The following is a 54,080-nucleotide window of genomic DNA, read 5'->3' as shown; positions in this document are numbered from 1 at the left end:
GCCTGTGCGCACAGCCTGGAAAGGCTGTGCCACTTAAAAGCAAAAACCTGTAAAACTTAACTCGCTGACGGATTTTTCTCTTTTTCAGCAACCTGCTAGAGTCCTAAATTCTACTCATTTCGAATCAGTTACCGCTTTTATTATCTTGTATGACAGATTGCCGCAGTTTAATTCTCTTTTACACAAATAATCGAAAGCACCCCGGCGAATCAGTTCCGCAGCCAGATCATTATCCCCGTAGCCGGTCAGGAAGATAAACGGGGTGTTAACGCCAGCTTCACGGGAAAGCATGAAAACATCCAAGCCTGTTACACCGGGAATGACATAGTCAACTATTGCACAGTCATAGGAATTGGATTTTAGTTTTTCCAACCCCTCCGAAGACGAAGCCGCTTCATCGAGGTCAATCTGCAAATTAGATTTTTCGAGCAGATCCTTTATAATAAGACGATCTTCAGAATCATCTTCAATCAATAAAACTTTGAGAGTTTTCACGTATATCTGCCAGTGTTATCAATAATTTTTAGACTTACCAAAAAATACCATTTGATTATGCACAAACTTCCTAGTAAAACAAATTTTTCAGGTTTGATTTTTAGTAAGAAACAATACGCGTTTCTTTCAAGTCCACTTGTAAATTCCGTTTTTTGACTTAACGGTCACGAAAAAAACTGAACTGATATCACCTGGGTTGGAGTCCTTCCTTGATCCCCCGGAAAAAACTTGCTATAAATTCAGTTCCACCCCTGTCTCTGGGTATTAAATAACCAACATTCATTTGAGGAGACTCCCGGATTGAGCAAACCACTTGTCGGTATCATCATGGGCAGCGATTCAGATTTTCCAGTCATGGAAGAAACCAGCAACATTCTGAAGCAATTCGGCGTGGAGCATGAGATTCTTGTGTCCTCAGCCCACAGGTCCCCGTCTCGAACGAGAAGTTACGTCAAAAAAGCAGAAAAAAATGGCGTTAAAATTTTGATCGCAGGCGCAGGAGCCGCAGCCCATCTCGCGGGATCGATCGCCGCCGAGAGCGTATTACCGGTTATTGGCGTCCCTGTGGATTCCAGCCCCCACAAAGGTCTGGATGCTCTATTGTCAACCTCGCAAATGCCAGGAGGCGTGCCGGTCGCAACGATGGGCATCGGAAAATCCGGAGCCAAAAACGCAGGCCTTCTTGCCGTTCAAATACTGGCGCTGGAAGACAGCAAGCTGCGCTCAAAACTAATTCAATACAAAAAATATCAAGCCAAAGAAGTGGAAATCAAAAGCCGTAAGATCCAAACCGCTCATGCCCAAAATAATAAAGATTGACTTCGATAACGAGACCGTTTTCCAGGCTCAAGTCGTAAAAATAAAACGGGTCCTCAACCTTGGGGGAGTGATCGCTTTTCCAACCGATACTTTTTACGGTCTTGGAGCCAATCCTTTCCACAAAAAAGCCCTTTCCAGGATTTTTAAAATCAAGCAAAGGCCGGAAGATAAACCGTTGCTGGTATTAATTAGCACCATCCATCAGGTGAGTATTCTGGCCTTGGAAATTAATCCAACAGCAAAAATTTTAATCAAGAAACTTTGGCCGGGCCCGTTAACGATTTTATTTTCCGCCCACCCTCATTTGCCGACCCAGTTGACTGCAAATACAGGTAAAATAGGAATCCGTCAGCCGGGTAATGAACAGGTCCGCAAACTCTTGGCAGGAATTGGTTATCCCATAACCGCGACCAGCGCCAATATCAGCGGATCTGCAAATGCCACGACTGCGGAAGAAGTACAGGAAACGCTCGGGTCCCAGGTGGACCTGATTATCGACGGAGGCCCCGCAACCAGTGGAAAGGAATCCACCGTTCTGGACGTAGCCCTGTCGCCTCCCCTCATCGTTCGAAATGGGGCGATGTCCAGGGAAGAAATCGAAACGGCCCTGGAAATGCCCTGCATTTCTGTTCCCCAATAAAGGATTGGTTTCAGTTCACTGGATTTGCAATAATACGATTTTCTCAGATTCTCTTTGATACCCGGAACCTTTTATGATCATCGGAACAGGAGTAGACATCGTCGAAGTGGCCCGAATAAAAAAGTCCCTGGAAAAATATGCGACCCGGTTTGAAGAAAAGATTTTCACAGCGAACGAAATCCTTTATTGTCAAGCGAGGGCCGAACCCAGCATCCATTTTGCCGCCCGTTTTGCCGCCAAGGAAGCCGTGATGAAATGTCTGGGAACAGGAATGGACCAGGAAGTATCTTTCAAGGACATTGAGGTCACCAATACGAAAACCGGAAAACCTCTGGTAACTTTGTCCGGAAAAGGGAAAGAAATAGCGAAGCAATTAGAAATCAAAACCATCCATATTTCCCTGTCGCATGACAACAATTACGCCATAGCTCAAGCCATCGCAGAAAGTTAAGAACACACTTCGCTATCCGTGAATCTCAGAATGCGCTCCTTTAATCCGTTAGAACTCATGGTTGTCCGCCAGCCATTACCCAACACCTTGAAACCTCACGGATCATGTCCAGAAAAAAAACATTCCTCAATAAGCTAAGGCATCTTGTCGAGTATGGAGGAATGGAACTCCTTTCCCTCGCCGTCCGCCCTTTTTCTGCCTGTGGGGTTTATCATATTGGCCGAACTCTGGGCAGGTTGCTCCACGTATTTTCTGAGAAGAGAATTCAAGTCGCCATGACCAATCTCGATATCGCCTTTGCAGATTCAAAATCACAGCAGGAAAAAAAACAGATCATCCGCCAATCCTTCATGCAGATGACGATTTCCGCCCTGCAGTGCCTGTGGCTCCAGCACGACACCAAAAAACGCACCTACCTACTGTTTCCAGAGGTTCCAGAAAACCTGCACATTCTTACCGATTGTTTACAAAAGAACAAAGGGGCATTTATCCTGATGGCCCACTACGGTAACTGGGAAGCCATGGCGATGTACAACGGCTATATTGGAGCCATGCACCTATACTCCATTGTCAGGCGACAGGACAACCCGTATTTGGAAAAAGCCACTTGCGATTTTAGAACCCGCTCCGGCAACGGCATATTTTTTCGGGACGACTCCCCTCTCAAGATCGTCCGCGCTTTAAAAAACAATTCCTGCGTCGCGGTGATGATGGATCAAAATACCGCTGTGGGCGGCGTTTTTGTCGATTTTTTTGGGAAAAAGGCGGCCACTGCCCGGTCTGTCGCCTTATTGAGCTACAAAATGAACACCCCTATCCTGCCCATCTTTGTTCATCCCAATAGCAATGGCACCTACACAATAGAAATTCAACCCGAGCTGAAGCTGGAAAAAACCGGAAATAAAGAAGAAGACGTTTTAAGCTGGACTCAGGAATGCCAAAAAGTCATCGAGTCCGTGGTCAGGAAACACCCGGAGAATTGGATGTGGGTGCACCGTCGCTGGAAAACCCGGCCACCAGAGGAAAGAGGAAATAAAATCTATTAAATCAAGAAGAGGCTACATTTCTTCGGCGATCAAGGATTTGAGTTTGGTTCTAAGGCGAAATACCGCTTTGGAGTGAATCTGCGAAACTCGGGATTCTGTAATACTAAGAACCTCGCCAATTTCCCGCATGGTGAGTTCTTCATAATAATATAAAGAAATCATAAATTTTTCTTTCTCGGGAAGCTGGTCGATAGCTTTGGCAATGATTTCTTTCAGCTCAGTGAGACGGTGTTGCGTCTGCGGATCGGCGTCCCCCTTCCCTGCCAGACAGTCCAGAAGACTTTGCTGCTCTCCCGTATCTTTTGCGATACCAAGATCCTCAAGACTCAGAACCGGCATGCTTCGGGTTTCATTAAGGACATCAAAATAATCATCCATTTCCATACCCATCTCGGCGGCCACCTCATCGTCTTCAGGGGGCCGTCCCAGCTTGCTTTGCATTTTTTGGACGACGGCATCCAAAGAGGCGGCTTTTTGTCTGACCGAGCGGGGAACCCAGTCCATTGAGCGGAGTTCATCAAGGATCGCTCCCCGCACCCGAAATTCGGCATAAGTTTTAAACTTGGCCCCACGGCCGGGATCATATTTCTTAATCGCATCGATCAAACCCAAAACACCGACGCTGATCAAATCATCGACCTCAATATGAGGCGGCAGGCGCATCGCAATACGATTGGCGACATACTTGATCATTGGCCCATATTCCTGGTTAACCTCATCCCGGTTTTCGTGGGAAATTTCGATTTCCTGCAAAACCTGAGGCTTTCCTGAACCACCTGGTTTCGTTATTACATGGGGTTTTTCAGCCATTCAAAAATTCTTTCGTTACTTTTTTCAAACTGGTTCATCCAGATTAGCTTCCTTGGGGATTTTCTCATCCTGGGGTTTTTCATCCGTATCCTGCATTATCATAGAACCCAAAGCCCAGGCGACGCCTCCAAAAAGCAAAGCGGCTTCTATCCCCCGGACAAATGCAGTCGTCAACCGGGAACCACTGAATACACTCCCAAACGCCAGAACTGCAAAGGACAAAAGGGCAAAGGATACGGCCATTTTTTTAATTTGAAACTTAGTCATTGGATTTGGAACGTACTTTTCCAAAAGAAAGGACGGTCGCCCTCTACCGTTTCCAGCCTTTTTTCATAATCAATTTTTTCCGCTAGCGTATGGAGGCATTGGCTGAATTTTGAGTACGGGTATAAATCCATCACAGCCTTTTGCTGGCGAACGGCCCTGGGAACATTGGGGTCGGACAAAATAAAACCAAGGTATTCTACAGATACGTTTCTTAAAAACTTATCCGTCACGGCAGATAAATTACGAAATACGGATTGCGCTTCTCTTTCCGAACTCACGGCGTTGATGACGAGCCGGAAATGTTTTTGTGCGTGCTTTTGATGCAAGACTTTAATCAAGGCGTACACATCCGTCAATGAGGTGGGTTCTGTGGTGGCGACCAGGATAATTTCATGGGCGGCGCTACAAAAATACGTGACATTGGCGGATATTCCGGCGCCGGTATCGAAAAAGAGAAAATCGTAGCCTGAGCTGATCTTGTCCAACTCGTCCATGAGAAGCATCTTCTTCTCGCTTTCCAGCTGAGTCAGCTCCTGCAGACCATCGCCTGCGGGAAGGACAGTAAGGCCTCCGGGCCCTTTGACGATGATATCCTCAACATTTTTCTCGCCCGACAACACATGCCCGATATGATATTTGGGCGTCAAACCGAGCAGAATATCGATATTGTTAAGGCCAAGGTCTGCATCAACGACCAATACCTTCTTGCCTCTTTTTGAGAGTGCGTAAGCCAGGTTAGCGACAATGTTGGTTTTTCCAACACCACCCTTACCGCTACTCACAGCCATCACCCTGAGGGATGAGTTTCTCATTTCATTGCGTACAATTTTTTTTAACGTGGATGCCTGATCTCCAAAAGCCAAGTTTTCGTTCCCCAATCTATATGGAATTTAATTAAAAATCAATTTAATTACCTTTTCCTTGTTGGCAATTTCAATGTCCTCTGGAACTCTCTGTCCCGTAGTAAAATAAGAAAAAGGAATCCGTGTCCGCAGTGAGAAATTAAACAACGAACCAAAACTCATTCCTTCATCCAGTTTAGTAAATAGTACGCGGTCAATTCCCAACATGGAAAATTGTTTCATGGACTCCTGCAAAATTTTTTCCTGAGTCGTGACACTCAGCACCAATTGAGTTTCCACGCTCCCCAACTCATTGAGCATCACCTTGAGTTGACCTGAATAAGCCTTATCCTTATGACTTTTCCCCATCGTGTCGATCAAAAGAAGATCCTTATCGGCATGTTTCTGGACAAGTGCCTTTAGTTCCTGGCAGTTGCGTACTGTTTCTACCGGAACTCCCATGATTTCCCCGTACGTTTTCAATTGGTCGATGGCTCCTATCCGGAAGGTGTCGAGAGTCACCATCGCCACCTTTTTCTTCTTCCGCAAGGCAAAATCTGCAGCAATCTTGGCGATCGTGGTGGTCTTCCCCGCTCCGGTGGGTCCGACAAAAATCACCTTTTTGGTTCGTTTCCCCTCCAGCTTGATTTCACCATCACAAAGCAGAACCTGCTTCATCAGATCAACAATTTCCTGACGCTCCGAACGGAAATTGCGGTTATCCGCTGAACTCCCCCTGGAGGCTTTTTCGATTATTTTGGATGCCAGCCGCTCGTCCACCCCCCCTGCCACCAAACGCGAATACGATTCCACCTGGTGGCTTTTCAACCCCATAGTTTGCGCCCGTTCCGTCCGGCTCAACAATGAAAATATCAGGGTCTTCAGATCCAGGTCGTCCTCTTTTAAAGAAAGGGTCTTCTCATCATTCCAGGGACCACTTTTGATAGCCACTTGTTCTTTACTTTCTGGGGGTTCAAAAGCCGCAGTGATTTCCACCCTGGCGTAATTTCCCACCTTGCCAAAAGTCGTGCCTGGTTTCAGGGAACGGGTACTTAAAACCAGAGCATCCTCCCCAAGTTCTTGCTTCACCCTGGACAGGGCCTCGGAATAACTATTTGCCAAAATTTTTCTAATTCGCATTGATATTCACCACTCGCAACGTCTTGATCTGAACGGAAGGCGTCACTTCGTTGTGCGACAAAATCACCAGATCCGGAAGGAATCTCTCTGTAAATCGCCGCAGATGGAGACGAATGGATGGCGACGCCAACAAAATCGGGGATGATTCCAGCCTGGGCGCCAATATTTCCATAGCTTCTTTGAGCCTCGCCAATAGTTTCTCTGCAATGCCGGGTTCTAATGCCAGAAAAGACACCGACTCCGTTCTCTGTATGGACCCTTCGATGATGCCCTCGATCCCCCGGTCCAGGGTCATGACGGACAGGGTTCCATCTGCCGACTGATACTGTTTGGTGATGGGCCGCGCCAGCGCCTGGCGGACAAATTCAGTCAGAATATCCGTATCCTGAGTCGATGGAGCATAATCCGCCAACTGCTCCAGAATGGTACGGAGATCGCGAATGGTAATTTGCTCTTTCAGAAGATTCTGTAACACTTTTTGCACTTTGCCCAGGCTGAGCAGGTTGGGGATGAGTTCCTCCACCACCTTGGGATTGGATTCCTTGAACTTATCCATCAGAGCCTGGGCTTCCTGACGGCCCAAAAGTTCGTGGCCATGGCGCTTGATGGTTTCCTTGATATGAGTGGTGATCACCGTGGCGGGATCGACGACCGTATACCCGGCCATCTGCGCTTCCTGCTTGGCGCTGGTAGGAATCCATACCGCCGGCAATCCGAAAGTCGGTTCCTGGGTTTTGATGCCTTCGATTTCCTTTTCCGTTGTTCCGGGGTTCATGGCCAAAAGACGGCCCATCATGATACTTCCTTTCGCCACTTCCACGCCCTTGAGCACAATGGCATAATCACTGGCTTTCAATTGCAGGTTGTCGCGGATATGCAATGGGGGAACAATAAATCCCATCTCCAGGGCAAATTGTCTGCGGATGGATTTGATACGATCCAGAAGCTCGCCATTGCGGTCCGCATCTACCAGGGGAATCAGCTCATACCCGACCTCAAGCTCCATGATATCGAGAGGCAGGATGGACTCCACCCGTTCCGGGACGGGAGCCCTGGCTTCATCATCTATTTTTTTCAATTTTTTTGCATCACTAGTCTGGATATCTTTTAATCGGATAAAAGCTACAATCCCGGTAAGCAGGCTTAGCAGAAAAAACGGAAAATGCGGCAGTCCGGGAATCAGACCGAAAAATAACAAGCATACAGAAGCGATTACAAATGCGTAGGGTTGATTGAGCAACTGCCCCATGAGCTCGTAGGGAAGACTTTTATCGGAAACCGCACGCGTGACCACAAGACCCGCCGCCGTGGAAATTACCAGCGCCGGTAATTGCGAAACCAGACCGTCGCCAATGGTAAGCAAGGTGTAGTTCTGGGCAGCCTCCGCCACATCCATGCCCTGCTGGAGCACGCCTATACTGAACCCGCCGATGATGTTAATCAGGGTAATGAGTATTCCGGCAATGGCATCCCCCCGTACAAACCGGATGGCACCGTCCATAGACCCATAGAAATCGGCCTCCCTTTCCAGAGTCTGCCTGCGAAGGCGGGCATCCTGATCGGTGATAATTCCTGCATTTAAATCGGCGTCAATACTCATCTGCTTTCCCGGAATCGCATCCAGGGTAAAACGCGCCGCGACTTCCGAGGTCCTGACGGAACCTTTAGTAATAACGATGAAATTGATCATGACCAGGATGATAAAAATAACTGTCCCGACCGCATAATTTCCACCAACGACAAAGGAACCAAAGGATTCGATCACCTGTCCCGCTGAAGCAGGGCCTTCACTGCCATGCAATAATATGATTCGGGTGGTGGCCACGTTGAGTGACAAGCGTAAAAGGGTCACGATCAGCAGGAGAGACGGGAAAATGGAAAATTCCAAAGGCTCCAGCATGAAAATAGAGACCAGTAAAATAATGATGGCGAAAGTGAGACTGAAGGACAGCAGGATGTCTAGAAAAAAAGTCGGAATCGGCATGACCATAACCGCCAGAATCCCCACGACTCCGACAGCCACGACCAATTCCTGAGGTCTCTCCATTATTAAGCTAAAAGGGTTTACCTTTGCCATGTGTCAAGTTTCCATTTTCAGATTGAGTTATTTTTTACATCCACTTTTAAAGGTTGGATTTTCCTTTTAAGCGGTACACATAAGCCAGAATTTCCGCAACAGCCTTATACAGGCTGGCGGGGATCAATTGCCCCACTTCCACCGTCTTGTGAAGAACCCGGGCCAGAGGCTTGTCCTCCACGATTGGAATGCCATGCTCCTCGGCAATGGAGCGGATTCTTTGTGCGATGGCTCCGGCTCCTTTCGCCACCAGAATGGGGGCCGCGTATTTATCGATATCATATTTGATGGCTATGGCAAGGTGCGTCGGGTTGGTGACCACAACATCCGCTTGGGGAACGGCGCTCATCATTCGCTTGCGAGCCATCTCCATTTGAGCGCGGCGAATCCTTTGTTTGATCTGTGGATTGCCATCCGTTTCCTTTCTTTCATCCTTCACCTCCTGCTTGCTCATGCGCAGGTTTTCCATATAGGTGTATTTTTGAAATAAATAATCCACCAGGGCAAGAAAAATCATGACCAGCAACACCTTGATCATAATTTCCAGGGACACTTTCCCCAGAAATATCAAAATCTGCCCCACTTCGAAATGCATTAAAGGAGGAATTTCATCCCAATGCCCCTTTATGGTTTGATAAGCAATGACCGAAACGATAAAAACTTTGAAGAGAGATTTTAAAAGCTCCATCAAAGAGTTTTTCGAAAATATTCTGCCAAACCCTTTGAGAGGGTTCAGCTTGTTAAACTTTGGGATGAGAGGATGCGTTGAGATTTTCAACCCACGGGTTTGAATGAGGTTGGCAATGATGCCCGCGATCATAATTGTAAAAAGAATAGGGCTTAAAATAAAAAAGGTGCTTTTCATGACCAGAACAAACGCCTTGTACAATTCCTCTGTGGTCAACTGAAAGACATGCGCTTCAGACAAGAGCGCACGCCACAAGACCATCATTTTCAATGGCCCTTGTTGCCCCACAGCATAAAGGGAGAGCGTCGCCCCCAATAGAATGAAGGACGAGGTCAGTTCCTTGCTGAGCGCAAAGTTGCCCTTGCCCTCCGCATCCGTGACGCGCTTGCTCGATGCCTCTTCGGTTTTTTGGTCTTTGTTTTCTTCTGCCACTTTTCTTTTCTAAACCTTTAAAAGGGAAACCCTAAATTATAGACATTTATCGATTCCTTCATTTACAAACTCTCAATATAGAGAGCAAAAGAACAGAACATAGCCCCTCATCCCAGCCTTCTCCCCAAAGGGGAGAAGGAGATTCGTCCTCTCCCCCTTTGAGGGAGAGGATTCAGGTGAGGGGGATATTGGTTCTTTTCCATGTTTTGTAAACATTCCCTAAAGTTTAAAATGTCCGCATCAAGGTAGCCAGCCTGGCAGGCAACTCTGCTATCTGGTTTTGCAAAACAACACTGAAAAAAGGCAGGAACAGACCGACCATGACCAATCCCACACCGATTTGCAGGGGAAACCCAACAATAAAAACGTTCATCTGTGGAACGGTTCGGGCCACAAGCCCCAGACCCACGCTCAAAAAAAACAAAATGGCCATGATGGGAGCAGAGATTTTGATTGCGACCAGAAACATTGATGCAAAAATTTTCAAGATAAACTCTGGAGTCACATCCGAAAAATCCACAAGGGCCGGATTGATCAACTCAAAACTTTGCACCACCGCGCCAATGATAAAATGGTGCGCATCGGCGGCCAAAAAAATCAGGATCGCAAGAATATTATTAAACTGCGCAGTAACGGATACCTGCGCCTGGGTTTGAGGGTCGATGACGTTGACCACACCAAATCCCATTTGAAAATCCACCACGGTTCCTGCAAGCTGCACGGCGGTGAATATAAGGCGCACTGCAAAAGAGATGGCCAGACCAATCGCCGCATCGGTCGCCAAGTGAATCGCAAAATCGAACACTCCCAGGGGTTCGGGCAAGGACTGAGACTTCACCATGGGAAAAATCAATAGGCTGAAGCCCAGAGCCAACCCAACTTTCAGCCGTGGAGGAACCTGTGCACTCCCCAAAATGGGGGCAAACAGGATAATCGCCACTACCCTGGAAAATACGAAAAAAAAAGATTCCAACTGGGAAAAGTTAAAATTCAGAATGTCCATTACTGGATGAATTCAGGGAAGTTGATCAGAATATTCGACGTGAAACTCATCATGGTCTGCAACAACCAGGGGAAAAAAAGTATCATCGCGAAAAAAACTGCCAGAATCTTCGGAATAAAGGTCAGGGTCAGCTCCTGAATGGAGGTGACCGCCTGAAAGATAGAAACCAAAAGACCTGTCACTAACCCAAACCCCAGCATGGGGGCGGACAATAGCAAGGTGGTTTTCATGCTGTCCATCGCGAAATCGATGATAAATGCCTGTGTCATGATTCTCTCTCTAGCTGAAACTCTTCATTAAGGACCCGACCGTCAAATACCAGCCATCCACCATGACAAACAGCATCAGCTTGAACGGCAGGGATATCAAAACGGGGGGAAGCATCATCATACCCATGGATAGCAAAATACTGGCGACCACCATATCCAGGATAAGAAATGGAATGTAGATCAAAAACCCTATCTGAAATGCAGTCTTTAATTCGCTGATAATAAAAGCAGGGATCAGGGTGCTCATGGCGACATCTTCAGATTTTTCCGGTCTCGTGCCATCAACAAGATTGACAAACAGGGACAAATCTTTTTCCCGCGTTTGCTTGAGCATGAATTTTTTCAGAGGAATTTCAGCCTGTTTTAAAGCATCCAATTGTGACATTTCTTCTGCCATATAGGGTTGTAATGCCCGGACATTGATTTCGTCCCAAATAGGACTCATCACGAAAAAGGTTAGAAACATGCCCAGGCCAATCAACACCTGAGTGGGCGGCGTCTGCTGAGTCCCCATGGCCTGACGCAGAAAGCTCAGCACAATGATGATTCGCGAGAAAGCCGTCGTCATGATAAGAATTGAAGGAGCGAGGGCCAGAACGGTGAGCAGGATCAGAACTTGAAGGGCGCTGGATATTTTTGCGGGTTCGTTCACATCATCGATCCCCAACTGAATGCTGGGAAACGGAATGGCCCATCCATCAGAAACCGGCCAGGCCAGTGTAAGCCCCAGAACGACTGCCAATAAAAAAATAAACCATCGGCTTCTTTGCATCATAGCGCTTTGAGTTTTCCAAGGTTTTTCCGAATCAGCTCGGTCACCTCTTCTACCGACGACTTTTCTTTTTCAGAGGGGGCCCCGGAAAATTGTTTGAGGTAGTTTGCAAACTCACCCTGCGGTTTGCTAGGCTCGTTAATAGGCTCTGGAACGGGATCATTGCCTTTTTGTGGGTTCCAAAATTTTTTCCCGTTCATTTCTTTCCCGAAGGCTTTGATCTTTTCTATTTTTTCCTTATCCTGAATATGAGTGAGGAGAGAAATATTGTCGTTTGACGTTCCTAATACAAGAATCTCGCCCACCACTTCCACCAGGACAATATTTTTCTTGGGCCCCAAAAACCCCGTACCCAATACCCGCACGAACTTTTCATTGCCGCCAAAAATTGTATTTTTCAAAACAAACTTTTTGAATAAATAAAAGACCAGAAACATGAGCGCTAAGACCAGTGCAAACATGGTGAACGTTTTCACGGTGATGGAAACAGGGTCCATAGGCCCCCCGGAGTCGCGCTCTTTGTTCTCCTCAAAACGCAGGGACGGGGTCGAGGGGATTTTTTGCTCGGAAGATGCTACGGGTGCCGGGGATTCGGCTGCGACCTGATCCAAAATAAATCCCTTGTTATTTGCTTCCAAAAGATCGGGTAGGTTCTGGATTGTGCGTTCATCAGGCACCGGAAGGGTCTTCGTTTCCTGGACATTGGGAGGTTCCTCCCTGTTCGCGGCCCGCGTCAGAAACTCACTCAGCACATCCTCTTCCTTTTTAAAAAAGTGAAAAACCAGAGATCGCCCTTGATCCTCCACTTGAAAATTTTCTCGAAGATTGGGAAGTTGCTCGCCAAGCACGAATTGCAATTGCAAGGAGCCCGGATCGAGTTGCGACACAAAAATTTGCGGGATCCTGGAATCGCCTGTGTAATAAAAACGTTTTGTTGGGCGGACAAAGGCCCTGGGAACATTCACGCGAACGAATGTTCTATCGAAAACCGGTTTTCCTCTGTTTAAAACAGGTTCACTAAATTCAAACCGTACGGTCAACTTGCCTTCGCTTAATTCTGAGGAAACACCCTGTAATAAGTTTTCACTTGCAGAGCTTGCAGACCCTATCTCTGGAGGAAAAAACAAAATCATGAGGAAAAAAACCCATTTTATCCCTTTGCACTTTTCTTGCATGACTGGTGGAAGGCCGATTTAAGCGGCGTTGTAGTGTCAAAAAAAACTCATAAACTTACTTAAATGTTTTAAGTGCAAGGGCTATACCGAATCGTAACAAAAATGGAGTGGCAGAATCGGAGCGACTTTCTTATTCCGTTTAGTTTAAGAAAATCAGATAGTTTGGTTTTTCGGAAGGACGAAGAAATTTGTTTTTTTTAAAGTTCCAGACTTTAAAAAATTTTCATTTTATGATGGAAAGACGGGATTATGACGGAGGTACTTAGAGAGAAGGAAGGAAAGTTGGGCGGTACGGATAAACAAAATGAATCATAAATGGACGTGGTGGAAACTGCAGTCTTTTGTAAGGATCAGGCGAGTGACTGCACTCTTTCCATGGGAGTTATAATGTCTGTCAAGCGAACTCCGAATTTTTCATTGACGACCACGACCTCACCCCGGGCCACCAGTTTTTGGTTGATCAAAACCTCAAGCGGCTCTCCAACCAGCTTGGTCAATTCAATAACCGACCCCTGCCCCAGTTGCAGTAGATCGTTGATCAACATCTTGCTGCGCCCTAGTTCTACGGTCACGGTAAGAGGAATATCAAGAATCAGATCCAGGCTTTTGGCGCCCTGACCTTTCTCGTCCCTTCCCAGATCTTCTCCCGCTTCTTCATCGGCAGGAGGGGACCCGTCCTGATCTTTTACGGAATTTGTCTGATCCTTATCCAGATCATCTGCCATTTGCTTAGCTCTCCCTTTCTATGATTGTATCTACCTGGATCGCCTTGTTTCCCCTATAGACGCCTGGGTATCCCTTTATTTTCTCGATCCCTTCCACCTTCAAAGTCAAGGGTTCGGAAACATCCGCTGTGAGCATCAGAATATCACCCACTTTAAACTTGAGCAATTGACCGGGAGTGACCTGGGCTTTCCCCAATTCAGCAACCGCTTCAATTTCCGTATTCAACAATTCCAAGCGCATACGCTTGGCCCAAACCTGGTCCACCTCCATCTCCTCACTTTGAAATGAGGCCTTAAGCTTTGGCAGGATGGGTTCGATCGAAGCATAGGGAAGACAGATCGTCAGAGTTCCCGAAATAGTTTCCATTTCAATATCAAACAGTAAAACCAGTACCATATCGGAAGGCGGCACTATAGCGGCAAACTGCGGATTGACCTCCGAACGAACATAGGTGGTGGTCACCGGATGAACGGGCTTCCAGGCTTTTTCCAAATCTTCTAACGCATTCAGAACCACATTTTTTATCATCCGAATTTCAATGGCGCTGAAATCCCGTCCGGTAATTTTTGCCGCACTGGCCCCTGACCCGCCAAAAAAGTTATCGACAACTGAAAAAACCAGTTTACTTTCCACCACCAGTAATCCGTGGCCTCTAAAGGGTTCCATACGAAATATATGGAGACTCGATGGAACCGGAAGGGACCGTAAAAAATCTCCGAATTTAAGGGTGTCGGTGGACACAACACTCACATCTACGGATTTCCTCATCAGGGAAGAAAATGTTGACCGGAACAAACGGGAAAACATTTGATTTATGATATCCAGCGTTGGAAGACGTCCGCGTAGAATTTTCTCCTGGCTGGTCAGATCGTAAGGCGTGACTGCGGAAGTATCAACCGGCTCATCAGTCTCCGTCTCTACCTCACCGCCACCCACTCCTCTCAACAGAGCATCCACTTCGCTTTGTGATAAGACCTCGCCCATATTTTATCGACCTATTCCATAGATGTTCCTGACGTTGATTGCCCGCGTCTGGCCTGCGTAAACCCGGCAACCTGGATAATTAAAAAAAATGTTGTCCTTCATTGGCTCACTGAATGATGAATTCAGTAAAATAAGCCTCTTTGATGTGACCGAGAACCAGAAAGCGATTCACCCGCGTCGTGATTTCATCTTTCAGTTTGAACTTTCCCTGTACCGAGTAAACATCCTCAAAGTTTTTACTGCTCAAAAGAACCAGAATAGAGTCCGTAATTTTTTGCAGGTTCTCTTTAACTTCCACATGCACTTCCGGGGCGCTCAACTCAAGGGATACCGTTACCTTTAAAAATCTTTTTCCCTCACTTCCCGCCAGATTCACAACGAACGGGTCCAGAGGAAACATGACCCCAAGATTGGGCGCTTCTTGCTGAGCAGATTCCTTGGAAGCCACCGCCGCCGGGGCTTGCTCGTTAAAATAAGTTATATAGGCGTAATACCCACCGCCCCCAAGCGCCGATAAAACCACCAATAAAATGAAGATCATCTTAAGGGAGGACTTTTTTGCCGGAGCTTGATCGTCTATATCGACTTCGTCCAGAATATCTTCTCGTTGTTCAGCCATTCACAGCCCTCCCAAGGCCGATGGATACGTCTACTTCGTCTAAGGCTTTTAGTAGTCGATTCTTAACTTGGGGCAAGAGTCCCTTGAGCCGCTCTTCAATCCCCTTTGCCGTCCTTTTGAATTGCAATTTAAAACCCCTTATTGGCTGAATGTTCTAAGCCTTAAATTGCTTAACTGCACAAATAACCCAACATTTCAGGACAATACATTATCGGAGCAAAGAATGTGCCAATAGTGCTCATCTCCGAATGAAAAAAAATAACATTTTGATTTTTCAACAGTTAAACCTGAAGCAGGAGGAAGGGGTTCCCTGTATCTGTGAAACCTGCCAAATTCGGCAGTCATAATTTTGACAAACAATTCTAACATATTCAGAGAACCGATAAAGGCTTAATTCATAAATTATGGTGAGACCGTTGCCATCTTCAATTTTTCTGTCTCATTGTGATGCATTTACCAATCGCTACTGCCCGATTTCTCAGCAAAGCACGGATACAAAATTTCTACTCGCTAGGAGACCAAAATCCCTTGCATAAAATAACATCTTAAAAATTAAAAGGTTAAGGGTTTTTTCATAAAAAAAATGGTTCTCCTTCCCCTTGGCACAGGAATTGAAAACTATAAGAAATAATAGATGAACAAATCGTTGGGATGAATCCCTCCTGGCGATGAAGTCAATGGTTTCGAAGCAAGTAAAGAAAAAAGTGTTGTGGAGATCGTAATGAGTATCAACACACCAAACAGGTGCAACTTATAAAGGGAGGCCGCGTTTCATGAAAATCAAACATCAAGGGCATCGGATAGCCATTGCGCTTTTAATCCTGATGGCGTGTTCTCCAGTACCCCTGGCAGGAGCCGAAGAGGCGGCAAAGATCAATTATGCGGACACGGCATGGATCATGATTTCCTCGGCGCTTGTGATGCTCATGCTTCCAGGCCTGGCTCTTTTCTATGGGGGCATGGTCCGAAGAAAAAATGTTCTGGGAACTCTGATGCACAGCTTTGTGCCCCTGGGAGTCATAACGGTTCAATGGGTCCTCATTGGATATTCTTTGTCCTTTGGAGAGGATATTGGAAGTTTCGTCGGAAACCTGGATAAGGCTTTTTTAAGTGGCATCAGTTATACCGACCTCAGTGGAACCATCCCTGAATATTTATTTTGTATGTTTCAATTGATGTTCGCAATCATCACCGTCGCTCTCATCAGTGGAGGCATGGCCGAACGTGTGAAGTTCAACTCTTATATTATCTTTATTTTTGTCTGGTCGACCCTGGTTTATGACCCTATCTGCCATTGGGTATGGGGCGGTGGCTGGTTGAGCGACCTGGGAGTGTTTGATTTTGCGGGCGGAACAGTGGTCCATATTTCTTCAGGCGTCGCCGGTCTGTCTGCCGCTTTAGTTCTTAAAAAACGGCGCGGATTCCCTGGCAAACTGATGATTCCTCACAGCCTGCCCTTTACTCTTCTCGGTGCAGGTCTTCTTTGGTTCGGATGGTTTGGTTTCAATGCCGGAAGCGCACTGGCCGCAAATGAAATCGCAGTCCTGGCATTCACCAATACTCAGGTAGCAACAGGCGCAGGTCTGCTTGGCTGGGTGGTCATGGAGTTTTATAAAGCTGGCAAAGCCAGCGCCCTGGGAGCGGCTTCGGGAATTGTTGCCGGTTTGGTCGCGATCACCCCGGCGGCCGGGTTCGTGGAACCTTTGTGGGCCATGGTCATCGGATTTGCCGCCGGGGTCTTTTGCTACGGCGCCGTCATCTTGAAAGTCAAAATGGGCTATGACGATTCCCTGGACGCTTTCGGGATTCATGGCATTGGCGGAGCGTGGGGCGCCCTGGCCACAGGGCTGTTTGTCACAGTGGGCGGAACGGGGCTTTTAGCAGGAAATTTAAAACAGGTAGGAGTTCAAATCATTGGCATCGCGGCGGCGGCGGCCTACTCGTTCGTTGTTACTTTTGTGATTGTTACCGTTATAGATAAAACCATCGGGTTCCGTGTCAATGATGAAGATGAAGAAATGGGACTCGACACCACTCAACATGGAGAAACGGGTTACAACCTGGTTTAATTATTAATAAGTATGTTATAATCAGTTAAGATTTGAATCATAATTTTTTGCACTCAGTTTTTTACCTCTAACTGCCAGTATAAATTGGCGGTTTGATTTAAGTATCGGATAACCAAATTATTTGATTGACATTTTATCCTAATAAAAATAATGTCTGCATTCACCAACAGTTCGAGATACTGTTTCGATTCGCCTAAAAAGGAGGAGAGGATGAAAAGATTCACCGCTAAATGTATATTGCTCTTGCTCGGTTTCACCTTATTGGCAGGGCCCGCTCAAGCCACTGATGTTTCTCTTAAGGTATTGGAGGGTGTTGAAATGCATGCCTTTGCCTCCTCATCCTACACTTTCAATTTCAATCAACCCACCCAGCGTGCGCCCAATTCGGCGACCAACGTCAATCGGGTTTATGACAAGGACCATAACAGTTTCAAATTCGATGTCGGCGAGTTGGTGTTTCTAAAGGACACCCCGAAGTCTGGAGACGTCGGATTCCGAACAGATCTCACGTATGGCTTCAGTCAGCCCGAAGTCAACCAGTCCGCCGACGATACAGGAGATACGCAATCCCACCAGTTCGATGTTCAGCAGGGTTTTGTTTCATATAAAGCCCCCATTGGGTCCGGCCTGCAGCTGGACTTTGGAAAATTCAACACCCATATCGGCGCTGAAGTGATGGATGGTTACGATGGCTGGAACTACAACTTTTCCCGGTCGTGGTTGTTTAGTTTCGGTCCCTTCACCCACACCGGCCTTCGCGCCTCGTACACCATCAACGATATGATCAGCGTCCTGGGCATGGTCGCCAACGGCTGGGATAACACGGTCGAAAATAATGATGGCAAATCCGTGGGAGCGCAGATTGCCATCACTCCCAATGATAGCGTTTCCCTATTGCTCAATTGGGTGTCAGGACCAGAAACAATTGGAAATCAGGCCTCGTTTTCCAACGATGTAACCAATCTTTTCGATGCCGTCCTGGATGTCAAGTTGACCAACAACACCCTGGCGCAAATAAATTTGGCTTATGGGATACAGGCCAACGGCGCGGCTGGTACGAGAGGAGACGCGGAATGGTGGGGGATATCCACTATCGTCCGCCACGACTACAATAAATGGTTTTCGATCAATTTAAGAGGCCAAGTCTTTAATGACCTGGACGGAACACGAGCCACTACGGCGGCAACCCTGCCTACGGGACAAGGTCAGGAGCTCTGGGCAGTCACCCTGACTCCGGAAGTCCGAATCAATCAAAATTTGGTCGTGCGGGCGGAATACCGGCATGACCAGTCCAACCAAAAGGCCTTTTGGGGTAGCGGTGCCGGAGATACGCGAAAAACTCAGGACACGGTTGCTCTCAACGCATTATTTTATTTCTAAAACGCAATCGCTTTAATCGATAAAAATCAGGCCAGGCGGTTTTTCCGTCTGGCCTTTTTTATTCCCCCACCCTGTGCTTTTTATCCAACCCAACTTCCATTGAGCATTTAGGTTTCACCTGCCGAGCAAACCCTGTAAAATAGTTGAAGATTAATCTCCCTTTTTCTGTGCCCTCATGCTCACTCAAGATCAAAATACAATCATATATCTGATGTTCCTAAACGGAATTCTTTTTCTGGGTTTGAACTTCATCGCCTATTCACTGGTTTTTCCCGGTCCCAAGGGTTCCAAAAGACTAGGGTATATTTTGATCTTCTCGTTTATTCTGGTTTTTGCAACACAATTTGAATATAGAGCACTGCTTTTGTTTGATTTCCAACCGGGACAAGTCCAAAAGATTCTTTTGTTTGGGATGATATTTCCCGTATTCTTGATTTCCATCGTTTATTACCGAATTAAAAGGAATCATCTGGAAAAGAAAAAGCGCCCGTCAACCGCACCGCATCAGGAACAAAATGAAACCGATTGACCTCAGAAGCGATACCCTGACTCAGCCAACAAAGGCCATGCGCGAAGCTATGGCCAAGGCAGATGTGGGAGATGACGTTTTCAGAGAAGATCCAACCGTCAATAAACTTGAAGAGAAAGCGGCGGAGATAACAGGGAAAGAAGCGGCGCTGTTCGTACCCAGTGGAACGATGGGGAACTTAATATCCATTCTGGCGCACTGCGCAAGAGGCGATGAAATCATTCTTGGAGACCGCAGTCACATCTTCCTGAATGAAGTCGGGGGAGTTTCTGCTCTGGGAGGGGTCCACCCGTATATCGTCTCAAATTCTGAAGACGGAACCTTGCCGTTGGATAAAATTGAAAAAGCGGTGAGACATTCCGATCTCCACTACCCTCCCACCCGTCTGATCTGTCTGGAAAACACCCACAACTATTGTCAAGGTTCGCCGTTAACGCCTGCCTATATGGAAGAGGTGGCTGATTTAGCAAGCAGACATTCGTTGAAAATTCATCTGGATGGGGCCCGGGTCTTCAACGCGGCAATCGCGTTAAATACTGAAGTGTCTGTCCTGGCTCGCCATGTGGATTCGGTCATGTTCTGTCTTTCAAAGGGACTGTCAGCACCCGTAGGGTCGCTTGTATGCGGTACCGAGGAGTTTGCCCGCAAGGCCAGAAAACTTCGTAAAATGGTCGGCGGAGGGATGCGACAGGCCGGTCACCTGGCAGCAGCAGGCCTCGTTGCTCTGGAAAACCAGATCAACGAGCTAAAAAAAGACCATCAACTCACCCAGGAACTCGCCCAAGGCCTGGAAAATATCGTGGGAATTGAATTAAACCTGCACCAAATTAAAACAAACATTATATTTTTTAAATTGAACCACCCCGTGATGACCCCTGATAGCTTTATAAACACCCTTGATTTCAGGGGAGTTAAAATACTGATGATCGAACCGGGTATTTTTCGCGCCGTGCTCCATAGAGAAATATCGTCAGAGCAGGTTAAAAAAGTTGTATATACTATCCGAGATCTACTTGTTTGACCGATAAAGATAAGGCGATTAAAGGCTTAGGGTTTGACACCGCTCTCACAAAACCATAAAATGCAGGTAGATTTGCAACTCAATCTTTAAACCGGGAGAAATTTTGTGTTAACACTGGATTTTCAGGAGAATAACGAATTAACCCGCAGGGCGCTCGAGGTTGTAAAGAGCCGGTACCTGTTATGCATTCTTGTCTCTCAAAGGGTTCACCAGCTCGAAAAAGGCGCCCAACCCACCATTGAGGTGGATGCGTCTGAGTATTCTTCTCCAAAATATTTCTTCTCCCTGGCTCTAAAGGAAATCATTGAAGGAAATATGGATCTGGAACAAACTGTAGAGGAATAATATCACCTAATTCCCTCCTTATCCACAAGGGGCCACTTCCTCAGGTTGTTCCCAACCTATTTTCTCCTTAAAATAAAAACAAAAAAAAAGCCCGCCTTTCGGCGGGCTTTTCATATTCACTTCTATCACGACATATTATTCAGGAATAATATCTCGTCTAACTTTACCCTCGTCGTACATCCTTCGAGTCCGTTTGGTCATCCACACCAACCAGCCCTGCAGACCGATGAAAACAACGGCCATGATCGGAGGCATGTAGTACAACGAATCGGGCAGAGGCGGCTCCAAAATGGTGTAATACCAGGTTGAAATAGCCATGTGCTCATCCTTCTCCTTATCAACACCCGCCCACTGCAAAAAAGAAACGGGAATGAAGGTCTCAGTTGGGATCTGTACGTCAAACTCTCCTTCAGTCTTCAAGGATCGTCTCAGCATCACCCTGACTTTACCTTGTTGAAAAAGAGAATCCACAATCTCCACCTGACCGCCTTTTTTCACTTCCAAAGCTTCAATGCCATGTCCAACTATTTCCTGGACACTGCCTTTAACTTGATACCCCTTTGCATTAGGAGCGTTGGTCGGAGTGTAATCCTGTACCATCAAATTCGCCTTCCAGATATCAACGGGTTTTTTGGAATCGCCATTGATAAAGTAAGGCTTTTCAGCTCCAAAGAGATCTTGAAGTTTGGCTGGCCACTGCATGGCAACCGCATCCGGATATTCAGGGTCGGTAGACATGAAGCGCAGGTGATACTCTAACAGGTAATAAACCGCATTATCCTCAGCACTCCATCGGGAAGACACCCAAAGATTATCCGTTTTGGGATCAAAGTTTCTTTTTCCCCGGGTAATCTGGCCCGCCATCGCGATGTAATGCTTTTTTGGGTTGTCCTTAAACTCTTTTGCCCAGGGTTTGATGCTCGGATCATCATCTGGAATATACCAGGAAGGATCGTCAATCTTGGGAACAACTTTCCCTTCAGTGTATTTGGAACTGATGAGAAAATCCGGAATCGGCTTGCTCGTCAAGTTGTCTATTTTCTTTCTTGGACAAAGAGAGTTAACAAAAGCCGCCAGCTTCCACCGGTCTTCAACCGTAATACGATCTTTGAAGTTCGGCATCGGCGTGCCATTCAACCCTGTGGAAACAGTTCGCACCACATTGAAAGGATCGTAATGGTTCCGTCGGCTACCACGGAAGTTCCAGCATTGCTGCCAATTTGCGGCAACAATCGGGAAACCCCAATCATCTTTCATAGTTGGGTTACCATCGCCGCGACCTTCACCACCATGACACTCAAAGCATTTATTCTTGGTAAAAATTTCTTTGCCTTGATCAATGGCTTCCTGCGGTATCCCTAAATGATAAGGGGCTTTGGTGCCCCAGGGATTGGTGCCAAAATCCTGAACGTTCACAGTATCATCCGCATCATCAAAACTCCGGTCCTGAACCAGAGTTTTAACAAAGTTGACAACCGCTACGATTTCATCGTCCGACAAAAACTCACCCCAGGCCGGCATTGCCGAACCCGGAAGACCGTTTTTGACGGTACGGATAAGATCATCTTCCAATGGAAGCTCGCCTGAGTCCGTGCGGCGAATCTTGAACGTACCCTGGATAAAGTTACGTGGGCGCGTAAATAAACGATCCGCAGAGGGACCATCGCCACCGCCCTCAACACCATGACACCAGACACAGCGTTTGTAATAGACTTTCTTACCCTTTTCCAGCAGTTCTTTTTTTACAGGGTCCGCCGGTTGCTCTGCCGCAACCGGGGATGCCAACAGGCAGAATGCTATCAGCATCACTCCCAGAAAGAACAACCGGCCAATGTTTATTTTTCTAATCTTATTCATAACACCTAGTTCCCTCTGTTTGAAGGTTGTTTGTGTTTATTACTTATTAAATGGTCCTTGGCCGGGTTAGTAGATGCCCTTTGGCTTGCCCTCTTTCTCCCATTGACCGACATAGTTCTCTTCCGTATCAAACGTCCTTGGATGCCATCCTGTGTACCAGTACTCGAAAAGGATGACCTTCCAAATCTCTTCTGTTGTCAAATGCTCTTCCCAAGGGGGCATTGCAGAAGACCACGGAGTTGATTCGTTCGGAAGCCCAGGGCCACCTTTTGAAACCCTCCAGAACAGAAAGGACTCTCTCAGCATGGCAATGGTACCAGGATCAATAAAGTTCGCCGGTGTCGGATTAAACACATGAGAGAACATTCCCAGCCCGTTGAGCTGATCCCCGTGACAGAAATGGCAGTTCTGAAAGAACACCGTTCCACCTTCGGTTACGTTTTTCATGTACTCATTTTTATCCGCATCCAGAAACGGGAAACTATCTTTATAATTATCCTGCTCGTCAACCCTGAAAGGATTTCTAGCGGATTCCAGGGTATACGTTTTCCCATGAACTTTGGTGGTTGCGGGAGGCGCAGGATGCACCGTCCGCAATTCAACAGGTTCTTCGAAAGCAGGATAGATAGCCTTGTAAGTTGCAAACCCAACCAGGACCGGCAACAAGACAAAAAGAACCATTCGCGCCAATTTGTATTCACCTGCAATGGTCTTGGCGATTGGCGCTCTAAATTCCCGGAAAGTATCCGCATCCTGACTGATGTAAAGGAATGTTCCGATTGACCACAACATCATATAAGTGATGAACAGGGTCCAGGGAATCGGTGGAAAAAGTATATATTTGTAAAAGTAGAAGCCCAGACACCAAACCACTAACGCATTCAGTGCGATCGGAGGCTTCAGCCGCAAAGTGATATTAACAAATATCAGGAATGCAGGGATTGTTAGATAATACACGTACCTGTTCAGGATCCAGCCGGGCTCTTTGGTTGTGAATATGGGAAACACCACATTATGAAACACCAGCAAACCACCAACAAATACGATGAAACTCATTAACGTTTTGTTCATCATTTTCTCCTATGTGATCAACCCTTTGGAGGGGCTTCTGTCTGGCTAATAAAATCAACGAGCTTATCCAGTGCTTCAACTGAAAGCATCTGCCCGAACGTTGTGGGCATCAGACCATCTGGAAAGGACTCGCCTGCTTCCTCATTGAAGACCACATAAGCGCCAGGGCTCAAAATAGACTCCCTGACATACTCCTTGGTATTCTTGGCCTTCCCCTTATAGTTTGAATCTTTGATTCTATTAGGGGCATTGGTTTTTTCATGGAGCTTGGGTCCGAGCTCTCCAACCGCTCCCTCAATTCCAGGGATGGTGTGGCAAAGCGGACAACCCAAGGTATTGATCATCTGATCCATGGACTCGTTCCCAGTCACGAATACCGGCTTATCGCCTTCTTCTGCAGGAGCGGCTTCCGCTGTAGCTCCACCACCAGTTGGCAGGGGAACAGTAATTTTCGCAAACTCACCAGGAGTGTCCTTAGATTGCAACCAGGCGATGACCGCATTCAACTCAACGGGAGTTAAACTGATCGGCGGCTTGTTGATAACAGGCATCGGACTTTTAGTGTCGCCATCCTTACCATAACCCGTCACAACGTAACAGGTAGGGCACATCAGGGATTCACGCAAATAATCTTCCCCTATCAAATCAGCACTTCCCGCTCTTCGGTACTCCGCAGGAATTTGATCGGGTTTCCCCTTAACAGTACCAGTGGCCGGCTCTGTCTCACCTATCGCAACAGGACTGGTTTTATACCTATCCTCTTTAATGCGGCCGTGACTCCGCTCTTCAACACCGAACAGATTCGGGCAACGACCTATGTTATCACCAGGATCAAACGTGTGACAAAGAGGACACTGACCTTTTCCGATCGACTTCTGACCCGCCACTTGCTTGGCACCCATAACAATGACACGGCCCATCTCAACATAGTCTTCCATGGTGAGATCTGCAGAGATTGCCGCCGCCTTCGGAGGCGGATCACTTCTTTGTTGAGGCAACCAGTTGGTGTAACCGGCGAGCAATACAGAAACCGTGCTCCAGAAGAAAAACGCTCTGACAATAGGTGGAGATTGAGCTTCGATTTGCTGGCTCTTGAAAAACACACCCCAGCACAGCAAAATTGCAAACACGGTTAATATTTGGTAATTAAAGAAGAAACTGATTTGCTCGACTTGCGTCAAATCGAACATATGCACAGTTTCAAAAAAACTTACCAGAGCCAAAACACCAAATATCCCCCCCCACAAGGTGGTGTTGACCCCCTCCCGTTCCCGGCAATGCTTGACCACATTACCGAAGACGAAGAGTGCGAAAAATGTGTACGCCATGGTCATATACGTCCACAAAATGTCATGCTGTTCAGGTAACATTCCTTACTCCTCTCCTTTTTTCCATCAAATTAAACTATTCAATCTAATTACTGAATATCCACTATATCTTACTGTTGCTGTTGAGCTGGAACTGGAATGCCCTCTGGCGCCTCTGCCTGTACTTTTTTGGCGGTCAAGCTGGCAATCCAGAAAACAATTATAAATTGTGTCCATACAAACAGCGTATTGAATGTCAGCATTTTTCCAGCCTCACCAATGGTCAGGGTATAGGCATCCACAGAGTTATCGCGAATAACCTCGGTCACATGCCAGAACAACCTTACGGCTGAGCGGATGTAGCCCATAAGCCCCATCAACCAGGTGAAGGAGATGGCCAGAAGGAAAATTGCGTAAGTTCCCACTTTGGACTGGGTTCCCCACTGAATTTCTCCATAGGACTCTGAATCCTTAAACATGGAAATATTAATGGCCGTCCCGACAAACAGCGTGGTCAGAGTGGTTGACACCTGAGGTACGGAGAGCCCTACCCGCACGTTAGCAGGAAGAAAATAACCATACACACCTAAGAAAACAATATTAGCGGCAGCGCCTACAAAAATCGCGGCGATCCAGCAATTGCCGATGGTTGCCCACGGCACGGTAATTTTCTTATTCGCTCTTTGATAAAGAAGGAAACATAAAATGGTCGTAACGATCATCAGGTTAACCGCAGTGTTTTTCGCCGACATAACCCCGAAATGCCCAACAATGGGATGCTGAGCCCCGCCCATGACCTTGAGCTCTGCAGGAGTCATAACGATGGTATGCGGAGTCATCCACATGGTGAAACATACGATCAACAACAGAATCATGTATTTTGCGTACTTCATATAACGGTGCGCCCCTTTGACGCGCGCCATCCCGTTATGCAGGTATGAGTTTGCGGCGAAGAAGAGCAGGCCGATCATAACCGCCTGAATGATGAAGAGCCAGGCCATGATTCCGCCCATCAGGGTGATACCCATCTGCTGACGGAAAGCATAAACCTCTTTCATCAACCAGTAGCCCGCGAAAGGCAGGGGAATCAAACCGAAGATACAGATAAACATCGCAACATAACAAACCCAGTCGTAATGCGCTCTTTCTTCTTCAGTTTTAGCTGTCAGATAGTGATAGGCCGCATACGCGCCAACGATACCACCACCAAAAACGATGTTACCGAGAATCCTGTGAACACCGACCGGATTCCACAAAGTGGAATGAATGACATGCCAGATGTTACCAAGGAACCTTCCCTGCTCATCGATACCACCGGGAGCCTGCATGAAAGTGGCCCATGAATTGGCCAGATACATCAAAACCGTACCGATGAGGTTCAATAAAACTGAAAGACTGCAATGAATCCATTTCAGAAAAGGATCGTCTTGCATCTTATCCCAACCGTAGTAATACACATACAGAACCCCACTCTCCGCCAAAAACATCAGAGCGTAGACATGCATTACAGGGCGGAAAACTCCAGCCATGTACTTGAAGAAACCAGGGAACAACGTAATAAAGGTAAAAAGAAGGATGCCACCCAGGATGGCGGTCCAGGAGTAAGCCGTCAAGCTGACCTTCATGAGATCGTGAGCCAGCCTGTCATACTTCCCAGCCATAACAGGATCTGATTCTCTTGAACGGATTCCAACGAACTCAATGAGCATACAGAAAATCGGCACCGCCAGAACGAAACTGCCAAAATACAGATGCTGCTGATTGGCAATCCAAAGAATCATCCGACTGGGTGCAAATTCATAATGATTGTAATCAGACTCGCCTAATTCAGGAGCCGGAAAACCACTTACAGGACCTTTCAGAGGATTGCCCTCATAGTCCTTGTAAAATACGTCCTGACCCCACTCAATTTCAGGCTCACCCTCTCCCTTAACTGCCTCTTCTGCCAGAACTTCCTGGGCAAAAGCCTTTTCGGCGAAAGCCTGCCCCGCATATGCTTCCTTCGCATACGCATCGGTCGCCAAACCGGGCAATAGATAGATGGCGAATGCCATAACCATTGCTAATGAAAATGCTGTGTATCTTCTCTTTTGTTTCCCCAACATGGTTTTAACCTCCTTTGGAATCCTAAGGACCCTTCAATAAAAAATATTTCGCGAAATCTACAAATCTATATGCAATTAAAAATTAAGAACATTTTTTATACTTATAAACCGATGCAAAAATACCTAAACCATTCTCTTAAGTGGGTGAGAAAAAATCACCGGCATTAACTCTCAATATTGGTGACCGTCACATTTAGCACAAAAAAACAAACCCAAAGCTCGCCCTTTGCCTGACAACACACCTCAAGGCAAACTCGGTTTTCAACTTATTTTAAAACTCTTAGCTTAAAAACCCGCAAAAAATAACCCTCGATTTTCAACTTTTTTTTAAGGATAAAATCTGCTTTTCCACCCGCCCAAGACAGCCTTCGGAAATCTATAAATTTTTGAATTATTTACCATAGGCAAAAAACCAAGTCAAGGTAAATCGAAATCCACGGGAATTATTAAAAACACGGGCTTTACCTGCTTGCAAAAACCGTTCATCCAACTCTTATTTTGACGGCTTCGGCATGAGCATCCAGGCTCTCCATTTCAGCCAATATCGTCAGCGAAGCAGCGCTTTTTTTCAAAGCTTCCTGAGAATAGCCAATCAAGCTGGTTCGCTTGATAAAATCATACGCTCCCAAAGGGGAAGAAAATCGTGCTGTGCCACTCGTGGGCAGTACATGGTTCGGTCCGGCAAGGTAATCTCCCATCGCCTCGGGAGTGAAGTGGCCAAGGAATATGGCTCCGGCATTCTTTATTCTTTTGGCCCAGAACTCGGGCTTATCTACCGCTAATTCAAGATGTTCCGGCGCGATGCGATTGGCAAGGTCGATGCCATCCTCCAAAGATGCCACCACCAGCAACCGGCAATGATTATCAAGGGAAGCCTTGATAATACCTCCCCTATCCCTTTGTTTTGTCTGTGTTTCTAGTTCTTCCACGACGGCCCTGGCAAGAGACTCCGAAGGCGTTACCAGAATCGGCACCGCTTCCTCATCATGTTCTGCCTGAGACAAAAGGTCCGCCGCCACGAAATCCGCTCTGGCGCTCTCATCGGCCACAATCAATATTTCGCTCGGTCCGGCGATCATGTCAATATCGACGACGCCGAAAACCATGCGCTTGGCGAGAGCCACATAGATGTTCCCCGGCCCGACAATTTTATCCACACGGGGAATGCTGGAGGTTCCAAAGGCCATAGCTCCAACGGCTTGCGCGCCGCCCACCTTAAAGATTTCCGTCACCCCCGCCAAATCAGCGGCGACCAGAACATGCGGGCTGAACTCTCCCTTGGGTGCCGGACTACACATGACCACACGCTCCACCCCGGCTACCTGTGCAGGAATAGCATTCATCAATACGGATGACGGGTACGATGCCTTCCCGCCGGGAACATAGATCCCTACAATTTCGAGAGGCCTAATTATTTGTCCGAGAAGTACATCGTCTTCACGATATTCCCAGGAGGACTGGACCTGGCGCTGATGAAACGCTCGAATATTCTTTGCGGCCAGCCTGAGGGCGTCAATTTGCTCAGGCTTTACCTGGCTGTAAGCTTGCTGAATTTCTTCAGGGGTCACTTGCAGGCGATCCATGGGCAAATCATGTTGATCGAAGCGATGGGTGTATTCCAGCAACGCTGAATCGCCCTTCTGCCTGACATCCTGCAGAATATTACGCACCGTCTCATCATGACTCATGAAATTCACGTTCGCCCGGTTCACCAGGGCATCGACCACAGCAATATAATCAGCATCTGTAAACTTATAAATTTTCATTGAGTTGTATATCCAAGCTTTTTAAAAATTCACCGGTTCCCCCGGTACTTTCCTGTCCCGATTGCTCTATCAGTTCCAGGTGCGTCTGCAAAAACTTTAAATCTTCAGGACGGTCCACATCGTACCAGGGAGGAAGCAGTTCCAGCGAACAGCCGGATTTTTTAACACGCTCCAGCGTTTGCGCCAATACCGCATCCGATCCCCAGGCAACATCCTCAAAAACATTCACCAGCTTCCCTGACATGCCTATCAGATAATAACCACCATCGGTGCTCGGGCCGATCGTCAAATCCTTTTCCGAACTCAATGCCTGTTCAATGTAATCTACCGGCAAAGACGGGCTGTCTGAACCGATGATGACCACCCGCTCGTATCCTTCCGCAAATCGCGCTTGAAAAGCATTGGCCATTTTTTCTCCCAGGTCATTACCTACCTGGGAAAATATCTCCAAAGCGCACTCATCTTTCAAACGGGAAAAAAAACCAGAAGCATCGGCAGGAGTTACACCTATGAAACGGTCTGCGGATTTCACGCGCCCGATTTTCTGGATACTGTCGTGCAAAAAATGGGTGTAGAGTTCAAAAATCGACTCCTCGCTCAGGAAGGGATGAAGACGGGTTTTCACCTGCCCCACCACCGGGTCCCTGGCGAAAAGGATGATAACTTTTGTTTGCGTTTTTGTCATTTTAAAAGTAAATCCCCTGGCAATTCACTGATGCCTTCTTCATTTCAAATATTTAGTGACCGACAAAGAGTTTGACTCGCTTTCACAAACCCCATAATATTTAGGTCCGTTTTATCAATTAAGTCCGAAGGAGGCGCATCATTTTATCCGATTGGGACAAGAATCTATTCTACTGGGTCAATTCGCATTTCCAAAATCCGATGATAGAGAAGTTTATGTCATTCATCTCTATCAAACAAAATTTTATTATCCCCGGAGCGATTGCAGTTATCCTTTTGCTCTGGGTCTATCGATTACGAGGGCTCGCCTGCCTGCTGGCGGGGGGAATCATGGTGGGGTTGAATGATTTCATCAGTCACAATTTTATCAAAGAGCTTGTGGCGCGGCCTCGCCCCTGCCACACACTACCCGATTTACAGCACATCACCAATTGCTCCAACAGCTTTTCCTTTCCATCCAACCACGCCAGCAATATGTTCACTGTGGCAACTGTGCTGAGCCTTTGCTTCAAAAACCTGGCCTTTTTGGCCTATACATTCGCCATCCTGGTGTGCTATTCCAGAGTTTACCTGGGAGTCCACTACCCTTTCGATGTCTTAGGCGGAGCCCTTTTGGGTATCGGAATGGGTGTCCTGGGGTATAAACTGTACAAAAAGTTTCGCAAATTCTTAAAGGCTTGAGACCCGATCCCCAAATGGCAGATCCCCGTAAAAAATTTTTATTCATCAAGGTGAGTTCATTGGGCGATGTCGTGCACGCCTTGCCCGCCTTGCGAACGCTTCGCGCCAATCATCCGCATTCGTATATTGCCTGGCTGGTGGAGGCGCCCTACCAGGATCTTCTATATAATAACCCGGATCTGGATGAAATCATCGTCATCCGCACCCGGCGCTGGCGTAAAAACTGGACTTTAAAAACGCTGGGCGAAATTTGGGCAACGGTTTCTCTATTGAGGAAACGCAGGTTTGATGTGGCGCTGGACCTGCAAGGGTTGATAAAAACGGGGTTGATTGCCCGCCTCTCTGGCGCACGCCAGCGCCTGGGCCTCAACCGGAAAAACTGTAAGGAGCCGTTGAACGCACTTTTCACCAATAGGAGAGCCGCTTTTATCGGTCCGAGAAACCACGTGGTGGACATTTACCTGAACCTGATTCGATTACTGGGAGACAACCAGCAAGCGCTGCAAACCCACCCTCTGGACGTTCCTGAGGGTACCAGCCTCCCTGTGGACCTGTTTTTCCAGGAGAATCCTGAAATCTCGGCGAAACCCATAGCCATCATAAACCCTGGGGCGGGTTTTCCAACCAAGCTCTGGAAACTGGAACGGTTCGCAAAACTGGCGGACCGCGTGGCTGAAGAGCTGGGGCTTTCTATATTGCTGGGCTGGGGTCCAGGAGAAAAAGGCATGGCGGAACAGATTGCCGATCAGATGCAGCAAAAATTCTGGATCGCTCCTAAGACATCCATTCAGGAGTCCATCGTTCTATTTCGTCATGCGGCTTTGATGATCAGTTGCGATTCCGGCCCGTTGCATCTGGCGGCGGCAATGGGCATTCCCACGGTTTCCATTTTCGGACCCACGGACCCAACACGCAACGGACCTTATGGGCCCAATCATCAAGTGGTCGTTAAGACCCTGCCGTGCAGTTTTTGCTGGAAGAAAGTGTGCCGCATTCAGACGCATGACTGCATGCAACAAATCGAAGTCGATGAGGTCTTTGAAACGGTCAAGAGCAGTGTCGCCAAATTTGTAAACGTGGCGGCTCCCGAAGTTAACTAAAACGCTTTAAATATGAGGTACTAAATATGGCAATCGATAAGGAATTGCTTGAAATTCTGGTGTGTCCCAAATGCAAGGGCGATCTTGACCTCACTCCCGAAGAGGATGGGATCATCTGCAACGCCTGCAAACTGAAATATCCCATCAAAGAGGATATTCCCATCATGCTGATCAATGAAGCGATTCCCCTGGACTGAGAACTTTCCAGATCCCGAACACGCCGCCAGTAAAAACGTCAGGAAATCATGGGTCTCAATTTAAGAAGACTGGAAAAGGTCGCCAAAAATATCTTGTGGGAGGCTCCGGGATTGTTTTTCTCTAAAAGGAAACCCGGACTTTCCGTCGATCTGGCGAAGATAAAATCCGTGCTGGTGGTGCGCCCCGATCGGCTGGGGGACGTGGTGCTTTCAACACCAGTCTACGCATCCATTAAAGCATCCATCCCTGGAGTAAAGGTGACCGTTCTGGTGGACCAGTCCAACGCTGGACTTTTGGCCAATAACCCCAATGTCGATGCGGTTCTGGAGTGGGACTCCAAGCGGCCCTGGAAAATATTTAGAGCCTTGCGCCGGGGGAAATACGACCTGGCGTTCACTCTCAATAAAACTTTCAGCGCCACCGCCGCCGTTCTCACCCTGTTGTCAGGAGCGGCCTGCCGGGTCGGATATCAAAATCCGCAAAACGCGTGGATGGTCGACGTGCAAGTGCCCATCGACAACAACCCCCGGCATGAAGTCGAAAATAATCTTGAACTGTTAAAAACCGTGGGATTGCCAATAATCCACCCCGCGCCGCAACTTTTTTTCAATGCGCAGGAAGAGCAAACCATTGATGCTTTACTGAATGCAAAGCGCAAGCATCCCGACCGCCCGTTGATCCTCATCAAACCCGGAACCCGCGTCCCCGAATGGGGATGGCGATTGGAAAAATTTCAAAAGGTGGCAGAACAACTCATCGATACGGAAGCCGCAGAGGTTTTTCTAATCAGCGGCCCCGGTGAAGAAAATATGACCGATGATTTCATGAGCAGTATGGAGCGCCCGCCTGTGCGACTTCCACCCCTATCCATCATGGAACTGGCATTGCTGATACAAAAAAGCGATCTTCTGTTTTGCAACCACACGGGAATCATGCATCTGGCGTCTGCCGTCAACACCCCTGTCCTGGCGATATTTAAACATGGGGAAATCGCCCGCTGGGGGCCGTATAATACGCCGAGCATTATTCTGGAAGAAAGATTCAACGATTCGCTGACACCGGATACGGTTCTCGAATCCATAGAAGAATTATTGAAAATGGGAAAAAGCCGACTGCAGGAAGAGCCTGGACGCTGAACTTTTTTTCACATATACCGATACCTCAAGAAAACCATTTCAAGGACCCAAATTCATGAACGAAAAAATCTCTGACACCGACAACCCGCAAGCGGTTGCCACCAAGGGAATCATATTCAACGAGCCGGTCCTCTTCGATATGGGGTCTCCGGGCAGAAAAGCCTATTCCTTACCGGAATGCGACGTGCCGGAGGTGGAAATCGAAACCCTTCTGCCGCCGGACGAAATCCGCGATTCCCTCGACGATTTCCCCGAACTGAGCGAGTTGGATGTCGTGCGTCATTTCACCCGGCTTTCGCAATGGAACTTCAGCATCGACACTAATTTCTATCCGCTGGGGTCGTGCACCATGAAATACAACCCGAAGATCAACGAAAACATGGCGCGGCTACCGGGCTTCAGCCAGCACCACCCCTTAACGCCGGAGGCTTTTTCTCAGGGCAGTCTGCACCTGCTGTTTGAACTTCAGGAATGTCTGAAAGAAATCAGCGGCATGGAACACGTCAGTCTGCAACCCGCCGCCGGCGCTCAAGGCGAGTTCGCGGGCATGCTCATGATTCACGCCTATCATGCGGCCCAAGGCAAGCCCAAAACCAAAGTCCTGCTCCCGGACTCCGCCCACGGCACCAATCCCGCAAGCGCCTCACTCTGCGGATACTCGGCGGTGCAAATCCCGTCCGACAAGGAAGGGTTGATCGACATCGAAAAACTCAGGCAGTTGATGGACGAGGACACAGCGGCGATCATGCTGACCAACCCCAACACCCTGGGAATGTTCGAGAAAAATATTCTGGAGATCACCGACATCGTGCATAAAAAAGGCGGGCTGGTGTACTGCGACGGTGCCAATTTGAACGCCGTCATGGGAAAAGTTAAAATGGCCGATATGGGCATCGACGTTCTGCACTTCAACCTGCACAAAACCTTTTCCACTCCGCACGGCGGCGGCGGCCCCGGCGCAGGCCCGGTGGGCGTACAGTCGAAACTCGAACCGTTTCTCCCGGTTCCGGTCATCGAGAAAAAGGGGTCCAAATACCACATGAATACCGACCGTCCCGAAAGCATCGGAAAACTGAAAGCCTTTTATGGCAACTTCGGCATTCTCGTCCGCGCCTATGCCTATATACGAACCTTGGGAGCGGAAGGCATCAAAGAAGCCGCCGAGGGCGCTGTGATCAACGCCAATTACATCAAATCGCAATTGAAAGATTTCTACCACCTGCCCTACCCCGGCCCGAGCCTGCACGAGTGCGTCTTCAACGATAAAAACCAGGCCCCGAAAGTCACCACGATGGACATCGCCAAGGCGCTCATCGACCACGGGTTTCATCCGCCCACGGTGTATTTCCCGCTGATCGTGAGAGCCGCGCTGATGGTGGAGCCCACGGAATCCGAGTCGAAGGAAACTTTAGACCAGTTCATCCAGGCCATGAAAGACATCGCCCAGCAAGCCAAGGACGACCCCGACGCCGTTCACAACACGCCCAAAATGCCCAAAGTCTCCCGGCCCGACGAAGCCCACGCCGCGCGCAACCCTACGCTCAGGTGGAGGAAATAATACCTCCCCCTTCCGTGAAGGAACTTTAGTTAATCCGTCATCGCGAGCCGCATAGCGGCGCGGCGATCCAGAATTTCTGGATTGCTTCGTCGCCGTTGGCTTCTCGCAATGACGTAGACCTATGGGATAAGATCAAAAGAGTTGAGGGCATCTCTAAAAATTGACTAAATGTTCTTATGTCGTCAATTCAAAGAGGTGTCTTTGTTATAGTGGAACAGGCTTTCCAGCCTGTTCGCACGGGCTGGAAAGCCCGTGCCACTGATTTAAGAAACTCTTTACAATGTTCGATTCTCTTTTAAAAACTAATTTTTAGAGGTGCCCTATAATTAATGAAATACTTCTCTTTTTGGCATGGTTGTAAACCGGGAGATTGCTTTCGCTTAATAAGTTTTTTCTAATCAACCATTCAACAAATTTTATAGAAAGTTCAGTCCAGTCAGAAACTTCAAATGTTTGGTTCCCAATGATTAATGCCATTGGTCTGCATTCTTTGTCAAGAACCTCGTTTTTTAGTTGCGAAAGTGAATATGTATTTTCCTCATATATATTCATAGGGAGCTCTGTTGTTTATTATTTTTCCCTCTTTGGACGAGAAAGTGATAACCAAAATCCCCCTATCCCCCTTTAAAAAGGGGGGAACCTGCTCCCCCTTCCACGAAGGGGGTTGGGGGGATTTAAATGCTTTGTAGAGGGTTGCCAAAATCAATCAATCGCCGATTTTACTTTAAAACCGGCTTCCTCGATGGCCTTCACCAATGGCGCTGTTTCGCACAGGTCCAGGCGGAACAGATAAATGCATTTATTGTTGTTTTTCTTGAACGGTGACATGCCGACGCTGATGATATTAATGTTATGGTCATGAAAAATTCCGGAAACGGCTTCAAAGTTTTTGGGATCTTTCCCCATGACGACATCAATGCGCGAACTGGAATGGATGATGCCCATCATATCAATAAAAAGCCCGAGAAGGTCCATGGTGGTTATAATTCCCACCAGTTTATTATCCGCGATTACTGGCAATGACCCGACTTTATTTTTATAAATTACCAGAGCGGCATCCTCGATATTGGTTTCCGGAGATACGGTCAAGCATTCCCTGGTCATGTGGTCCCGAACCTTCATATTTTTGGGCTTCAGGGCGGTTTCCGGTTTTTCAAGAAAAGAACTGCGAATGTCACTTTCTGTAATGATACCCACCAGCTCTTTTCCATCAACCACGGGAAGATGGCGAACCGAGTTTTTAACCATCAGGTTCTGAGCGGTATCCAGGCTATCATCCGCTTGACAGTGAATGGTTTTTTGACCATGATTTCTTCAACGATCATTTTTTCCTCCGGGTGTAACTGGATACAAAATTATCTTTGCAAACAAGCATGCGACCACCATTCTATGAAAAAACCGGGTATCACCGATTGGCTTTCATTTTAAAGTTATTGTGGTTCCTTTTTTTTATTTAAAGAAACTGCTGTTTAAAAGTCAATCGTACCATTTTTACCAGAATTCCTTTCAAGATTACAGTTATTTAAGAGCAGTGGAGGGGGGAAGTATGGAGTACGATGGACCCGTGAAGCCAAAGCTTTGTAAAGGTTATATTTTTGTCCATATGTGGCGATAAAGAAAATTAGTTGAAAACGGAAACCAATCCTGCCATTCTCTAGTGCGATTTCCCTGACATGAACCAAGGCAAGTGGAAACCCGAGCGCCAATATTTTGTCGGATTGTCGCAGTTCATCCAACGCTGGAAATTGATTGGTGTTGAAAAGACATTATTTTTTGTGTAGTAACAGTAATCTTTTTTGCTAATACTGCCATAATCCCTGTAAAATCTGGCTTTATTGCAGAGGCATATTATTTGCACTTTGCATTGGTGGTTTTGTGGAATGTCGTTCACCTGATAATTCCTTCCGATGTACGTATAATACCTTCATCCCCTTGCGGGAATCGAATAATTAATAACACCATTTATTTGTGACGATGGCTAAATATATAAGACCAAAGAAGCAAGGGTTGTATGACCCGGCTTTTGAAAAAGACAGTTGCGGCGTTGGGTTTGTCGTTCATATGAAAGGCAAGCGGTCGCATGAGATTGTTCTTCAGGGACTTGACATCTTAAAACGCCTGGAGCACCGCGGCGCTTGCGGAGCGGACCCTTTGACCGGTGACGGCGCTGGATTATTGATCCAGATGCCCCATAACCTCTTTCGCACCCAGTGCGCTAAAATTGGCATTGATTTGCCCGAACCGGGTCGTTATGCATCGGGACTGGTGTTTCTCCCTAGAGAATACAATGCAAAAAAATGCGTTAAAATTTTAGAAGATGTTGTCTCCCAGGAGGGCCTGAATTTGTTGGGCTGGCGGGAAGTTCCGGTTGACAACACGAGCATCGGCCATGTGGCCCGCAGTGCCGAGCCTATGATACGACAGGTATTTATTGGCGCTGGCGATGATATTAAGGATGAGGTGCAGTTCGAGCGTCGTCTGTTTTGTGTGCGCAAGCAAGTGGCGAATGCCGTTCGTGCCGCCGGTTACAATCAGGATAACGAAAGTTTCTATATAGTCAGTCTTTCCTGCAAGACGTTTATCTATAAAGGCCAGCTCATGGCGCCACAGGTGGAGACCTACTTTCTGGATATTAAGGATCCGGAGATGGACTCTGCTCTGGCCTTAGCCCATTCCCGGTACAGTACCAATACGTTCCCTTCCTGGGGCAGGGCTCAGCCATTTCGCTATATTGCCCATAACGGTGAAATAAATACCATCCGTGGAAATAAAAACTGGATGCAGGCAAGAGAGGGGATGTTTGAGACGCCGCTCTTTCCTGAAATCGAAAAAATCCTGCCTGTTATTGCCCGGGGAGGAAGCGATTCCGCCGATTTTGATCAGGCTCTGGAATTGCTGGTGCAATCGGGACGCTCTCTTCCGCATGCAATGATGATGATGATTCCCGAGCCATGGAGTGGACATGAAACGATGGATGCCGACAAGCGCGGTTTTTACGAGTTTCATGCGTCCATGATGGAACCCTGGGATGGACCGTCCTCGATAGCCTTCACCGATGGCGATGTGATTGGCGCGGTTCTGGATCGAAATGGGTTGCGGCCCTCCCGGTATATCGTCACCAAGGATGATTTGGTGGTTATGGCTTCGGAAGTGGGTGTTTTACCCATCGCTGAAGCGGACATCGTTCATAAAGGCAGGCTTCAGCCGGGTAAGATGTTTCTCGTCGATCTCCGCGAGGGACGAATCATTTCTGACAAAGAACTCAAAGGTAAAATATCGACACAAAAACCTTACACCCAATGGGTCCGGGAAAAGCAGGTCAATCTGGATTCGCTACCATCCACAGGGGATAAATTCGAGCCCGATTTCGAAACGTTGCTCACCCGGCAGGTGGCTTTTGGCTACACCGCCGAGGATATAAAAATCGTTCTTGCACCCATGGTCGGCAAGGGGATGGAAGCCACGGGTTCCATGGGGAACGACACGCCGCTTGCGGTGCTTTCGGAAAAACCACAATTGTGTTTCCACTATTTCAAACAATTATTTGCACAGGTAACCAATCCGGCCATCGATTCCATTCGCGAGGAACTGGTGATGTCGATGGAAGTGACGCTTGGAAAAGAGCTCAATCTGTTGTCGGAATCGCCGGATCATTGTAAGAAACTTAAGGTCACCCATCCTGTTCTGACGGTTGAGGAGCTTGAAAAGATCAAGGTCTTAAATGAGCCGGATATGAAAAGCGTGGTGTTGCCGATCCTGTTCCCCGCTTCCGAGGGAGAAGCAGGGCTGGAAAAAGCGCTCAATGAGCTTTGCAGGCAGGCATCCAAGGCCATTGAAGAAGGCGCGACCCTTCTCATTCTTTCCGACCGCGGCATGGATGCGGATCATGTTCCCATCCCCAGTTTGCTGGCGACAGGAGCGGTCCATCAACACTTACTGCGTGAATTGACGCGGACGCGGGTTGGGCTTGTGGTGGAAACGGGTGAAGCGCGTGAAATGATGCATCTGGCTCTGTTGATTGGTTACGGGGCGGGTGGGGTTTGTCCCTATCTGGCTTATGAGACGGCGGCAGACATGGCCAGGGATGGATTGTATGTCGAAAAGATGGAAGTGCGAACCGCACTCAAAAACTATATCAAATCCACCCGCAAGGGTTTGTTTAAAATTATCGCTAAAATGGGCATCTCAACCATCCAGAGTTATCGGGGAGCGCAGATCTTCGAAGCGGTCGGATTGGCAAATGATGTGGTGGCAAAGTATTTTACCGGTACTTCCTCCAGAGTGAGCGGTGCGGGGCTTCAGGTGATTGCCAGGGAAAGTTTGATGCGCCATCAAAATGGGTATCACCGGGCGCAGGAAGTTCCTATGGCTCTAGATCAGGGAGGGAATTATCATTGGCGCCGGGGCGAGGAAAAACACATGATCAACCCTTCTTCTATCGCCTTGCTTCAGCACGCCACTCAATCCGGTGACTATTCGCTTTTCAAAAAATATTCCAGTCAAATGAACGAGGTCCATATCCGCCAGTGTACGTTACGCGGGCTTTTTAAGTTTAAGAAAGCAAAGTCCATTCCCATTGATGAGGTGGAGCCCGTCGAGGCCATCACCAAGCGGTTTTGTACCGGGGCCATGTCCATCGGGTCCATTTCCCGCGAGGCGCATGAAACTCTGGCTATTGCCATGAACCGTCTGGGCGGTAGAAGCAACACCGGGGAGGGCGGAGAAGACTCGGTAAGATACACGCCCGATGCTAATGGGGATTCTCGCAGGAGCCGGATCAAACAGGTGGCATCCGGTCGGTTCGGCGTCAACAGCTATTACCTGGCCAATGCCGATGAGATGCAGATTAAAATCTCCCAGGGCGCCAAGCCGGGAGAAGGGGGACAGCTTCCCGGTCATAAGGTGAGCGAATATATTGCTAAAATCCGCCACTCGACGCCTGGAGTGGGTCTGATTTCTCCCCCGCCGCATCACGATATCTATTCTATTGAAGACCTTCAACAGTTGATTTTTGATCTGCACAATGCCAATCCGGACGCGGCGGTGAGCGTCAAGCTGGTTGCAGAAGCGGGAGTCGGGACCATTGCTGCAGGTGTTTCCAAGGCGCGTGCGGAAGGCGTTCTCATCAGCGGTCATGATGGGGGGACGGGGGCATCGCCACAAACATCCATCAAGCATGCGGGTCTGCCCTGGGAGCTGGGTCTCTCCGAAACCCAGCAGGTTCTGGTGATGAACGATCTTCGGGGCCGGATTCGCGTTCAGGTGGACGGTCAACTGAAAACAGGAAGGGATGTGGTCATCGGCGGCTTACTGGGTGCGGATGAATTTGGTTTTTCGACCACCGCCCTGGTCGCCATGGGTTGTATCATGATGAGGAAATGCCATCTCAATACTTGTTCTGTGGGCATTGCCACTCAGGACCCGGCCTTAAGAAAAAAATTCACTGGCAAACCGGAGGCCGTTGTTAACCATTTCAACTTTATCGCTCAGGAAGTGCGAGAAATCATGGCCGAGCTTGGGTTCAGAAAGTTTGAGGATCTGATCGGCCATGTGGAATTCCTGGAAGGTGAAAAGGCAGTCGATCATTGGAAGTCGAAAGGAGTCGATGTCAGCAATATTCTTTATAAACCGAAAGTTGCCGAAACGGTGGCCATTCGTAATGTATGCAAGCAGGATTTAAGCGGTGACCTGGACAATGTGCTGGACCACCAATTGATTGAGGCCGCCAGGCCCGCTCTGGACAGTAAGTTTCAGGTGCATCTGGATTTTCCGATCGGAAATACCGACCGGGCGGTCGGGGCCATGTTGAGTTACCGGATTTCCAAAAAGTATGGAGAAGAGGGACTTCCGGCGGACACTCTGAACATCAATTTCAAGGGATCCGCAGGTCAAAGTTTCGGAGCGTTTCTTGCTCATGGCGTCACCTTTGATTTGGCAGGTGACGCCAACGATTATGTTGGAAAAGGCCTGTCTGGAGGAAGAATTATTGTTTACCCTCCCAAGGAATCTCCAATAGTTCCGGAAGAAAATATTCTGATCGGTAACACGGTTCTTTATGGGGCCGTCTCTGGGAGCGCCTTTTTCCGGGGAATTGCCGGCGAACGATTCGCTGTTCGCAACAGTGGTGCTCGTACCGTTGTGGAAGGCGTGGGCGATCACGGGTGCGAATACATGACCGGAGGCGTGGTTGTGGTTCTCGGAGAAACCGGGAGAAACTTTGCCGCCGGCATGAGTGGCGGGCTGGCATTTATTCTGGATCGAGATAATCTGTTCGATATCCATTGCAATAAGGGAGTGGTTGATTTGGAGCGGGTGGAAGAGGGTGAAGATATTGGTCTTTTAAAATCCCTCATTGAAGAACATCACCTGCGCACGAACAGTTCCGTGGCTAAAAAAGTTTTAGATGAATGGGAAGCAACGCTTCCGAGTTTTGTGAAAGTGTATCCGCGAGACTACCGGAGAGTTTTGGAAGAACGGAAAGCGCGAGAGCAGATGATTGGAGAGGTAGCCTGATGGGTGCACTTAGAGGATTCATGGAAATCGGTCGGGAAACGCCGCCCGAACGCCCGGTAGAAGATCGGTTGAAGGATCATCGGGAAGTTTATGAAGAGTTTCCCGAACAAAAGTTCCGCGACCAGGGAGCGCGTTGCATGGACTGTGGTGTGCCATTTTGTCAGTCCGACACTGGTTGCCCGCTGGGGAACCTGATCCCGGACTGGAACGACATGGTTTATCGGGGCGAGTGGGAAGAAGCGCTGGCCCTGCTTCTTAAAACCAATAATTTTCCTGAATTCACCGGCAGGATTTGTCCTGCACCCTGCGAAGGGGCCTGCGTTCTGGGGATCACCGAACCGCCGGTCACAATCTGCAAGATCGAGAAGCAAATATCCGATAAAGGTTTTGAAATGGGATTTATCAAAGCCAACCCGCCTGAAAAACGCACCGGCAAAAAAGTGGCCGTTGTCGGCTCAGGCCCTGCGGGGCTGGCCTGTGCCGCCCAGCTCAATCAGGCAGGTCATCTGGTGACGGTGTTTGAAAAGGATGACCGGGTCGGTGGGTTGTTGATGTACGGCATCCCGCATTTCAAACTGGAAAAGGAAATTGTCAAACGCCGCGTCCAGTTGATGGAAGAGGAAGGCGTTATTTTCAAGGTCAATGTGAACGTGGGCGTGGACCGCTCCATCAAGGAAATGCAGAAGGAATTCGATGCCGTTGTTCTATGCGGCGGGGCGCAGAAATCAAGAGATCTCTCTGTGGAAGGGCGGGATCTGGCTGGGATCCATTTCGCGATGGAGTTTCTTCCTCAGCAAAACAAGCGCAATGAGGGAGATACCATTCCTGAAAAAATTTCTCTCACTGCGAAAGATAAAAATGTGCTTATTATCGGCGGTGGCGATACCGGCTCCGACTGTTTGGGGACCTCGTTGCGCCAGGGAGCGAAAAAAGTGCATCAGTTCGAGTTGTTGCCGCATCCTCCTGAGGAACGAGATGGCAATAATCCCTGGCCCCAGTGGCCCAAGGTTTACCGGGTGACTTCTTCGCACGCCGAGGCCGAGGATGAAGTGACCGAATTCTGTGTTTCGACGACAAAATTTTCAGGGAAAGACGGAAAAGTTAAAAAAGTGCACGCCGTGAAAATCATGTTTGGCGACCCGGACCCCAAAACCGGGCGTCAACCGATCATTGAAGTGTCGGGGTCGGAATTCGAGTTGGATGTTGATCTTGTCTTGCTGGCAATGGGGTTTGTGCATCCCCTCCACGAGGGCATGATTCAGGAACTTAATGTCAAGCTTGATGCACGCGGCAATGTGGCGTGTGATGAAAATAAAATGACCAGTGAAAAAGGCGTATTCACCGCCGGCGACATGACCCGCGGCCAGTCGCTGGTCGTCTGGGCCATTGCCGAAGGGCGCGAAGCCGCCCGTGGCGTCGATCAATACCTTATGGGTGTCACCCACCTGCCTCACAGCCAGTTTCTTTGAAAGTTTGAATCCCATTGTAATGGGTTAAACCCACATTTCCCATTCGGGGAACTGCCGGGCAAGGGATCAAGGAAGGCAAAATTGCCCTGGCGAGAACCCGACTTTGCTGCCATGCCTTCCGAGACAATGAAGTCGGACTGCAATTGCTATCCTTAGCCTATAATGTTGTAAACTTTTTGCGACGGCTGGCGTTACCACGAAAAATAAAACATTGGACCTTGATCACCCGAAGTTGATCAGGATCGGGGCAAAGATCCTAGAGAAGGTCCATTTTTTCAGGACCACTTTCCATGAATATGAACGGTTAAATGGGAAATCCCGGCTATAATTTATTGTTGACACGAAATCTCTTTAGGAATGAAATGAGATGGGTCGCTAAAAAAGTTTAATCTTCTCACAAAATTACATAAAACTAAGAGGGTCAACATGACAACCGAATATTCAGAAAGCGAGTTAGCTATCATTAATCTTCTAGAAAAACATGTAAATGCTGAACTAGCGGGTGATTTAGATACAACGATGGCAACAATGTCTGAGAACCCACACCTTTTTAATATTCCAAATATGATGGGTGGTAACGGATACGATGGGGTCAGAAGTTTTTATAAAAATCATCTTGTTGGAAAGTTCTTTCCACCCGATGTAACAATGAATCGGGTGTCACTAACAGTGGGAACCAATCAAATTGTGGAAGAGTTGGTAATTAGTTTTACACATACCACTGAAATTGATTGGTTACTTCCAGACATTGCACCAACGGGTAAAAAAGTAGAAATTGGAGTTGTTGTGATTGCTGGTGTTAAAGACAAAAAGTTGACCCATGAACACATCTACTGGGACCAGGCGAGTGTTCTTGTACAGGTTGGTTTACTTGACCGTACGGGTCTGCCTGTATGTGGTGCGGAGAGCGCTAAGAAATTACTTGATCCATCTATACCAAACAGAATGTAGGGTTCTCATACATTGTTTTAATTTTCCGAGTTCGTTTCCCGAACGAAAATAGCCTGTGAACTTGCGGAAAACCGCTTCACGGTTTACGCACAGGGTCCAAAGGTCCAGCTACAACAGCAAAAATTTTTCAAATGGATTTAATTTTTAAAACCCAATAAAAACCTTAAATAATTAAGGGTGTCTCTAATAACTAGTTATTTTTATGTCTGGCAACTCGCGGACCTTTATTTCATAAGGCCCGCTCATGGCCCGGAACCATTTTTAGAGATGTCCTTAAACCGGAAAGCCAAGGACAGGAGTTGAAACAATGTCAACGAAACCCACATTCAAACTATCCGCAAGATAATTAATCCCAAAAATAACCCAGGATAAAAATCCCGAGAATCGCCCGGTAAACGATGAACGGCATCAATCCGACCTTGGCGACGATCTTCAAAAGAAGTTTGATGGAAAAATAGCCCACGACAAAACTCACCAGAAACCCAATTCCCAATTGAGCGTTATTGTAAATAAGATGCTCTTTCGGGTTGGATAGCCAGTCAACGAGGGAATGCAGTCCCGCCGCCATGATGATGGGCGTGCCCAATAGAAATGAAAACCGGGCGGCCTGTGTGTGTGAAAGATTGCTGAAGAGTCCTGCGGCGATGGTGATTCCAGACCGCGAGGTTCCGGGTAAAAGAGCGAGGGCTTGAGCGAAGCCGATCAGCATCACCTGTCCCAGAGACATTTTAAAGATATCGGTTTTTTGGGTTTCCCGTTTGGCAGAATATTTGTCGGCAATAAAGAACACCACCGACCAGACCAAAAGGTTGATGGCAATAAACTGCGGGATGCGGACATGAGATTCGATATAGTCCATGCCAAGCAGGCCGATAATTCCCGCTGGAAATGAAGCGAGAAGGATGTTGATAGCCATTTGTCGGATGGAAGGGTCCGCTTTCCGGTCAAATAAACTGAACAATAGCTTGGACAGGTCTTCACGAAAATAGATAATGATGGCCATTAGAGTCCCCAGATGTAGAATAGCATCGAGGGCCAGACCCTGATCTTCGAATTCAAACAGGAGGGGAGCCAGGATTAAATGCCCCGAACTGGAGATGGGCAAAAACTCCGTCAAGCCCTGGATGATACTTAAAAAGATGATTTGTAAATATTCCATTCAGAAGATGCCTTGGCTCGGCGAAAATATCCGCCTCACTATTTAAAGGATGATAAACAAGGGATGGGGGCACTCAAAAGAAATTTTTGTTGTTTCAAAAAGGCATGGAACGACAAAATAAAACAAGCGGAACTTGTTGAAATGTTATTGCTTTAAATATAATTTATTACCTTTGCCGGGTCCAGAAAATTATGCTATGTTAGCCGTTAAAAAAGTGGTAAACGTTGAAATTAATGATATTTCCCCATTTTTAGGCTGAAAAATATTGAACATCTCCTGATTTCGGCCAGTTTGATTTTACGTCCAACACCAAACTCCTGTAGGCTATAAGTCTGATAAAATATTTAAAAATATCCACATGAGGGTTCCTTAAGCTTCAAAATATTGAACGATGAGAAATTTTCCAAGAATAAACAGATTACCACCCTATGTTTTTAGCATTGTCCAAGAGCTGAAAATGCAAGCCCGGCGACGCGGCGAGGATATTATTGATTTTGGCATGGGAAATCCCGACATGCCGACACCCAGGCATATTGTAGACAAGATGTGTGAAGCGGCCAATAAACCGTCCAATCATCGTTATTCATTATCAAAGGGGATCTATAAACTCCGGCTGGCGATTACCGATTGGTACATGCGAAACTATAATGTCGAATTGGACCCCGAAACGGAGGCCATAGCCACCATTGGGTCGAAGGAGGGGATTTCTCATTTAGCCCTGGCGTTGATCGGTCCAGGGGATTCCGTTCTCGTTCCGACGCCCACGTATCCCATTCACACTTATGCTTTTATCCTGGCCAACGGGGATGTTATTCAGGTTCCGTTGGGCAAGGACGGTAACTTTTTTCCTGCGTTGCTGGAAACTTTTAAGAGAACCCTGCCGCGGCCCAAAGCCATCATCATTAATTTCCCTCACAACCCGACAACGGCGGTGGTGGAAATTGAATTTTTTGAGAAGATCGTGGCTTTCGCCCAAGAACACGAATTGATCGTGATCCACGATTTCGCCTATGCGGATATAGTATTTGACGGTTACAAGGCTCCAAGTTTTTTACAGGTTCCGGGCGCCAAAGATGTGGGTGTGGAATTATTTACTTTGTCAAAAAGTTACAATATGCCGGGCTGGCGAGTGGGTTTTGTCGTGGGGAATAAAGAACTTGTTCAGGCGCTGGCCAAGGTGAAAAGTTATCAGGATTATGGCATGTTTCAACCCATCCAGATCGCAGGCATCATTGCCTTGAACGGTCCGCAGGAATGTGTTGAAGAGGTGCGCCAGACTTATTTGAGCCGCAGGAATGTGCTTTGCGAGGGGTTGAACCGGATCGGTTGGCATGTGGAGCCACCCAGGGCAACCATGTTTGTTTGGGCTGAAATTCCCGATGCCTTTAAAAAAATGGGTTCGCTGGAGTTTTCCAAACTGCTCCTTGAAAAAGCAAAAATCGCTGTTTCACCAGGTATTGGGTTCGGCGATGGGGGCGATCATTTTGTTCGTATATCGCTTGTGGAGAATGAGCATCGAATCCGTCAGGCCATTCGCGGCATTAAAGAAATATTATAAAAACTTTGGGATGAAAAGTTGGTTCAATGAAGAACGTTAAATTAGGATTGATTGGGTTTGGCACCATAGGCGCCGGTGTGGTAAAAATTCTGTCTTCCAACGCGGATGTTATTCAAAAAAGATTGGGCGCTTCGGTTCAAATCGCTAAAATAGCAGACTTGGATATCACGACCGATCGTGGGGTTCCCGTGGAAAGCGGTGTGCTGACCACCGATGTGGACGATATCCTCAACGATCCGGAAATTGAGATCGTTATCGAGTTGATCGGTGGCTATGAACCGGCAAGGTCTTTTCTCCTCAAAGCCATTGAAAACGGCAAGTATGTGGTCACCGCCAACAAAGCCCTGTTGGCAAAGCATGGAGACGAAATTTTCTCAGCCGTGGATCAAAAAGGATTGAGCATCGGATTTGAGGCTGCGGTAGGCGGAGCGATCCCGATCATCCGTTCCATCCGTGAGGCTTTTGCGGCCAATAAAATTAGCGCTATTGAGGGAATCGTCAATGGAACGGCGAATTATATTCTCAGTAAGATGTCCGATGAGGATTGTGATTTTCAAACGGCCTTGAAAGAAGCTCAGGAAAAGGGTTATGCTGAAGCAGACCCGACGTTCGATGTGGAAGGAATCGATTCGGCTCATAAAATTGCCATATTGACTCGATTGGCCTATGGTGTGCCCATCGACGTGGACGGAATCACCGTTCAGGGAATTTCCAGCATCACTCAAGAAGATATTGAGTGTGCCAGGGAATTTGGCTATCGAATCAAACTGCTGGCTATTTCTAAATATGACGGGAAGGCTCTCGATGTCCGCGTGCATCCTGCAATGATCCCGGTGGACCATCCGATGGCAAATGTTAATGGGGTTCTAAATGCGATCCGCGTTTGTGATGATTTGATGGAAGAGAATATTCTAGTCGGGCATGGAGCCGGATCGTTGCCCACGGGAGCCGCAGTGGTGGGGGATGTCGTGGAAATTATCCGCAATTCCCTGGTGGGTGTCGGAACACGTGTTCCTTCCCAGTCGTTTCAAAAATCGCATGTAAAGCCTCTTCCTCTCAAAAGCATTGATGAAATTGAAGCGGAATATTTTTTGCGATTTCGAGTGAAAGATATCCCCGGAGTCCTTTCAAAGATATCCGGCATACTGGGAGATCATTCCATCAGTATTGCTTCCATGATTCAAAGAGGGCGGGACGATGACGGTAAAGGGGTGCCGCTGGTCATGATGGTGCATCGCTCCAACGAGAAAAATATTCAGGACGCACTGATGGAAATTGACCGTCTGGACGTGGTCTGTGAAAAATCCAACTTGATCAGGGTCGAAAATTAATTATGGGATTTCGCGCATGGTTCCAGTGCATCAACGGGTGCTCCGGGCAATACGAGCTGACTGAAGTCATTTATCGCTGCCCCGATTGCGGGGAACTGCTGGAGGTCCAGCACGACATGGATCAGCTCAAACAGCGTTCCGGCGAGGAGTGGAAAGAACTGTTTATCCGGCGTTACCGGACCAATGAGTGGCCTTATGGAAGTTCCGTGTGGGGCAAAAAGGAATTGGTATGCCCCAGTGTAGACAATGAAAATATTGTGTCCACCTATGAAGGGGGAACGAACCTTTTCTGGGCTGAAAGGTTGGGCAAACAATGGGGGTTGAAAGACCTTTGGGTTAAACAATGTGGAATGGCTCATACGGGTTCTTTTAAAGATCTTGGCATGACGGTCCTGGTCTCCATGGTCAAACAAATGATGGCCAATGGGAAAAGAATCCGCGCCGTGGCTTGCGCTTCCACTGGCGATACGTCAGCGGCATTAGCCGCTTATTGTGCGGTTGCGGGAATCCCTGCCATCGTGTTTCTTCCCAAAAACAAAGTTTCGCTCACCCAGTTGATTCAACCGATCACCCACGGCGTTTTGACCCTTTCGCTAGATACCGACTTCGATGGATGCATGAAACTCGTCCAGAAAATCTGTGCGGAAGACGATATTTATCTGGCCAACTCGATGAACTCACTAAGAATCGAAGGGCAGAAAACTATTAGTTTTGAACTGGTTCAGCAATCGAACTGGGAAGTTCCCGATTTTGTAGTGGTTCCCGGCGGCAACCTGGGAAATGTCAGCGCCATAGGCAAAGGGTTTCAGATGCTACACGATCTGGGAATCATCAATAAATTACCGAGATTAGTTTGTGCCCAGGCCGAACGCGCCGATCCGCTTTATCGTTCATATAAAAAGGGGTTTGAATCATTCAAATCCATTCGCGCTAAAAAAACACTGGCTTCTGCCATTCAGATCGGTGACCCGGTCAGCGTGAAAAAAGCCATACGGACCCTGCAGGCGTTTGACGGGATTGTCGAGGAAGCGACGGAAGCCGAGCTGGCTAATGCTGCGGGAAAGGCCAATCGTACCGGGTTGTTTTGTTGTCCGCATACGGCGGTGGCATTGGCGGTCACGGAAAAGCTGGCCAAGCGTGGCGTTTTCAAACCGACAGACCGGGTGGTTGTTATTTCAACGGCCAATGGACTGAAGTTCACCGATTTCCTTTACAAATATCATATGAACCAGTTGCGGGGAATCGAGTCAGAATACCCATTTTCGGCAGTTGAACTTCCAGCAGACTATAATCAAGTAAAAGATACGATTTTGAAAAGTATCGAGTCCTCAAAGTAGAGGGGTTTAAATGAAAAGAACAATCTCAGCGCTGTTGATTGCCATCTTCATCCTGAACTGCGGACAATTCCTTTTTGCCGAGCCTCTAAATGGAGCTGGCGTGCAGATTGATACCGGGGAATTTGTGATGGGCGATACCTATTGCCTTGAGGAACAAGATAATGCGGATTGGTGCAGAGACGAAGTTCCTCACAAGGTGCAGTTGGATTCTTACCTCATCGACAAATACGAAGTGACAAACGCTGATTATAGCAAGTGTTTTGCAGTCGGTGCGTGTGGGCCGCACCCTCTGCACGAAGACAGGCCGAAAGAATTTGATGGACCCAAACAACCTGTGGTTTTTGTTACCTGGGAAGATGCCAACAGCTATTGCCAATGGAAGGGCGGCAGACTTCCTACTGAAGCGGAATGGGAACGGGCCGCGCAGGGCAAGGAACTGGGGGGTGCCCACTTCGGCAAAAAATACAGACTGGGTTCGCCCAGGGGTGTTGGAGAACTTTCACCCAACTCTAAAGGGTTATACGATATGCTGGGCAATGTTAATGAATGGACGCAGGATTGGTACGGCCCATTCGATACAGCAGGAGTTTCTGTTAACCCCAAAGGCCCGGCATCAGGAAAAGATAAAGTAATCCGTGGGGGATCGTGGAATTCTCTCAGTCATTATTTAAGAGTGTCCGACCGGGTGGCCCGGTCTCCCGAATTGCGCTACAGCGATGTCGGATTTCGTTGTGTTTTTTCTCTATCGGGGAAAGGTTGATTTGAATATGTCGGATGTGAAAAATTTGGTTATTATTGGTTCCGGTCCTGCAGGCCATACTGCGGCGATTTACGCGGCCAGGGCGAACCTTTTTCCCTTCATGTTTGAAGGATATATGATGGGTGGTTCCGCGGGCGGTCAGTTGACCACGACGACCGATGTCGAAAACTATCCGGGCTTTCCAGAAGGGGTCAGTGGCCCTGAATTGATGCAGCTGTTTCGCAAACAAGCCGATCGCTTTGGCACAGAAATGGTCGGGCAGGATGTCAGTGAAGTCGATTTCAGTCAACGCCCTTTCCGTATCAAATCCGATGATACGGAAGTGTTGGCGCATTCGGTGATCATTGCCACAGGCGCCACAGCCAGCAGGATGGGAGTTCCCAACGAGGAAAAAATGTGGAATAACGGCATGTCTGCCTGTGCAGTTTGTGACGGCGCATTGCCGATGTTTCGCAATCAACCCTTGATGGTCATTGGTGGCGGTGACACAGCAGTTGAAGAAGCGACCTATCTGGCAAAATTTGGATCGAAGGTTTATCTGGTGCATCGCAGGGATGAATTACGCGCTTCTAAAATAATGCAGGAACGGGCGATCAAGGACCCGAAGCTGGAAATCCTTTGGAGCACTGTTTTTGAGGATGCGCTGGGTCAGGATTACGTGACCGGCGCCCGAGTCAAAAATGTTAAAACAGATGAAGCTCGAGACTTGGAAGTTGCGGGTATTTTCTACGCCATCGGCCATGTTCCGAATACCAGCGTCTTTAAGGGGCAAATAGAGTTGGATGAAAAAGGGTATATTAATGTGAAACCCGGAACTCAGCAAACCAGTGTGGAAGGTATCTTTGCCGCCGGAGATGTTCACGACCAAAAGTACCGTCAGGCAATCACCGCCGCCGGAACCGGTTGTGCCGCCGCTCTGGAAGCCGAACGCTGGCTTGCCGAAAAAGGCCTCGGTTAAAACATTAGGAAAATTTATTTAACTCATTGAAAAATAACAAGTAATAAATTAATTTTTCCGCTTTGAGCCCCCCTCCTTTTTCTCAGCAGATGTTCTCTTATATTTCCTCGCCTTGACATTGCCCGTTTCGGGTCTTATTTCCACCCTGATTCAAATTTACAAATTTCTAATAAGATTTAATCATGCGATTTGACCGAATGACCATAAAGCTTCAGGAAGCTCTTACAGCTTCGCAGTCCCTGGCTGAGAAAGAAAACCAGCAGGCCATTGAGTGCGAGCACCTTCTCCTGTGTCTTTTGCAGGATGTGGAAGGCATCGGCACTGCTTTGGTTAAAAAAGTGGGTGTGGAACCGGGTCGGCTGGTGAAAGAACTGGAGGCGGGACGAAACGCGTTTCCACGGGTCACGGGTTCATCGAGTCAGGTCTATGTTTCTCCTGCATTGAAGCAAGTGATCGAAAAAGGATTTGAAGAAGCCCGTCAAATGAAGGATGAATTTTTAAGTGCCGAGCATGTATTTCTCGCTGTCGCTCAAGATTCGAAGTCGAGCGCCGGAAAGATTTTTAAGTCTCTGGGTTTGTCCCGCGATGCGTTATTGCAAGCGCTGATAACCATTCGTGGAAGCCAGAGGGTCACGGATCAAAACCCGGAATCGAAATATCAGGTGCTCGACCGCTTCTGTATTGATCTGACGGAGAGGGCTCGGAGCGAAAAACTGGACCCGGTCATCGGGCGTGACGCCGAGATCCGCAGAGTGATACAGGTGCTTTCCCGCCGGACCAAGAACAATCCGGTTTTGATCGGCGAACCGGGAGTGGGTAAAACAGCCATAGTGGAGGGGCTCGCCCAGCGCATTCACCGCCGCGACGTTCCTGAAGGACTGAAGGATAAACGCATCCTCATGCTGGACCTTGGACAACTTGTCGCGGGAACCAAATTTCGCGGAGAATTCGAGGATCGTCTCAAGGCTGTTCTCAAAGAAATTAACAGCAGTGATGGAGAAATTATTCTCTTTATTGACGAGATGCACACATTGGTAGGAGCCGGGTCCGCCGAGGGGTCGATGGATGCGTCCAATATGCTCAAACCGGCTCTGGCCAGGGGCGAACTGCATTGCGTTGGCGCCACCACTCTCAGTGAATATAAGAAACATATTGAAAAGGACGCGGCCCTGGAACGCCGGTTCCAACCTGTTATGGTGGGCGAACCGACGGTAGAAGACACCATTTCGATCCTGCGCGGGTTGAAAGGCAAATATGAAGTCCATCACGGGGTGCGCATCCAGGATGCGGCGATTCTGGCGGCGGTCCGTCTTTCGCATCGTTATATTGCGGATCGATTTTTACCTGATAAAGCGATCGACCTGATTGATGAAGCGGCATCCAGTCTGCGCATGCAGATTGATTCCATGCCAGCGGAAATTGACACTTACCAGAGAAAGATCACCCAGCTGGAAATCGAGCGGGAAGCCCTCAAGAAGGAAAGTGATTCGGAATCCAATCGGAGGCTGAAACAGATCGGGGAAGAAATTGATACATTGAAGAAATCCTGCACCGTTATGCAGGATCAGTGGAAGCAGGAAAAAAAAATCATCGAAGAAAAAAGAGGCTTGCAGGAAAAGATTCAACAGACCCGGCAGGAGGCCGAAAACGCCGAGAGGGAAGGCCGGTTAGAAAGTGCGGCGGAATTGAAATACGGCAGTTTACCGCGGCTGCAAGGTGAAGCGGATGATCTGGAAAAGCGGTTAAAAGACGCCCAGGGCGAAGGAAAAATGCTCAATGAAGAGGTCGGGGAAGAAGAAATTTGCGCCATCATTGGCCGTTGGACCGGAATCCCGGTTGAACGCATGCTGCAATCGGAAAAACATCGTCTACTTCACATGGAGAGTGCTCTCAGAAAAACAGTCGTCGGGCAGGAGGATGCGGTGCGCCTGGTATCCAACGCCATCCGCAGGGCCCGCGCGGGACTTCAGGAACCCAATCGGCCCATCGGTACGTTTCTGTTTCTGGGACCCACGGGAGTGGGCAAAACCCAATTGGCCCGGTCTCTGGCTGAATTTCTGTTTGACGACGAACAGGCGATGGTGCGCATCGACATGTCCGAATACATGGAAAAACATTCCGTGGCGCGGTTGATAGGTGCGCCTCCCGGTTATGTGGGCTATGAAGAAGGCGGCTATTTGACCGAACATGTTCGCCGCAAACCGTATAGCGTGGTTTTGTTCGATGAAGTTGAGAAAGCTCATCCGGACGTATTCAATTTGTTTTTGCAAATTCTTGACGAAGGGCGGTTGACCGATGGCCACGGAAAGACGGTCAGTTTCAAAAATACTGTCATTCTCATGACATCCAACATCGGCGGGAAATTGATTCAGGATGCCGGGTTGGAAGCGGTGGAATTGGAGAGTAAGGAAGGGAGTGACAATAAAGAAGTGTGGGAAGCTCAGTATGAAAAAGTTCAGGAAGCGGTTCGGCTGGAGTTACGAAACCACTTTCGCCCTGAATTCCTGAACCGAATCGACGACATCGTTCTGTTCCGCAACCTGAGCCGCGAGCAAATCAAAGAGATCGTCGAAGTCCAGTTGACTGACCTCAGGAAACGTTTAGCGGAGAAGCGGATGACTCTGCATCTGTCCGACGCCGTCAAGGGTGTCCTTGCTGAAAAAGGTTACGATCCCGTGTTCGGGGCGCGACCTTTGAAGCGGGCGGTGCAGAAATATCTCCAGGACCCGATTTCGATGAAAATATTGGAAGAAGAATTTGTTGATGGCGATGACATCAGCGCAGAAACCAACGGCACGTCCGATAAGTTTATCTTCAAAAAATCATCCTCGAATAGGAATAATGAAGAAGCTCATCATGAATGAGTCTTTTATTCCGGGTTATTAGGGCGCGAAACCCTTCAGGGTTTTAGTGTTCCAACCAGCGGGAGGGGTGCTCCCCCCTCCTGCTTTCCTTACTAGCTACTCTTCTAATAAAATATCTTCTCCCGTAGGTTCAGTTTAAGGCCTGAGTTGAAGCTGAGGCACTTCAGCACCTTGCAGTCCTGTGGTTTGTTGGATGAGTTGAATCACACTCACATCCATCATCTCCATCAATGGTCCGGGATACAATCCAATACCCAATACGAGGAGTGCCAATGGAATGAGCGTTGCCAATTCCCGATTTGATAAATCCGGGAGCACTTTGGCGAATTCTGTCGATGATTCTCCCAACGCCACCCTTTGGAGCATCCACAACATATATGAGGCAGCTAAAAGAATACCGCCCATCGAGATAAGAACCATGGCAAAGCTGACATAGGAAGTTCCAACTAAGACTAAAAATTCTCCAATGAAATTACAGGTGCCTGGTAGCCCAAAGGCGGCGACTGAAAACAAAAAGAACAATGCGACAAATCTTGGCATGCGTTTATGCAATCCGCCGTAGTCAGAAATCTCTCGACTGTGTGTGCGGTCGTACAATACTCCAATACAAATAAATAAGGCCGCAGTCGTGATCCCGTGATTAAACATTTGCAAGACGGCCCCCTGAATACCTTGACTATTGAACACAAAAATTCCCAGAGTAACAAAACCCATGTGGGAAACTGAAGAATAGGCCACGAGCTTTTTAAGATCTGACTGCGCCAAGGCCAGATACCCGCCATAGATAATGCCTATGACCGATAACCACAAAATATATGGGGCAAAATTCGCCGAAGCCTCTGGAAACATCGGCAAACAAAAACGCAAAAATCCATAACCTCCCATTTTCAACAGCACTCCAGCCAAAATCACACTGCCAGCCGTAGGGGCTTCGGAGTGCGCGTCGGGGAGCCACGTATGAAAGGGAACCATGGGCATTTTTATGGCAAAAGCCAGAAAGAACGCCAGGAAAAACCAGAATTGCTGGTTGGAAGAATAATTTTGTTCCTTAAATTCGTCAGGCAGGCCTCTTCTGGATGCTCAAGGCACAGCTCATTTTCTTTGATGGTTTGTTCAAT

46 protein-coding genes are annotated in these 54,080 nt (G+C 47.9%); 23 read left to right on the top strand and 23 right to left on the bottom strand.

What is annotated here, in order from left to right; genetic code table 11:
- Positions 1 to 114: 114 nt before the first annotated feature.
- Entirely contained in the window at positions 115 to 495 is a 381-nt protein-coding gene (locus tag O3C58_09125) for a response regulator (GenBank protein ID MDA0692016.1), read from the bottom strand.
- 300 nt (positions 496 to 795) lie between these two features.
- On the opposite strand from O3C58_09125, the gene purE reads away from it, so the two are divergent.
- From purE to O3C58_09105, 4 genes are all read left to right on the top strand, one after another.
- Complete coding sequence (gene purE, locus O3C58_09120; protein ID MDA0692015.1) at positions 796 to 1,314, top strand: 5-(carboxyamino)imidazole ribonucleotide mutase; 519 nt, start codon at positions 796 to 798, stop codon at positions 1,312 to 1,314.
- Complete coding sequence (locus tag O3C58_09115) at positions 1,292 to 1,954, top strand: L-threonylcarbamoyladenylate synthase (GenBank protein ID MDA0692014.1); 663 nt, start codon at positions 1,292 to 1,294, stop codon at positions 1,952 to 1,954. Before purE ends, O3C58_09115 begins: the two co-directional genes overlap by 23 nt.
- Before the next feature lie 73 nt (positions 1,955 to 2,027).
- Positions 2,028 to 2,405 carry a holo-ACP synthase gene (gene acpS, locus O3C58_09110; protein ID MDA0692013.1) on the top strand — a complete coding sequence of 126 codons (378 nt, stop codon included), beginning with the start codon at positions 2,028 to 2,030 and terminating at the stop codon, positions 2,403 to 2,405.
- A 104-nt stretch (positions 2,406 to 2,509) separates the two neighbouring features.
- Positions 2,510 to 3,451 carry a lysophospholipid acyltransferase family protein gene (locus tag O3C58_09105; protein MDA0692012.1) on the top strand — a complete coding sequence of 314 codons (942 nt, stop codon included), beginning with the start codon at positions 2,510 to 2,512 and terminating at the stop codon, positions 3,449 to 3,451.
- A gap of 12 nt (positions 3,452 to 3,463) precedes the next feature.
- Here the strand turns inward: O3C58_09105 and O3C58_09100 are convergent, their stop codons facing one another.
- The 13 genes from O3C58_09100 to O3C58_09040 form a co-directional block, all read right to left on the bottom strand.
- Complete coding sequence (locus tag O3C58_09100) at positions 3,464 to 4,261, bottom strand: FliA/WhiG family RNA polymerase sigma factor (GenBank protein ID MDA0692011.1); 798 nt, start codon at positions 4,259 to 4,261, stop codon at positions 3,464 to 3,466.
- A 24-nt stretch (positions 4,262 to 4,285) separates the two neighbouring features.
- Positions 4,286 to 4,528, bottom strand: coding sequence for a hypothetical protein (locus O3C58_09095; protein MDA0692010.1), 243 nt, complete (start codon positions 4,526 to 4,528; stop codon positions 4,286 to 4,288).
- Positions 4,525 to 5,391 carry a MinD/ParA family protein gene (locus O3C58_09090; protein MDA0692009.1) on the bottom strand — a complete coding sequence of 289 codons (867 nt, stop codon included), beginning with the start codon at positions 5,389 to 5,391 and terminating at the stop codon, positions 4,525 to 4,527. The genes O3C58_09095 and O3C58_09090 overlap by 4 nt, the downstream gene beginning before the upstream one ends.
- 27 nt (positions 5,392 to 5,418) lie before the next feature.
- Positions 5,419 to 6,510, bottom strand: a complete 1,092-nt coding sequence (locus O3C58_09085) for an AAA family ATPase (GenBank protein MDA0692008.1) — start codon at positions 6,508 to 6,510, stop codon at positions 5,419 to 5,421.
- Positions 6,500 to 8,587: a flagellar biosynthesis protein FlhA gene (gene flhA, locus O3C58_09080; GenBank protein MDA0692007.1), complete on the bottom strand. Its 2,088-nt coding sequence runs from the start codon at positions 8,585 to 8,587 to the stop codon at positions 6,500 to 6,502. The genes O3C58_09085 and flhA overlap by 11 nt, the downstream gene beginning before the upstream one ends.
- A 46-nt stretch (positions 8,588 to 8,633) precedes the next feature.
- Complete coding sequence (flhB, locus tag O3C58_09075; GenBank protein ID MDA0692006.1) at positions 8,634 to 9,707, bottom strand: flagellar biosynthesis protein FlhB; 1,074 nt, start codon at positions 9,705 to 9,707, stop codon at positions 8,634 to 8,636.
- Positions 9,708 to 9,933: 226 nt separating this feature from the next.
- Complete coding sequence (gene fliR / locus O3C58_09070) at positions 9,934 to 10,710, bottom strand: flagellar biosynthetic protein FliR (protein ID MDA0692005.1); 777 nt, start codon at positions 10,708 to 10,710, stop codon at positions 9,934 to 9,936.
- A complete protein-coding gene (fliQ, locus tag O3C58_09065; GenBank protein ID MDA0692004.1) occupies positions 10,710 to 10,979 on the bottom strand; it encodes a flagellar biosynthesis protein FliQ in 270 nt (89 codons plus the stop codon). Before fliQ ends, fliR begins: the two co-directional genes overlap by 1 nt.
- 10 nt (positions 10,980 to 10,989) lie before the next feature.
- A complete protein-coding gene (gene fliP / locus O3C58_09060) occupies positions 10,990 to 11,751 on the bottom strand; it encodes a flagellar type III secretion system pore protein FliP (protein ID MDA0692003.1) in 762 nt (253 codons plus the stop codon).
- Positions 11,751 to 12,884, bottom strand: coding sequence for a flagellar biosynthetic protein FliO (gene fliO / locus O3C58_09055; protein MDA0692002.1), 1,134 nt, complete (start codon positions 12,882 to 12,884; stop codon positions 11,751 to 11,753). Before fliO ends, fliP begins: the two co-directional genes overlap by 1 nt.
- A 392-nt stretch (positions 12,885 to 13,276) precedes the next feature.
- Positions 13,277 to 13,651: a flagellar motor switch protein FliN gene (fliN, locus tag O3C58_09050; protein MDA0692001.1), complete on the bottom strand. Its 375-nt coding sequence runs from the start codon at positions 13,649 to 13,651 to the stop codon at positions 13,277 to 13,279.
- Between the two features lie 4 nt (positions 13,652 to 13,655).
- The gene (gene fliM / locus O3C58_09045) at positions 13,656 to 14,636 is read right to left on the bottom strand and encodes a flagellar motor switch protein FliM (GenBank protein ID MDA0692000.1); all 981 of its coding nucleotides are present in this window, start codon (positions 14,634 to 14,636) and stop codon (positions 13,656 to 13,658) included.
- 106 nt (positions 14,637 to 14,742) lie between these two features.
- On the bottom strand, positions 14,743 to 15,255 hold the full coding sequence (locus tag O3C58_09040) for a flagellar basal body-associated FliL family protein (GenBank protein MDA0691999.1): 513 nt from the start codon (positions 15,253 to 15,255) through the stop codon (positions 14,743 to 14,745).
- A gap of 824 nt (positions 15,256 to 16,079) precedes the next feature.
- Here O3C58_09040 and O3C58_09035 point away from each other — a divergent pair.
- The 4 genes from O3C58_09035 (at position 16,080) to O3C58_09020 (ending at position 20,599) form a co-directional block, all read left to right on the top strand.
- Entirely contained in the window at positions 16,080 to 17,324 is a 1,245-nt protein-coding gene (locus O3C58_09035) for an ammonium transporter (GenBank protein MDA0691998.1), read from the top strand.
- A 210-nt stretch (positions 17,325 to 17,534) separates the two neighbouring features.
- Positions 17,535 to 18,704, top strand: a complete 1,170-nt coding sequence (locus tag O3C58_09030; GenBank protein ID MDA0691997.1) for an outer membrane beta-barrel protein — start codon at positions 17,535 to 17,537, stop codon at positions 18,702 to 18,704.
- A gap of 515 nt (positions 18,705 to 19,219) precedes the next feature.
- Positions 19,220 to 20,254 carry a low-specificity L-threonine aldolase gene (gene ltaE / locus O3C58_09025; GenBank protein ID MDA0691996.1) on the top strand — a complete coding sequence of 345 codons (1,035 nt, stop codon included), beginning with the start codon at positions 19,220 to 19,222 and terminating at the stop codon, positions 20,252 to 20,254.
- A gap of 105 nt (positions 20,255 to 20,359) precedes the next feature.
- Positions 20,360 to 20,599: a DNA-directed RNA polymerase subunit omega gene (locus O3C58_09020; GenBank protein ID MDA0691995.1), complete on the top strand. Its 240-nt coding sequence runs from the start codon at positions 20,360 to 20,362 to the stop codon at positions 20,597 to 20,599.
- A 135-nt stretch (positions 20,600 to 20,734) separates the two neighbouring features.
- Here O3C58_09020 and O3C58_09015 read toward each other — a convergent pair whose 3' ends face one another.
- From O3C58_09015 to O3C58_08990, 6 genes are all read right to left on the bottom strand, one after another.
- Complete coding sequence (locus tag O3C58_09015; protein ID MDA0691994.1) at positions 20,735 to 22,456, bottom strand: c-type cytochrome; 1,722 nt, start codon at positions 22,454 to 22,456, stop codon at positions 20,735 to 20,737.
- Positions 22,457 to 22,522: 66 nt separating this feature from the next.
- Complete coding sequence (locus O3C58_09010; protein ID MDA0691993.1) at positions 22,523 to 23,527, bottom strand: cytochrome c; 1,005 nt, start codon at positions 23,525 to 23,527, stop codon at positions 22,523 to 22,525.
- Positions 23,528 to 23,544: 17 nt separating this feature from the next.
- Complete coding sequence (locus tag O3C58_09005) at positions 23,545 to 24,897, bottom strand: cytochrome C (GenBank protein ID MDA0691992.1); 1,353 nt, start codon at positions 24,895 to 24,897, stop codon at positions 23,545 to 23,547.
- Between the two features lie 68 nt (positions 24,898 to 24,965).
- Positions 24,966 to 26,939: a cytochrome ubiquinol oxidase subunit I gene (locus tag O3C58_09000; GenBank protein MDA0691991.1), complete on the bottom strand. Its 1,974-nt coding sequence runs from the start codon at positions 26,937 to 26,939 to the stop codon at positions 24,966 to 24,968.
- 482 nt (positions 26,940 to 27,421) lie between these two features.
- A complete protein-coding gene (gene hisD / locus O3C58_08995) occupies positions 27,422 to 28,705 on the bottom strand; it encodes a histidinol dehydrogenase (GenBank protein ID MDA0691990.1) in 1,284 nt (427 codons plus the stop codon).
- Positions 28,692 to 29,390: a TIGR04282 family arsenosugar biosynthesis glycosyltransferase gene (locus tag O3C58_08990; GenBank protein MDA0691989.1), complete on the bottom strand. Its 699-nt coding sequence runs from the start codon at positions 29,388 to 29,390 to the stop codon at positions 28,692 to 28,694. The genes hisD and O3C58_08990 overlap by 14 nt, the downstream gene beginning before the upstream one ends.
- 215 nt (positions 29,391 to 29,605) lie before the next feature.
- On the opposite strand from O3C58_08990, the gene O3C58_08985 reads away from it, so the two are divergent.
- The 5 genes from O3C58_08985 to gcvPB are packed head-to-tail and all read left to right on the top strand — an operon-like array spanning position 29,606 to position 34,062.
- A complete protein-coding gene (locus tag O3C58_08985) occupies positions 29,606 to 30,070 on the top strand; it encodes a phosphatase PAP2 family protein (protein MDA0691988.1) in 465 nt (154 codons plus the stop codon).
- 14 nt (positions 30,071 to 30,084) lie between these two features.
- The gene (gene waaC, locus O3C58_08980; protein ID MDA0691987.1) at positions 30,085 to 31,170 is read left to right on the top strand and encodes a lipopolysaccharide heptosyltransferase I; all 1,086 of its coding nucleotides are present in this window, start codon (positions 30,085 to 30,087) and stop codon (positions 31,168 to 31,170) included.
- A gap of 26 nt (positions 31,171 to 31,196) precedes the next feature.
- Positions 31,197 to 31,367 carry a Trm112 family protein gene (locus O3C58_08975; GenBank protein ID MDA0691986.1) on the top strand — a complete coding sequence of 57 codons (171 nt, stop codon included), beginning with the start codon at positions 31,197 to 31,199 and terminating at the stop codon, positions 31,365 to 31,367.
- A 48-nt stretch (positions 31,368 to 31,415) separates the two neighbouring features.
- Positions 31,416 to 32,504 (top strand): glycosyltransferase family 9 protein, encoded by a 1,089-nt coding sequence (locus tag O3C58_08970; protein ID MDA0691985.1) that lies wholly within the window; start codon positions 31,416 to 31,418, stop codon positions 32,502 to 32,504.
- A 55-nt stretch (positions 32,505 to 32,559) separates the two neighbouring features.
- Positions 32,560 to 34,062, top strand: a complete 1,503-nt coding sequence (gcvPB, locus tag O3C58_08965) for an aminomethyl-transferring glycine dehydrogenase subunit GcvPB (GenBank protein ID MDA0691984.1) — start codon at positions 32,560 to 32,562, stop codon at positions 34,060 to 34,062.
- A gap of 702 nt (positions 34,063 to 34,764) precedes the next feature.
- On the opposite strand, the gene O3C58_08960 is transcribed toward gcvPB, so the two are convergent.
- Positions 34,765 to 35,355: a CBS and ACT domain-containing protein gene (locus O3C58_08960; protein MDA0691983.1), complete on the bottom strand. Its 591-nt coding sequence runs from the start codon at positions 35,353 to 35,355 to the stop codon at positions 34,765 to 34,767.
- 681 nt (positions 35,356 to 36,036) lie between these two features.
- On the opposite strand from O3C58_08960, the gene gltB reads away from it, so the two are divergent.
- The 4 genes from gltB (at position 36,037) to O3C58_08940 (ending at position 42,995) form a co-directional block, all read left to right on the top strand.
- Positions 36,037 to 40,575 carry a glutamate synthase large subunit gene (gene gltB, locus O3C58_08955; protein ID MDA0691982.1) on the top strand — a complete coding sequence of 1,513 codons (4,539 nt, stop codon included), beginning with the start codon at positions 36,037 to 36,039 and terminating at the stop codon, positions 40,573 to 40,575.
- Positions 40,575 to 42,044, top strand: a complete 1,470-nt coding sequence (locus O3C58_08950) for a glutamate synthase subunit beta (GenBank protein ID MDA0691981.1) — start codon at positions 40,575 to 40,577, stop codon at positions 42,042 to 42,044. Before gltB ends, O3C58_08950 begins: the two co-directional genes overlap by 1 nt.
- An 86-nt stretch (positions 42,045 to 42,130) precedes the next feature.
- Positions 42,131 to 42,280 carry a hypothetical protein gene (locus O3C58_08945; protein MDA0691980.1) on the top strand — a complete coding sequence of 50 codons (150 nt, stop codon included), beginning with the start codon at positions 42,131 to 42,133 and terminating at the stop codon, positions 42,278 to 42,280.
- Between the two features lie 190 nt (positions 42,281 to 42,470).
- Positions 42,471 to 42,995 (top strand): carboxymethylenebutenolidase, encoded by a 525-nt coding sequence (locus O3C58_08940; GenBank protein ID MDA0691979.1) that lies wholly within the window; start codon positions 42,471 to 42,473, stop codon positions 42,993 to 42,995.
- A 346-nt stretch (positions 42,996 to 43,341) separates the two neighbouring features.
- Here the strand turns inward: O3C58_08940 and uppP are convergent, their stop codons facing one another.
- Entirely contained in the window at positions 43,342 to 44,154 is an 813-nt protein-coding gene (gene uppP / locus O3C58_08935; protein ID MDA0691978.1) for an undecaprenyl-diphosphatase UppP, read from the bottom strand.
- A gap of 391 nt (positions 44,155 to 44,545) precedes the next feature.
- Here uppP and alaC point away from each other — a divergent pair, with 391 nt between their 5' ends.
- From alaC to clpB, 6 genes are all read left to right on the top strand, one after another.
- The gene (gene alaC / locus O3C58_08930; protein ID MDA0691977.1) at positions 44,546 to 45,712 is read left to right on the top strand and encodes an alanine transaminase; all 1,167 of its coding nucleotides are present in this window, start codon (positions 44,546 to 44,548) and stop codon (positions 45,710 to 45,712) included.
- Positions 45,713 to 45,738: 26 nt separating this feature from the next.
- Positions 45,739 to 47,043: a homoserine dehydrogenase gene (locus tag O3C58_08925; protein MDA0691976.1), complete on the top strand. Its 1,305-nt coding sequence runs from the start codon at positions 45,739 to 45,741 to the stop codon at positions 47,041 to 47,043.
- 2 nt (positions 47,044 to 47,045) lie between these two features.
- Positions 47,046 to 48,380: a threonine synthase gene (gene thrC, locus O3C58_08920; protein ID MDA0691975.1), complete on the top strand. Its 1,335-nt coding sequence runs from the start codon at positions 47,046 to 47,048 to the stop codon at positions 48,378 to 48,380.
- Positions 48,381 to 48,390: 10 nt separating this feature from the next.
- Positions 48,391 to 49,140 carry an SUMF1/EgtB/PvdO family nonheme iron enzyme gene (locus tag O3C58_08915; protein MDA0691974.1) on the top strand — a complete coding sequence of 250 codons (750 nt, stop codon included), beginning with the start codon at positions 48,391 to 48,393 and terminating at the stop codon, positions 49,138 to 49,140.
- 7 nt (positions 49,141 to 49,147) lie between these two features.
- Positions 49,148 to 50,098 carry a thioredoxin-disulfide reductase gene (gene trxB, locus O3C58_08910; protein MDA0691973.1) on the top strand — a complete coding sequence of 317 codons (951 nt, stop codon included), beginning with the start codon at positions 49,148 to 49,150 and terminating at the stop codon, positions 50,096 to 50,098.
- Between the two features lie 182 nt (positions 50,099 to 50,280).
- Positions 50,281 to 52,962, top strand: coding sequence for an ATP-dependent chaperone ClpB (clpB, locus tag O3C58_08905; GenBank protein ID MDA0691972.1), 2,682 nt, complete (start codon positions 50,281 to 50,283; stop codon positions 52,960 to 52,962).
- A 135-nt stretch (positions 52,963 to 53,097) separates the two neighbouring features.
- Here clpB and O3C58_08900 read toward each other — a convergent pair whose 3' ends face one another.
- A complete protein-coding gene (locus tag O3C58_08900) occupies positions 53,098 to 54,027 on the bottom strand; it encodes an NADH-quinone oxidoreductase subunit M (GenBank protein ID MDA0691971.1) in 930 nt (309 codons plus the stop codon).
- Positions 54,028 to 54,080: the final 53 nt, after the last annotated feature.

It is taken from the genome of Nitrospinota bacterium (assembly GCA_027619975.1).
Taxonomy (GTDB): Bacteria; Nitrospinota; Nitrospinia; order Nitrospinales; family VA-1; genus JADFGI01.
The sequence above is the reverse complement of the archived record's forward strand: the minus strand, read 5'-3'. Positions and strand labels throughout refer to the sequence as shown.

Bases quoted from the DNA above. Each gene is read 5' to 3' on its own strand.
- O3C58_09115 (MDA0692014.1), top strand. From the start codon at position 1,292: ATGCCCAAAATAATAAAGATTGACTTCGATAACGAGACCGTTTTCCAG.
- acpS (MDA0692013.1), top strand. From the start codon at position 2,028: ATGATCATCGGAACAGGAGTAGACATCGTCGAAGTGGCCCGAATAAAA.
- O3C58_09105 (MDA0692012.1), top strand. From the start codon at position 2,510: ATGTCCAGAAAAAAAACATTCCTCAATAAGCTAAGGCATCTTGTCGAG.
- O3C58_09100 (MDA0692011.1), bottom strand. From the start codon at position 4,261: ATGGCTGAAAAACCCCATGTAATAACGAAACCAGGTGGTTCAGGAAAG.
- O3C58_09095 (MDA0692010.1), bottom strand. From the start codon at position 4,528: ATGACTAAGTTTCAAATTAAAAAAATGGCCGTATCCTTTGCCCTTTTG.
- O3C58_09085 (MDA0692008.1), bottom strand. From the start codon at position 6,510: ATGCGAATTAGAAAAATTTTGGCAAATAGTTATTCCGAGGCCCTGTCC.
- flhA (MDA0692007.1), bottom strand. From the start codon at position 8,587: ATGGCAAAGGTAAACCCTTTTAGCTTAATAATGGAGAGACCTCAGGAA.
- fliR (MDA0692005.1), bottom strand. From the start codon at position 10,710: ATGGACATTCTGAATTTTAACTTTTCCCAGTTGGAATCTTTTTTTTTC.
- fliQ (MDA0692004.1), bottom strand. From the start codon at position 10,979: ATGACACAGGCATTTATCATCGATTTCGCGATGGACAGCATGAAAACC.
- fliP (MDA0692003.1), bottom strand. From the start codon at position 11,751: ATGCAAAGAAGCCGATGGTTTATTTTTTTATTGGCAGTCGTTCTGGGG.
- fliO (MDA0692002.1), bottom strand. From the start codon at position 12,884: ATGATTTTGTTTTTTCCTCCAGAGATAGGGTCTGCAAGCTCTGCAAGT.
- fliN (MDA0692001.1), bottom strand. From the start codon at position 13,651: ATGGCAGATGATCTGGATAAGGATCAGACAAATTCCGTAAAAGATCAG.
- fliM (MDA0692000.1), bottom strand. From the start codon at position 14,636: ATGGGCGAGGTCTTATCACAAAGCGAAGTGGATGCTCTGTTGAGAGGA.
- O3C58_09040 (MDA0691999.1), bottom strand. From the start codon at position 15,255: ATGGCTGAACAACGAGAAGATATTCTGGACGAAGTCGATATAGACGAT.
- O3C58_09035 (MDA0691998.1), top strand. From the start codon at position 16,080: ATGGCGTGTTCTCCAGTACCCCTGGCAGGAGCCGAAGAGGCGGCAAAG.
- O3C58_09030 (MDA0691997.1), top strand. From the start codon at position 17,535: ATGAAAAGATTCACCGCTAAATGTATATTGCTCTTGCTCGGTTTCACC.
- ltaE (MDA0691996.1), top strand. From the start codon at position 19,220: ATGAAACCGATTGACCTCAGAAGCGATACCCTGACTCAGCCAACAAAG.
- O3C58_09015 (MDA0691994.1), bottom strand. From the start codon at position 22,456: ATGAATAAGATTAGAAAAATAAACATTGGCCGGTTGTTCTTTCTGGGA.
- O3C58_09010 (MDA0691993.1), bottom strand. From the start codon at position 23,527: ATGAACAAAACGTTAATGAGTTTCATCGTATTTGTTGGTGGTTTGCTG.
- O3C58_09005 (MDA0691992.1), bottom strand. From the start codon at position 24,897: ATGTTACCTGAACAGCATGACATTTTGTGGACGTATATGACCATGGCG.
- O3C58_09000 (MDA0691991.1), bottom strand. From the start codon at position 26,939: ATGTTGGGGAAACAAAAGAGAAGATACACAGCATTTTCATTAGCAATG.
- hisD (MDA0691990.1), bottom strand. From the start codon at position 28,705: ATGAAAATTTATAAGTTTACAGATGCTGATTATATTGCTGTGGTCGAT.
- O3C58_08990 (MDA0691989.1), bottom strand. From the start codon at position 29,390: ATGACAAAAACGCAAACAAAAGTTATCATCCTTTTCGCCAGGGACCCG.
- O3C58_08985 (MDA0691988.1), top strand. From the start codon at position 29,606: ATGTCATTCATCTCTATCAAACAAAATTTTATTATCCCCGGAGCGATT.
- waaC (MDA0691987.1), top strand. From the start codon at position 30,085: ATGGCAGATCCCCGTAAAAAATTTTTATTCATCAAGGTGAGTTCATTG.
- O3C58_08975 (MDA0691986.1), top strand. From the start codon at position 31,197: ATGGCAATCGATAAGGAATTGCTTGAAATTCTGGTGTGTCCCAAATGC.
- O3C58_08970 (MDA0691985.1), top strand. From the start codon at position 31,416: ATGGGTCTCAATTTAAGAAGACTGGAAAAGGTCGCCAAAAATATCTTG.
- gcvPB (MDA0691984.1), top strand. From the start codon at position 32,560: ATGAACGAAAAAATCTCTGACACCGACAACCCGCAAGCGGTTGCCACC.
- gltB (MDA0691982.1), top strand. From the start codon at position 36,037: ATGGCTAAATATATAAGACCAAAGAAGCAAGGGTTGTATGACCCGGCT.
- O3C58_08950 (MDA0691981.1), top strand. From the start codon at position 40,575: ATGGGTGCACTTAGAGGATTCATGGAAATCGGTCGGGAAACGCCGCCC.
- O3C58_08940 (MDA0691979.1), top strand. From the start codon at position 42,471: ATGACAACCGAATATTCAGAAAGCGAGTTAGCTATCATTAATCTTCTA.
- uppP (MDA0691978.1), bottom strand. From the start codon at position 44,154: ATGGAATATTTACAAATCATCTTTTTAAGTATCATCCAGGGCTTGACG.
- alaC (MDA0691977.1), top strand. From the start codon at position 44,546: ATGAGAAATTTTCCAAGAATAAACAGATTACCACCCTATGTTTTTAGC.
- O3C58_08925 (MDA0691976.1), top strand. From the start codon at position 45,739: ATGAAGAACGTTAAATTAGGATTGATTGGGTTTGGCACCATAGGCGCC.
- thrC (MDA0691975.1), top strand. From the start codon at position 47,046: ATGGGATTTCGCGCATGGTTCCAGTGCATCAACGGGTGCTCCGGGCAA.
- O3C58_08915 (MDA0691974.1), top strand. From the start codon at position 48,391: ATGAAAAGAACAATCTCAGCGCTGTTGATTGCCATCTTCATCCTGAAC.
- trxB (MDA0691973.1), top strand. From the start codon at position 49,148: ATGTCGGATGTGAAAAATTTGGTTATTATTGGTTCCGGTCCTGCAGGC.
- clpB (MDA0691972.1), top strand. From the start codon at position 50,281: ATGCGATTTGACCGAATGACCATAAAGCTTCAGGAAGCTCTTACAGCT.